Genomic DNA, 55,748 nt, shown 5'->3' with positions numbered 1-55,748 from the left:
CATCGTCGGCCTGGTCGCGCAGTCGATCAGCAGCAAGGAGGTCGGGCAACTGCGCCTGACCTTGATGGACATGCGCGAAGCGCTGGAGGCCAACGACAGCGAGGCCGGGGTGAACGCCTACATCGCGTTCCACGAAGAACTGTTCACGCTGACCTCGAACCCGATTTTCCAGAGCGTGGTGCAGCAGACCAGCAATGCCCTCAAGCAAAGCGCCGAGGTGCTGCGCAACTCCCCCGAGCATCTGGCTGAGCGCCTTGAGGAGAACGAAGCCGTGGTGCGCGCGATTCGCAGCAAAAACAGCGCCCAGGCCAGTGCCGAGATGCGTCGGCACATCCTTCGGGAAGGCCAGCGGATGGGCATTGAACTGAATATTCCAGACGACAACTTCGGCAGTTAAAACTTCTTCGAACCGGAGACAGGCCATGAACAGCTTCGCTTCACCGCAAACACTCACTGCCCTGCCCCTTCCACCGCGGGCGGAAGATCTCTATTCGCGGATCTTCGACGCCATTCTCGAACAGCGCCTCAATGCGTCCAGCCGCTTTACCGAAGAAAGCCTGGCGCGGATGTTCAGCGTTCGACGCAGTGACATTCGTGGCGTGCTGACGCGTCTGTCTCATCAGCAAATCATCGTCCTTCGGGCGAACCATCGGCCCCGCGTTGCCACGCTCGATGCAGAACAGACTCGGCAGACGCTGCATGCCCGACGACTGACCGAGACCACCTTGGTGCGGCTGGCCTGCCGACAACCTCGTGCGCAACCCTTGAGCCGCCTGCATGCCCTGCTTGAACGCGAACGCCACTGCACAGAGCGCGGCCCGGCGATCCGGTTGTCTGGGGAGTTTCATTTGCTGTTGGCGGAAATGGCGGGAAATGCACCATTGGCGCATTTTCTTGGCAGCCTGGTGCCGCTGACTTCATTGGCGATTGCGCAGTTTGATGCGCAGATGGAGGCCCCTTGCGCGTGGCATAAGGACATTATCAATGCCCTGGAGCGTGGTGATGCGTTGACTGCCGAGGCTTTGCTAAACCGCCACCTCGATATTCTTGAACAGATGTTGCTAGATCCGGTACCCATCCCTGGCAAAAATCGTGTTGCCGGTTAGATCGCCTTCACGGGCAAGCCTCGCGCCTACAAGGGCTACGCAGAACCTGTAGGAACGAGGCTTGCCCGCAAAGACGTCATCACCGATGAACACACTCTTTCAATCCGCCGCCACCCGCGCAAACCCCTCACGGATTTTCTCTTCCGGCAAATCATCGGCAATGAACACGATCACGCTTTCGCGCGCCTCGTCCTCTGCCCAATCCGTGTCCCAGTCGAATCCGTAAAGCTTCAACACGCCCTGAAACACCATGCGCCGCGGCTCGCCCACAATGCTCAATACACCTTTGTAGCGCAGCAATTGCTTGCCATGGTCTTCCAGCAGCTCGTTCATGAACTCGCTGAGCTTGTCGATATCCAGCGGCTTGTCGGTGCGCAGCACCAGGCTGGAGATCCGGTCGATGGAGGGCGCCTTGGTCACCGGACGCAGGCTGACGCCGCCGAGGTCGGCATTCAGGTTGAAACCGCGCACGTCGAGCAATTCGGCCAGGTCGATCTTGCCGTGTTCGACCACTCGAATCGGCGCGCGACGGTTGATGCGGGTCAGGCGCTCGCTCAACGCGGTAAACGTCGCTTCGTCCACCAGATCGCGCTTGCTCACCAGCAAGCGGTCGGCAAAACCGATTTGCGCCTGGGCGATGGTTTGCGTCAGGTGAGTGTCGGCGTGCGCCGCGTCTACCAGGGTGATGATGCCGTCGAGGATGTAACGCTCGCGCAGCTCTTCATCGATGAAAAAGGTTTGCGCCACTGGCGCCGGGTCGGCCAGGCCGGTGCATTCGATCACCAGACGGTCAAAGGCGATTTCGCCGCTGTCCAGGCGTTCGAGCAGCAGGTACAAGGCCTTGGTCAGGTCGGTGTGGATGGTGCAGCAGACGCAGCCGTTGGACAGCGTCATCACTTGCACCGGTTCATCGCCCAACAGCTGGGTGTCGATACCGGCGTCACTGAATTCGTTCTCGATCACCGCGATTTTCAGGCCGTGCTCGGCTTTGAGCAGGTGGCGCAGCAGCGTGGTTTTACCGGCGCCGAGGAAGCCGCTGAGGATGGTTACCGGGATGGGAGAGGACAACTGGAATCTCCTGTTTCACAAAATTAAAAAGCAACACAAAACAAATGTGGGAGCTAGCCTGCCAGCGATGGCGGACTGTCAATCAACAGTGATGTTGAATGTTCAGCCGCCATCGCTAGCAGGCTAGCTCCCACAAGGATTGTTGTTAACCCGACAACCGGGTCAACAGCACTTCGGCCCACCCTTGCCACCGTAACGAGCCTCTTGGCGTTCCCGGAAGAACATCTCGTAGCTCATCATCGGTTTGTCCGGGTGTTTGGTTTGCATATGCTCGACGTAGTTGTCGTAGTCGGGCATGCCGACCATCAGGCGCGCGGCCTGACCGAGGTATTTACCGAGGCGACTCAGGTCATTGAACATGGTGCAATCCTCGATTACGCATCCGGCACCGCCTGGAACGGTGCTTCTTTATCCGTGCGTCCTTTGCTGCCCCAGGCGGAGATACCGACCTTGAGCGCATAGAACAGGATGCTGAAGACCACGAACAGGAACAGCGCCGTCAGCGTTGCGTTGGTGTAAGCGTTGAAGATCACGTGCTGCATCTGAGTGATGTCCTTGGCCGGGGCGAGGATCTGACCGTTGGCCAGCGCATCGCTGTATTTTTTCGCCAGCGACAGGAAGCCGATCGCCGGGTTGGCGTCGAACAGCTTGATGAAACCGGCGGTGGTGGTGCAGATCAGCAGCCACACGGCTGGCAGCATGGTCACCCAGACGTAACGCTGGCGTTTCATTTTGATCAGCACAACGGTGCCGAGCATCAGCGCGATACCGGCCAGCATCTGGTTGGAGATACCGAACAACGGCCACAAGGTGTTGATGCCGCCCAGTGGATCGATGACGCCCTGGTACAACAACCAGCCCCACATCGCCACGCAACCAGCGGTCGCGATCAGGTTGGCGGTCCAGGATTCGGTGCGTTTCAGCGCCGGCACGAAGGAACCGAGCAAGTCCTGCAGCATGAAACGCCCGGCACGGGTGCCGGCATCAACGGCCGTCAGGATGAACAGCGCTTCAAACAGAATCGCGAAGTGATACCAGAACGCCATGGTGTTTTCACCCGGCAGGACACTGTGCAGGATCTGCGCGATACCGACCGCCAGGGTCGGCGCACCGCCGGCACGGGCCAGGATCGTGGTTTCACCGATGTCCTTGGCCACCGCTTGCAGCGCTTCCGGGGTGATTGCAAAGCCCCAACTGCTGACGGTTTGGGCCACGGTCACCACATCGCTGCCGACGACTGCCGCCGGGCTGTTCATGGCGAAATACACACCTGGCTCGATCACCGAAGCCGCCACCATCGCCATGATGGCGACGAAGGATTCCATCAGCATGCCGCCGTAACCGATGTAACGGGCGTTGACTTCGTTATCCAGCAATTTCGGCGTGGTGCCGGAGGAGATCAGCGCGTGGAAACCCGAGACCGCGCCGCAGGCGATAGTGATGAACAGGAACGGGAACAACCCGCCTTTCCACACCGGGCCAGTGCCGTCGATGAACTGGGTCAGTGCCGGCATCTTCAGCTCAGGCATGGTGACCAGGATGCCGATCGCCAAGGCCACGATGGTGCCGATTTTCAGGAAGGTCGAGAGGTAGTCGCGCGGCGCCAGAATCAGCCAGACCGGCAGCGAGGCGGCTACAAAACCGTAACCGACCAGCATCCACGTAATCTGTACGCCAGTGAAGGTAAAGGCTTTGGCCCAGACCGGATCGGCGGCAATCTGCCCACCGAGCCAGATCGAGCCCAGCAGCAACAGCACCCCGACCACGGAGATTTCGCCAATGCGGCCCGGGCGGATGTAGCGCATGTAAATGCCCATGAACATCGCGATCGGGATGGTCGCCATCACCGTGAATATGCCCCAAGGACTTTCGGCCAGAGCTTTCACGACAATCAATGCCAGCACCGCGAGGATGATGATCATGATCAGGAAGCAGCCAAACAGCGCAATGGTCCCGGGGATGCGGCCCATTTCTTCACGGACCATGTCGCCCAGGGAACGGCCGTTGCGGCGAGTGGACATGAACAGGACCATGAAGTCCTGAACCGCACCGGCCAGCACCACGCCGGCAATCAGCCACAGCGTACCGGGCAGATAGCCCATCTGTGCAGCCAATACCGGACCGACCAGCGGCCCCGCGCCAGCGATGGCGGCGAAGTGGTGACCAAAAAGAATGTGTTTGTTGGTGGGGACGTAGTCCAGACCATCATTGTTGAGCACGGCGGGGGTGGCCCGTCGCGGGTCGAGTTGCATCACATTGTTGGCGATGAACAGACTGTAGTAACGGTAGGCAACCAGATAAATGGCCACGGCTGCAACCACAATCCACAAGGCGTTGATCGCCTCGCCTCGACGCAATGCCACGACACCAAGGGCGCACGCTCCCACGATTGCCAGCAGCAGCCAGGGTAGATGGCGTAGCAGGCTATTATTATTTTTCATTTTATGATTCCAGCCAGGGTGGACAAGAAAGACAGCCACCCCGAGTTTAGCTCGCCTGACGGCAAAGGCCATACCCCGACATTGGTCTAGAGGACTGTCCTCACTGGCAGGCTTTGACCGTGGCGGTCTATAGTCAGCGAACATCAAGAGGATTGCGCCATGAGTGAGCTCCCCGCCGATCGCCGCCGCTTCAAACGTATTGCGTTCGATGCCAGAACAGAGCTGAGCCAGGGAGAGTTCATCTGGCCGGTAAAGCTGATCGACCTGTCACTCAAAGGGCTGCTGATCGAGAAGCCCGAGCCGTGGCTGGGTAATCCGGACAAGCATTTCCTGGTCGATATTCATCTTAACGAAGACGTCGAGATCAAGATGGATGTGATGTTGACCCACGATGATCATGGTCAACTCGGGTTCGTCTGCAAACACATCAGCCTGGAATCGATTCAACGCCTGCGGCGGTTGATCGAGTTCAACCTGGGGGATCCCAAGGAACTGGAGCGCGAATTGGGCGCGCTCATAGAAGTCTGAAGACTCGACACTGATCCAATGTGAAGCGAGCCTGCTCGCGATAGCGGAATGCCAGTCGACATAAATGTTGAATGTCAGATCGCTATCGCGAGCAGGCTCGCCCCCACAGGATTGTGTGCTGCCTGCGACTACTCGAACAATGCGTCGAGGGCCTGCTCCAGACGGGTCACGGCAATAATCTGCAACCCCGGCGGCGCTTCCTTGGGCGCATTGCCCTTGGGCACGATGGCGCGTTTGAAGCCGTGCTTGGCGGCTTCCTTCAAGCGTTCCTGGCCACTCGGCACCGGGCGCACTTCGCCTGACAGCCCGACTTCACCGAACACCAGCAAATCATGGGGCAGCGGGCGGTTGCGCAAACTGGACATGACCGCCGCCATCAGCGCCAGGTCGGACGCCGTTTCCAGCACCTTCACCCCACCGACCACGTTGAGGAAGACGTCCTGATCGTGGGTCGGAATTCCGCCGTGACGATGCAGTACCGCCAGCAACATCGCCAGACGATTCTGATCCAGCCCCAGCGTGACCCGGCGCGGGTTCGCCAAATGGCTGTCATCCACCAGCGCCTGGACTTCCACCAGCATCGGCCGCGTTCCTTCCCACGTCGCCATGACCACGCTGCCCGGCACTTCTTCCTGCGCACGAGTGAGAAAAATCGCTGACGGGTTGGAGACTTCTTTCAGGCCCTTGTCGGTCATGCCGAAAACGCCCAACTCGTTGACAGCGCCGAAACGGTTTTTCACCGCGCGCAACAGACGCAGCCGTCCATCGGATTCGCCTTCGAAATACAGCACCGTATCGACCATGTGCTCCAGCACGCGCGGCCCGGCCAAGGCGCCTTCTTTTGTCACGTGGCCGACCAGGAAAATCGCCGTGCCGCTCTGCTTGGCATACCGCACCAGCAACGCGGCACTTTCCCTCACCTGCGACACGCCGCCCGGTGCCGATTGCAGTTGTTCGGTGAAGATGGTCTGAATGGAGTCGATCACCATGACCTTGGGCTTTTCGACCCGGGCGGTGGCAATGATGGTTTCGATGCAGGTTTCGGTCATCACCCGCAGCTGATCCTGCGGCAGGCCCAGACGTCGGGCGCGCATGGCCACCTGCTGCTGGGATTCTTCACCGGTGACGTACAGCGCCGGCATGACTTTGGCGAGGTTGCACAAGGTTTGCAGGAGAATGGTCGACTTGCCGATGCCCGGATCACCGCCGATCAGCACCACCGAACCATCCACCAGGCCACCGCCCAACACCCGATCGAGTTCACTGGACGCGGTGGAGAAGCGCGGAATCTCTTCGACGCTGACTTCGGCCAGGGTCTTGATCTGAGCCTGCTGGCCGGTCCAACCGGTGCGACCGCTGGGTGCTGCGGCACCGCCGCTCTCGACCATGGTTTCGGTCAGCGTGTTCCAGGCCCCGCACTCGCCGCACTGGCCGGCCCACTTGGGGAAGGTTGAGCCGCACTCGGTGCAGCCGTACATGCGCTTGGCCTTGGCCATCTGAACTCCCGGCAAAAACCGCGATGATAGCTCAGCTGACGCGGATCAGCGCGGCACCGCTGTGCGGATTTCACCGTTGGCCAGACGCGCGGCGCTGTTGCCCAACGGATCTTCGGCATTCAGGTCGGCGCCCTTGGCCTTGAGCTCATCCAGCAATTCGACTCGCTTGAACAGTCCCGCGTACATCGCGGCCGTCTGGCCAGCGCCGTTACGTTGGTCGGGGCTGCAATGGGCGGCCAACAGGGTTTTGGCGATCTGGATTTCGCCCTTGAAAATGGCGCCCATCAGGGCGGTGTTGCCGCGCTGATCCTGCGCGCAGGCATCGGCCCCTGCCGCGAGCAAACGGTCCACGGCGGCTGCCTGGCCGTGATAAGCCGCAAGAATCAGCGCGGTGTAACCCTTGCTGTCGCGGGTATCGAGGGCGTAACCGGCCTCTATGAAGGTATCGAGCATCGGCACGTCGCCACGGCGGGCGGCGTCGAAGTAGTAATTTTTCAGTTGAACCTTCAGCGCTGCGGGATCTTCGGCCGGCGCGCCGAATACGCTGAAACACACGCACGCCAGAAACAGCGATAGGCAAAAACGCATGGCAATCTCCTTGGTCTGACGGGACCTCGTCAGAGGCCCCGCTTTTTCAGGCAAACGCGATCAGTCCGCCAGCTTGGCCGCCAGTGCCTTGACCCGGCCCAGATCACCCTTGGCCACCTTGGTCACGCCGCTCCCGTATTCCGGGTCGGCCTTATAAAGGAAGGACAGGATGATGTGCTTGCTCTCGTCATCGGTGGTGGCCAGTGAGCCGCCGAAGCTCTCGATCAGGTCCTTGCGTTCTTTCTTGCTGAACGAGCGATACAGATCGCCGGCCTGCTTGAAGTTCTGCTCACGCTGGATCTTCGCCTGCTGCGTGCTGCCCGACAGGGCCGACTGGCTGTAACGTGCGGTTTGCGACTCGTCACGAGGCAGCAAACGGCTCGGCTGATAATTCACGCCGCTGCTGCTATGGCCGATGTTCATCGCGCCATCCTGATTACCGTTGTTCACGGCGACCTTGGGTGCATTGATTGGCAATTGCAGTGCATTGGCGCCCAGGCGATACAGTTGAGTATCGGCATAAGAGAACACCCGACCTTGTAATAAGCGATCTTCGGAAGGTTCGATGCCTGGAACAAGATTGGCCGGTGCCATGGCAACTTGTTCTGTTTCCTGGAAGACATTTGCCGGATTTCGGTTCAACACCATTTGTCCAACTTTTCGTTCAGGAACTCCGGGCCAGATTTTGGTTGCGTCCAATGGATCGAAATCAAACTTGTACAAGTCTTTAGGATTTAACACCTGGACGTACAAGTCCCATTTTGGAAAGTTACCCTTGTTAATATGAGACACCAAATCATTAGTCATATGACTGTAGTCTCGACCTTGAACGTTGGTTACTGCTTTTGGATCGAGGTTATTAATCCCCTGCAGACTTTTCCAGTGAAACTTCACGTAGTGAACTTCACCCTTGGCATTAACTAACTTGTAAGCATGAACACCGTTACCGTCCATTTCCCGATAACTGGCGGGTGTACCGGAATTGGAATACAACTCCGTCAGCGTGCGAGTGGCCTCTGGAACATGGGAAAAGAAATCGAAGCGGCGGGCATCATCGTCCAGGTTGGTACGTGGGTCCGGCTTGAAGGCGTGGACCATGTCCGGGAATTTGATGGCATCACGAATGAAAAAGGTCGGAAAATTGTTGCCGACCAGGTCCCAGTTGCCGTCCGCCGTATAGAACTTGGTGGCAAAGCCCCGGGGGTCACGCAGGGTTTCTGGCGAATGGTTGCCGTGGACGACCGCCGAGAAACGCACAAACACCGGCGTGCTTTGACCGCCTGCGAATACCTTGGCCTTGGTCAAGTCACTCAGGTCGTCCGTCACGGTAAAGGTGCCGTGGGCACCGGTGCCGCGGGCATGCACGACGCGCTCGGGAATGCGCTCACGATCAAAGCGTTGGAGCTTCTGGATCAGTTGCACGTCCTGTAGCAGCACCGGGCCATTGGCACCGGCGGTTTGCGAGTTCTGGTTGTCGCCGACGGCAGCACCGTTATCGCGGGTCAGGGGGGCAGCGTGGACGGAGAAGGTCAGCAGGCTGGCGGTTAATACGCCAAGGGTACGCCGATGGGGGAAAGCCCCAAGGCCAAGGGTCGAAGTCATATCAGGTTCCTCTGTTTTCAAGGCGCACTCCAAGTGCGCTGCCCAGAGGCTAGTGGCCCGGAGCGCAGAACATAAATAGAAAGAACGTAATGCGATGATTCAGAGAATTGTGTGGCTAATCAGCCTGTTAGCGCGTAGTTCGCGCGCGATTGCTGGCACTTTGCAAACTAAATGCCTGCAAATGTGTCGATAAACACGGGCATTGTAAGAAGGCGTTTCGAGCAGGACAGGATTTGCTGATTTACACTGCGTTCACCAACCTCATCTGTAACAAGGAAATAACCTATGGGCGTGATAAGTGAGTTCAAGGCCTTCGCGGTCAAAGGTAATGTGGTCGACATGGCCGTCGGTATCATCATCGGCGCCGCGTTCGGCAAGATCGTTTCATCGTTTGTCGGTGACGTGGTGATGCCGCCAATCGGCCTGCTGATCGGTGGGGTGGACTTCAGTGACCTGGCGGTTACCCTCAAGGCAGCCAACGGCGATATCCCGGCGGTGGTGCTGGCCTACGGCAAGTTCATCCAGAGCCTGATCGACTTCATCATCGTCGCCTTCGCGATCTTCATGGGCGTCAAAGCCATCAACCGTCTGAAACGCGAGGAGGCCGTTGCGCCCACCCTGCCGCCGGTTCCAACCAAGGAAGAAGAGCTGTTGAGCGAGATCCGTGACCTGCTCAAGGCCCAGAACAATCAGCCCTGAAGGCTGGTTGCGTGCAAAAGAACGGCGCCTTCGGGGCGCCGTTTTTTTTACCAGAAGTTCTCCACCGCCACTTGGCCGGGTCGTCGACTGAGGCTCAAGTGCATGTCCCGCTGCTTGAGCAGCTTGCGTGTGTCATCGATCATCTGGGGGTTGCCGCAGAGCATGACCCGCGAGTGCTCGGGCGTCAGCGCCACCCCCGCCACCCGCTCCAGTTCTCCGTTGTCTATCAGCGTCGTGATTCGCCCGTTAAGGGCGCCGGGGTGCTCCTCGCGCGTGACGGTCGCGATGAACTGCAACTTGTGCGCGTATTCGGCCAGATAGTCGCGCTGCGCCAGCCCCGCGATCAGCGCCTGATAAGCCAGCTCGCGGGCTTCCCTTACGCTGTAGACCAGGATGATCCGCTCGAATTTCTCCCACACCTCAAAGTCCTGCAGTATCGACAAAAATGGCGCCACGCCGGTGCCAGTGGATAGCAACCAGAGATCACGACCGTCGACGAAACGATCCAGCGTCAGGTAGCCGAAGGCCTGACGGTCCACCAACAGCGTATCGCCGACCTCCAGCCGACTCAGTTCGCTGGTGAACTCCCCGCCTGGCACCACGATGGAAAAGAACTCGAGAAATTCGTCATGGGGCGAGGAGACCATTGAATAGGCGCGCCATACCGTGCTGCCATCGGTCCGGGTAACGCCCAACCGGGCAAATTGCCCCGCCCGAAAACGAAAACCGGGGTCTCTGGTGGCCCGCAACGTGAACAGGTTGGGGGTCAACGGCTGAACGTCGGTCAGGGTCTGGCGAGTGAATTTTTCTGCGCTGGCGGTCATGGGGTGCTCCATTCAACAGATGCCCCAGTGTCCCGCAAAGCGAGTAATGTAAACACCGGTGATTTGTAGTGGCTTTAGACGAGCCACCCATGTCCTGGGGTTACTGATGCGATTGTAAGTGCCCCTCCTGTCACACTAACCAAAGGGTACAACACAAAATTCAATAGAAGCATTGGGTACAACATATAACGTTGTTAATCCTGACTAAGAACCAGTTATTTACTTTTCAACCTTTTCAAGAGCAAAAAAATTGCAGCCTCTTCGTAGGAATACTCCTACACTCGTGACGTGCCGGATTTCGGATCCAATGTGCACCCCCCAGATACCCCGTATGGAGTTACGCCAATGGAAATGTGGAAGGAATCACGCTTAAGACAGATATCTGAAGCGAGAGACGTTGGAGATGCCTATGAGATATCACTGGATTTCGTCAAAAGCCTTGGCTTTAATTTTTGTGCATTTTCAATCACTTCTCACTTACGAGGCCCACACTTCGATAGAGTGAATTTCAACAACTACCCAAGTGGCTGGAACGCGGAATATGAACAAAATCACTTCAGAGAAATAGACCCAGTAGTAGCTCATTGCAATCATTCAACAATGCCCATTTTATGGGAAGAGAAGGTTTATTCGAAGACACCAACGCTGTGGCAAGCACAGAAACAACTCGGTTTGCAGTATGGCTGGTCGCAATCGCTCCATGGCGACAACGGGCTGCGCAGCATGCTCAGCCTGGCAAGAAGCGACTGCCCCATCACCCCCTATGAATGGTATGAAAAACTGGGCTACACGATGTTCATCAGCAACCACCTGCATGGGCTCGTCGCTAAAAAATTGCCTGATCGCGTGAAGGATTACTGCAAACCGCATTTATCGGCACGCGAGATCGAGATATTGAAACTGTCAGCCGATGGCAAAACCGCCTACGAGATAGGCATCATCCTGTGCATCACTGAACGCACCACAAATTTTCATATTCACCGAGTAATAATGAAACTGGGCGTCAACAACAAGCTTGCGGCAGTGGTCGCAGCCACCAGGGCGTGCTTGATCTGAGCAGTACACCCCTAATAACCAGGAGGAAAAACCTGCGGGCAATCCAAAAGAAAAAAACGTACCATTTGCGGCTCCTCCAGAGTGTTGACGAATGCACCATTACGTCGCAGTCCACTCGGACGGTCCCGCCCGCTACAACGCTTCAGGCAGCGGGACACCACACCCGTTGACTACCCAGAGCCCCGCCTCATGCCCCTGCTCGAAACGCCCTTCGCCCAACTCGATCTGATCCGTCAGCCAGAACAACAGAACGAACCACTGCAAGCTTTCGATGCCGCAGACGAGTACATGCTCAATTATCTGGCCGAGCAGCAACCGGCCGCGGACACCCGAGTGTTGGTGCTCAACGATAGCTTCGGCGCGTTGGCCGCGAGCCTGGCGGGGCACGTTGTGGTGACCAGCAGCGGCGACTCGTTTCTGGCCTTCCAGGGCCTGGAAAAGAATCTGATCCGCAACGGCCAGGCCTTCGATGCCGTGCCGAGCGTACCGGCCAACGAAGCCTTTGCGGGGCCGTTTGACCGCGTGTTGATCCGGGTGCCGAAAACCCTGGCCTTGCTGGAAGAGCAACTGATTCGCCTGCAAAGCCAACTGGCCCCGGGTGCTCAGGTGATTGCAGCAGCGATGGTCAAGCATCTGCCCCGTGCCGCCGGTGATCTGCTGGAGCGTTACATCGGCCCGGTGCAAGCCTCGTTGGCGGTGAAAAAAGCCCGGCTGCTGATCGCAACGCCTGAAGCCAAAAGCCCAGCCGTGTCGCCCTACCCTTCACGCTATCAACTCGACACACCGGTGATCGAACTGCTGAACCACGCCAACGTGTTCTGCCGCGAAGGGCTGGACATCGGCACTCGAGCATTTCTTCCACACTTGCCACAGAACCTCGGGACAGCCCGCGTTGCCGATCTCGGTTGTGGTAACGGCGTACTGGCAATCGCCAGCGCTCTGCAAAACCCTGAGGCCCATTACACGCTGGTGGACGAGTCATTCATGGCGGTGCAATCGGCCGCCGAAAACTGGCGCGCAGCACTGGGTGATCGTGACGTGATCGTCCGCGCCGACGATGGCCTGGCCGGACAAGAACCGCAATCGCTGGACGTGGTGCTGTGCAATCCACCGTTTCACCAGCAACAAGTCGTAGGCGACTTTCTCGCCTGGCGGATGTTCCAGCAAGCGCGCGAAGCTCTGGTAACCGGCGGTGCGCTGTACATCGTCGGCAACCGTCACCTGGGTTACCACAGCAAGCTCGCGCGGCTGTTCCGTGGCGTCGAGCAAGTGGCGGCCACGCCGAAATTCGTCATTCTCAAAGCCCGCAAATAATCGCAGGTAAAAAAAACCCTCCGTGACAGGAGGGTTTGAATCCGTGCCGCAAGGCAACGGGGATGGGAATGTCGGGTGTTTCAGTGCGTGGACAGACCTGCGGCGTTCATGAACATGCGCATCAGGCTGGCCACGATAAACAGGGCCCCCACGCTACCGACCCAAATCAAGGCCAACCAACCGAGCCGCTGCCAAAGCGGTTTTTTCTCTGCCGCCTTGATTTCCTCCAGGGAATGTTTGCCAGCCATCATCTTGACCTCCTCTGAAACGGCGCAGGTTCAAGCCCTGCGCCATTGTCGTGTGCGCTAGTGATAACCGTCTTCGTGGGTCACCTTGCCGCGGAACACGTAGTAGCTCCAGAAGGTGTAACCCAGGATGAACGGGATGATGAACAGCGTACCGACCAGCATGAAGCCCTGGCTTTGCGGCGGTGCAGCAGCGTCCCAGATCGAGATCGAAGGCGGTACGATGTTGGGCCACAGGCTGATGCCCAGACCGCTGTAGCCGAGGAAGATCAGCACTAACGTCAGCAGGAATGGCGTGTAGTTCGCATTGCGGGCCACGGCGCGGATCAGACCGTACATGGTCACCAGCACCAGGATCGGTACCGGCAGGAACCAGAACAGGTTCGGCAGGGTAAACCAGCGAGCCGCGATCTCGGCATGGGCCAACGGGGTCCAGATACTGACGATACCGATCACCGCCAACACCACGAACGCCAACGGCCGCGCCAGATCATGCATCTGCTGCTGCAACTTGCCTTCGGTCTTCATGATCAGCCAGGTGCAACCCAGCAGCGCATAAGCCACCACCAACGCGAGGCCGCAGAACAGGGTGAACGGTGTCAGCCAGTCCAGTGAACCACCGGCAAACTGGCGATTGACCACCGGCAACCCATCGATGAATGCCCCCAGGGCCACCCCCTGGAAGAAGGTTGCGGCAATCGAACCGCCGATAAACGCCTTGTCCCAAAGGTGGCGCTTGTCGTCCTTGGCTTTAAAGCGGAACTCAAACGCAACGCCCCGGAAAATCAGCCCGATCAGCATGAAAATCAGCGGCAGGTACAGCGCCGAGAGCACCACCGAATAGGCCAGCGGGAACGCGCCGAACAACGCCGCGCCACCCAGTACCAGCCAGGTTTCGTTGCCGTCCCAGACCGGGGCGACGGTGTTCATCATCACGTCACGGTCGGTCTTGCCCGGGATGAAAGGGAAGAGAATCCCGATCCCCAGGTCGAAGCCGTCCATGACCACGTACATCATGATGCCGAAGATGATGATCACGGCCCAGATCAGCGGAAGATCAATACCCATGACTCAAATCTCCTTGGTCAGGCTGGGATCGTGGTCGTCGTCGGCGGAATCGTCGGCGGCGGACAGCGGACGAGCCGGCGTGCGCTTCTTGCCTGGACCACCTTCGGGCGTTTCCTTGCCTTCGTCGATCTTCGGCCCTTTGCGCACCAGGCGCATCATGTAGCCCAGACCGGCACCGAACAGCGCGAAATACACCACCACGAACAGGACCAGCGTGATGCTCATCTGCAGGAAGCTGTGATTGGAGGACGCGTCCGCCGTGCGCATGAGCCCATAAACCACCCACGGCTGACGGCCGATTTCAGTGGTGAACCAGCCCGCGAGGATCGCGATCAGGCCGGACGGCCCCATCCACAACGCCAGATATAGGAACGGACGCGAGGTGTACAACTTGTCACTCTTGCGCAGCCACAGGCTCCACAATCCGGTGAAGATCATCAGCATGCCCAGACCCACCATGATTCGGAACGACCAGAACACAATGGTGGAATTCGGCCGGTCTTCAGGCGGGAAGTCCTTGAGCGCCGGCACTTGCTTGTCCAGGGAATGGGTCAGGATCAGGCTGCCCAGGTAGGGAATCTCTACCGCGTATTTGGTCCGTTCTTCTTTCATGTCAGGCCAGCCGAACAGGATCAGCGGGGTCGGCTCATCGCCGTGATTTTCCCAGTGACCTTCGATCGCAGCGATTTTCGCCGGCTGGTGCTTGAGCGTGTTGAGCCCGTGAAAGTCACCGATGACCGCCTGAATCGGCGCCACGATCAATGCCATCCACATGGCCATCGAGAGCATGGTGCGGATCGCCGGGTTGTCCTTGCCGCGCAGCAAATGCCAGGCCGCGGAAGAGCCGACGAAGAAGGCAGTCGCGACGAACGCGGCCGTCGCCATGTGCATCAGGCGGTAGGGGAATGAGGGGTTGAAGATCACGGCGAACCAGTCGGTTGGAATGACCTGGCCATTAATGATTTCGAATCCTTGGGGGGTCTGCATCCAACTGTTGGAGGCGAGAATCCAGAAGGTCGATATCAGCGTGCCGATGGCAACCATGACCGTGGCGAAGAAGTGCAGATTGCGCCCGACCTTGTTCCAGCCGAACAGCATGACGCCGAGGAAACCGGCCTCAAGGAAGAACGCTGTGAGGACTTCGTACGTCAGCAACGGCCCGGTCACGGAACCGGCGAAATCCGAGAAGCGGCTCCAGTTGGTGCCGAACTGATACGCCATGACCAACCCGGACACCACACCCATGCCGAAGTTGACGGCAAAGATCTTCGACCAGAAATGGTACAGATCGCGGTAAGTGTCGTTGTTCGTCTTCAGCCACAAACCTTCGAGTACCGCCAGGTAACTCGCCAGGCCAATGGTGATAGCCGGGAACAGGATGTGGAACGAGATGGTGAACGCAAACTGAATTCGGGCGAGATCAAGCGCCTCCAAACCGAACATAAGTCTTCCTCTGTCAGGTAATACCGGCTGAAGGCTTGCGGCCTGCACCCACTGCCCCCACGGATATGGAGTGTGGCGAATTAGAATTCGTTCTTTTTTTACAAACGTCACAACGTAGGGAGTCTGGCCATCTGGCCACCGGATCATTTCCACAAGGGTCTTGATCTGGATCAAGCAATGGTTAAAAGAGTAGTCCCATTTTTGACGATGGACGGTGTGGTCTTTTGCCGCGTGACAGGTTGCCTCATAGCTCTACTCATGAACTGAAACACATTACCGGTGAGAGCGAGCCGGCTCGCGAAGCAGTGTGTCAGGCAGCAGAGGTGTCGACTGATACTCCATCATCACGAGCAGGCTCGCTCCCAAAGGGGAATGTCGGTGTTTTTGGAGATCGGTGTCTAGCTAACTAAATTTTCCCAGCCTGCAACTTCTGGTTACAGCTTGGTGATAATCTCGACCCTCACCTCGCTCAAGACCTGCCCTCAGATGCCCAGCCAAGCGCCCTTGCTGTTACGCCATCACCGCCCTTTTATCGCGTTCTGGCTGGCTCGGGTGTTTACCGCCAGCGGTTTTCAGATGCTCACCGTGGCCATCGGCTGGAATCTGTATCAACTGACCGGCAATGTGCTCGACCTGGGCTTGGTAGGGCTGGTGGAATTTGCTCCACGGGTTTTGTTCATGCTGCACACCGGGCACGTTGCGGACCGCTATGACCGGCGCAAGGTCGCGGCGATCTGCCAATCTCTGCAAGCGTTGATTGCCCTGTCCCTGGCCATCGGCAGCGCAACCGACCATGTCACCCGCGAGATGATCTTCATCCTCGCCTTCCTGCTCGGCGCCGCACGCTCCTTCGAGATGCCGACCACCCAGGCCCTGCTGCCGAGCATCGTGCCCAGCGCGCTGTTCCCCCGCGCCGTCGCCGCCGCGCAGTCGGCTCAACAATCAGCCACCATCGTCGCCCCGGCCCTTGGCGGTTTGCTCTATGCCTTCGGCAGCGTCTGGGTGTATGGCCCGACCGTGATCCTCTACCTCATTGCCTGCTTGTTGATGCTCAACCTGCCCGCCCGGCAAACACCGCTGAACAAGGGCAAGGCGACGCTGGACTCATTGCTCGCAGGCATCCGCTTCATTCGCAGTCGGCCGGACATTCTCGGGGCGATTTCCCTGGACCTGTTTGCGGTATTGCTCGGCGGGGCAACGGCACTGCTGCCGGTGTTCGCCAAAGACATCCTGTTGACAGGCCCCTGGGGCCTGGGTCTGTTGCGCTCAGCCCCGGCCGTCGGTGCGCTGCTGATGTCGCTGTACCTGGCGCGATTTGCCGTGGAGCGCCAAGTCGGGCGGGTAATGTTCACGGCCGTCGGTGTGTTCGGCGTCGCGACCATCGCGTTCGGCCTCTCGACTTCGTTCTGGTTTTCCCTGGCCGTGCTGGTGGTGTTGGGCGCAGCGGACATGATCAGCATGGTGATCCGCGCCTCCTTCGTGCAACTGGAAACCCCGGACGAAATGCGCGGCCGGGTCAGCGCCGTGAACGGTTTGTTCATCGGTGCTTCGAACCAGTTGGGCGAGTTCGAATCCGGCCTCACCGCCCATTGGTTCGGCACCGTGCCGGCGGTGGTCATGGGCGGTATCGGCACGCTGGTGGTGACCGGGGCGTGGATCAAATTGTTCCCGACCCTGGCCAACCGCGACCGTATGCATGTGCCAATCGAAGAAGCCAAGGCCTAGAGCAGTTTGTCCAGGGTGATGGGGAAATCCCTCACCCGTTTGCCAGTCGCGTGATAGATCGCATTGGCCACCGCTGCCGCCACGCCGACGATGCCGATCTCGCCCACGCCCTTGGAACCCAGGGCATTGACGATCTCGTCGTGTTCTTCGACAAACAGCACGTCAATGTCGCCGATATCAGCGTTTACCGGGATGTGGTATTCGGCCAGGCTGTGATTCATGTGACGACCCAGCGCATGGTCGGTCTGCGTCTCCTCGTGCAAGGCCATGCCGATGCCCCACACCACGCCACCGAGAATCTGGCTGCGGGCCATTTTCGGATTGACCACTCGACCCGCCGCAATCGCGCTGACCACCCGGTTCACCTTCACCGTGGCCAAGTCCTCATCCACCAGCACTTCGACGAACACCGCTGAATGGGTGGCGGTGGCGTAGGCTTCGCGCTTCTTGTCAGGCTCGGCATCAACCTGAACCTCAAGGGTGTCTTCGCCGCAGTCCCGGGCCAGGTCGGCCAGTTTTACCCGCGCATCGCCAAATGACAGATATCCGTCTTCAAAAGCCGCTTGTTCCGAGGTCACACCACTGAACGCGGGTGAGGTTTGCCGCGCAACGGCGAGCAGTTTTTCCTTTAAGGCTTCGCAAGCCTGCTGAACGGCCGTGCCGACCGACGACACCGTGAACGATCCGCCCTGCAATGGCGCGGTTGGCAATGAAGAGTCGCCAAGGACAAAAGTGACATCCTCTACCGAAACGCCTGACGCCTGCGCGGCAATTTGCGTCATGACCGTGTAGGTGCCCGTGCCGATATCGGTGGTGGCGCTACTGACGGTCAGCTTGCCGTTGTGATCAAGCGAAGCCTTGGCGCTGGCCTTCTGCTGCATCGCTTCCCAGACACCGCCGGCCATGCCCCAGCCCACTAACTGTCGACCCTGACGCATGCTGCGCGGTTCGGGATCGCGCTGATCCCAGCCAAAGCGTTTGGCACCTTGGGCGTAACATTCGCGCAAGGCTTTGCTGGAGTACGGTTTGTCTTCGTTCTGATTGCGCTCGGAATAATTGACCAACCGCAGCTGCACCGGATCGATGGCCAACGCACAGGCCAGTTCGTCCATCGCACATTCAAGGCCAATCAACCCCAGCGCCGCGCCTGGCGCTCGCATGTCGAGGGGCGTGAACACGTCCAGTGGCACAAGTTTGTAGGTCAACTGCACGTTGTCGCAGTGATAGAGCATGCCGCTCCACTCCACCACGTGCTCGGTGAAATCCTCGAAACGCGAGGTCTGGCCGATGGCGGTATGAGCCACCGCCAACAAGCGTCCATTGGCCGCAGCGCCCAATTGCAAACGTTGCAAAGTGCGCGGACGGTAGCCGAAGGTGAACATCTGCTGCCGAGTCAATGTCACTCGCACCGAACGCTTGAGGTGCAGCGCGGCCATCACGGCCAGCGCCAGTTGGTACTGCGGACGCAGGCCCGAGCCAAACGCACCGCCGACATACGCGGCGAAAATTCTGACCTGCTCTTTCTCAAGCCCGAACACCTTTTGCACGTATGACTGACAGTTCTGCGGCCCCTGAGTCTTGTCATGGATATGCAGACTGCCATCCGCCTGATAAAGCACTGTGCTGGCGTGCGGTTCCATCGGGTTGTGGTGTTCGATCGGCGTGCTGTAGTTCAGATCCAGACTCAGGGCGGCACCGGTAAATTCGGCCTGGAAGTTCCCACGAGGTTCAGGCAGTTCGGCGGGTGCCGGTTTGGCTTCGCCTTGCAGGCTCAACAGATCGGTCTGATGAGACTCGGTGTCGTATTCAATCCTTACCAGCGAACCGGCATAACGCGCCAACTCAAGGTTATCCGCAACGACGAGCGCCAGCGGCTGGCCGCTGTACAGGACCTTATCGTTGTACAACGGACGAAACGGCGATCCCTCAGCCGAGTCGGCGTCTTCGTAATCCTTGTCATAACTGGCGATTGTCGGACGCTGGAGGTGATCGATCACCGCGACAACACCGGGCAATGCCAGCGCCTCTGAGGCGTCAATGCTGAGCACGCGACCGCAGGCGATAGAACTTGAGACAACGCTGCCGTGGAGCAGGCCTTCCTCAGGAAACTCACCGGCGTAGCGGGCCTGGCCGGTAACTTTGAGAGGACCGTCGACCCGGTCCAGTGGCTGGCCCATGGGTAAGGTAAATGTGTTCATCGGGCTTGCCCTCCTCGCGCGGCATCGCTCAAGGCGCGAACAATTGCCTCTCGCGCCAGTTTGACCTTAAAGGCGTTATGTTCGAGCGGTTCGGCCTTCTGCAGGAGCATGTCGGCAGCGGCGCCGAAGGTTTCATGGTTGGCCACCTTACCCACCAGCCATTGCTCGACGGCATTGTCACGCCACGGTTTATGCGCCACGCCACCGAGGACCAAACGCGCTTCGCGAATGGCCGGCCCGGACAAGTCTAGCGCTGCGGCGACCGACACTAGGGCGAAGGCGTAAGAGGCGCGATCGCGAATCTTCAAATAATGGCTGTACTCGGCAAAACCGGCGGCGAGCAACTCGACCGCGGTAATGAGTTCATCGTCGGCCAGTTGGTTATCGCGCTCAGGGGCATCGCCCGGCAATCGGTGGAAGTCGGCAAACGTAATGGTTCTGGCACCGTCGCGCCCCTGGACGTGGACGATTGCCTCCAACGCCGCCAACGCCACACACATGTCGGAAGGATGGGTGGCGACGCAATGCGTACTGGCGCCGAGGATCGCGTGAATCCGGTTGAGACCGTCCCGTGCAGGGCAACCACTGCCGGGCTCCCGCTTATTGCACGGCACGCTGGCGTCGTAGAAGTAATAGCAGCGAGTGCGTTGCAGAAGATTGCCGCCGGTGCTGGCCATGTTGCGCAATTGCGGCGAAGCACCTGCCAGGATCGCCTGGGATAACAGCGGGTAACGCTGCTCAATCAGCGGGTGCCAGGCCAGATCGGCATTGCTGACCAAGGCGCCAATCATCACGCCGCCGCTGGCCGTTTCCTTGACCTCGCGTAGTGGCAAACCGGTGATATCGATCAAATGTTCGGGGCGAGTGAGGTTCTCTTTCATCAAATCCAGCAGATTCGTACCGCCGGCGATGAAGCGCGACGCCGGACTGGCGAGGTGCACGGCGTCCTGCACCGAATCGGGTTTGCTGTAGTGGAAAGGATTCATTGACCACCTCCTTGCCCAGGCTGGCGGCAGGAGGGAAGTACCTCTTCGATGGCATCGCGAATATTGTTGTAGGCACCGCAACGGCAGAGGTTTCCGCTCATCAGCTCCTGAATGTCCGCGCGGGAGTGCGCCCGCCCTTCATTCGCCAGACCGACCGCCGAACAGATCTGCCCCGGCGTGCAATAGCCACACTGAAAGGCATCGTGCTTGATGAAGGCTTGCTGCATGGGGTGCAACTCATCGCCGGTTGCCAGCCCTTCAATGGTGACCAGCTCTGCGCCGTCGCACATCACCGCCAGCGTCAGGCAGGCGTTCACCCGCTTGCCGTTGAGCAACACCGTGCAGGCGCCACACTGGCCATGATCGCAACCTTTTTTGGTGCCGATCAGGTCCAATTGCTCGCGCAGCAGGTCCAAAAGCGTGGTCCAGGGCAAGACCTCCAGTTGACGCTCCTGACCGTTGAGGGTCAGGCGTAACGGGTGACGAACGAAGGACGGCTGCGCCGCTTCGGGGGTGGTCGCACTCATAAACACCTCACGGTTAGTCGTAATAAGCGGCGTTTTGGCAAACCGCCGTCATAAGGGGTACGACTTCGGGGTGGCGAGAGTGTTCAAGGAAACTGATGGGCGCGGAAAGACCAGTATTGGAGCGGGCGAAGTGTTCGTTTGGCTGTTACTAAAAGGTTCGCGCAACTTGAAACCACGAGCAGTCAGACCACCAACTCAACCGCCACCGCAGCCCGAGCAGCTTTACCGCACAGTTGCTCCACCAGCGCCAGCGCAAACGGCAGCGCCGCCCCCGATCCCTGGGCAGTGATGCAGTTGCCGTCGACCACCACGGGCTGGTCGACAAAATTGCAGCCCGACAATCGATGGCTGGCCGATGGCAGGCAGGTCATGCGCCGCTGACGCAAGACGCCAAAGGCTTGCAACGCCAGCGCCGGGGACTCACCAATGCCGGCGAACAGGCGCCCGGCGGCGGCCTGGTCCTTGATCAACTGTTGCAGGGGTTGATGCGCGGCGAGGTGCTGGGAGCCCACCTCGCCTCCAGGCAATACGAGAAGGTCGAACGGCTGGGCCAGCAAGTCCACCAGCATTGCATCGGCGGTCAGGCGGGTACCGCGGGCACAAGTGATCATGCGTCGTCCTTCGATGCTTGCCACCACCACCTCAACGTTGGCGCGGCGCAATACATCGATCAGGGTAACGGTTTGCAGGTCGTCGATGCCCTCGGCGAGGGTGATCAAAGCTCTAAAGGTCATGGGCGCGGTCCACAGAATGATCTTTAAAGCGTAGTCAGCTTTCCTGACCCTTGTTCGAACGCAGCCGTTACTTGATGTAAAGCTGTGTCGACATCGTGTTGCGGGGCGCGTTGATGGACGTGTTGCTGAAGGTGAAGATGCCGTCCTGCTTGTCCTTCAGATCGAAGATGTACAGATAGCCGACGGTTGTTTCTCCGGATGCGCACTCCTTCAGGTTGCCGGTTTGATAGGCACACACCGCCGTCCGGGTGCCGTCTACGTTAAAACCATCCAGCGCGACGTGCGGACTAAGGCTGCCATATCCAATTTCCAGAACGTAGACCTTGATGTCCGGACCACTGTGGTCGCAGCTCGTCTGCTCCTGTTTCTCGACAATGTTTTCAAGACCACAGCCCGGCGACTGGACCTTGATCACTTTCACCTGGCTCAACGGAGCCGCCATCGCCGCCGAAGCAGTTTGCGCCCCCAGCCACAACGCCATCGCGACGCCCACCACCGCAATCCCACGCTTTTTAATGCACTTCATAACGCCCCCCCAAAACCAGCGCGCAGTATGGCTCACTTCGCTTTACGGCAAAACATCGACGACGATCGCAGCCATAAGCAGCCATAGCCCCACGCTGCTGGTATGATGCGCGGCTTTTTCCGGCCCACAGAAAATTACCAGGCGCTATCAGCGGTCTGTGCTTTGCTGTTGAGGTCGATACATTCACGGCGCCCGGCGCGCCACGGGGAGCAGACATGCTGGAAAGGCTGTTTCAACTCAAGGCACACAACACCAACGTGCGGACCGAGATTCTGGCGGGCGTCACGACCTTCTTGGCCATGGCCTACATTCTGTTCGTCAACCCGAGCATCCTCGGCGAGACCGGCATGGACAAGGGCGCGGTGTTTGTCGCGACCTGTCTGGCAGCAGCCATCGGCTCCACGGTGATGGGCCTGATCGCCAACTACCCGATCGCACTCGCGCCGGGCATGGGCCTGAACGCCTTCTTTACCTACACCGTGGTCCTGCACATGGGCCACACCTGGCAAGTGGCGCTGGGGGCGGTGTTCATCTCGGCGGTGCTGTTCTTCCTGTTGTCGATCTTCCGCATCCGCGAATGGATCATCAACAGCATCCCGCTGCCGCTGCGCTCAGCGATTGCCGCCGGTATCGGCCTGTTCCTGGCGCTGATCGCCCTGCATAACGCCGGCATCGTCGTCAGCAACCCGGCGACCATGGTCGGCCTCGGTGATTTGAAGCAACCCGCTCCGATCCTCGCGACCCTCGGTTTTGCCCTGATCGTTGCCCTCGAAGCGCTCGCCGTGCGCGGTGCGGTGCTGATCGGCATTCTGGTCGTGACCATCGCGTCCATCGCATTGGGCTTCACGCCGTTCGGCGGCGTGATGTCGATGCCACCGTCCCTGGCGCCGACCTTCCTGCAACTGGACATCAAAGGTGCGCTCGACATCGGTCTGGTCAGCGTGATTTTCGCTTTCCTGTTCGTCGACCTGTTCGATAACTCTGGCACCCTGATCGGCGTCGCCAAGCGCGCCGGCCTGATGGGCAAGGACGGCCATATGCCGAAAATGGGCCGCGCCCTGATCGCCGACAGCACCGCGGCCATGGCCGGTTCGCTGCTGGGCACCTCGACCACCACCAGCTACATCGAATCCGCCGCTGGCGTGAGTGCCGGTGGCCGTACCGGCCTCACGGCCGTCGTGGTGGCGATCCTGTTCCTGCTTGCGCTGTTCTTCTCGCCGTTGGCCGCCAGCGTTCCGGCGTTCGCCACCGCACCGGCGCTGCTGTTCGTCGCGGTGTTGATGACATCCGGCCTGGCCGAAATAGACTGGGATGACATCACCGTCGCCGCACCGGTCGTGGTCACTACGCTGGCCATGCCGTTCACGTATTCCATCGCCAACGGCATCGCCTTCGGTTTCATCTCTTGGACCGCGATCAAGTTGCTGTCCGGCCGCGGCCGTGAGCTGAACCCGGCGCTGGTGATTCTTTCGATTCTGTTTGTGATCAAGTTGGGTTGGTTCAACGCATGACTTTTGATTCCCAGGCCTACGCCGTTCAGCTCGAAGAAAAGGTCACGCGCCTGCGCGATCTGCTGGCCCCGTTCGATGCACCGGAACCTGCGGTGTTTGACTCGCCGTTGAAAAATTTCCGCCTGCGCGCCGAATTCCGCCTGTGGCGCGAAGGCGGCGATCGGCATTACGCGATGTTTTCCCAGGAAGACAAACGCACGCCGATCCTGATCGAAGCGTTCCCGATCGCCAGCCTGCGCATCAATGAACTGATGCCGCAGCTCAAGGCGGCCTGGAAGGCAAGTGCGGCGCTGAGCCACAAGCTGTTTCAGGTGGAGTTTCTGACCACCCTGGCCGGCGATGCGATGATCACCTTGTGCTATCACCGTCCACTGGATGAACACTGGCACGCGGCGGCATCGAAACTGGCCACCGACCTGAACGTCAGCGTTATCGGTCGTTCGAAAGGCAAACGCGAAGTGATTGGCCATGATTACGTGGTCGAGAAACTCGACGTCGGTGGCCGCACGTTCAGCTACCGCCAGCCCGAAGGTGCATTCACCCAGCCCAACGGCACCGTGAACCAGAAGATGCTCAACTGGGCTTACGACGCCCTCGGCGATCGCCCGGACGATTTGCTGGAGCTGTATTGCGGCAACGGCAACTTCACCCTGCCGCTGGCGACCCGTGTGCGCAAAGTGCTGGCCACGGAAATCAGCAAGACTTCGGTCAACGCCGCACTGAGCAACCTCAGCGAAAACGCTGTGGATAACGTCACCCTGGTGCGGTTGTCCGCAGAAGAGCTGACCGAAGCCCTGAATGAAGTTCGCCCGTTCCGTCGCCTGCAGGGGATCGATCTGAAGAGCTACGAATTCGGTAGCGTCTTCGTCGACCCGCCTCGCGCCGGCATGGACCCGGACACCTGCGAACTGACCCGGCGCTTCGACAACATCCTCTATATCTCCTGCAACCCGGAAACCCTGGCCGCCAACATCGCCCAGTTGCACGACACCCATCGCATCACCCAGTGCGCGATGTTCGACCAGTTTCCGTGGACACATCACATGGAATCCGGGGTGTTGCTGACCCGTCGTTGAAAGTCAGTCGCTTAGACAAATCAGCCGTCATCACGACGGCTTTTTTGTGGGTGCTCAATCGGTGACATCTGTCTTGCGCGGACGCCCGCCTTTTCGGCCATTGGCCCGCGCGGCCTCGGCTTTGGCGGCGCTGCTTTGGCGACCATTGCGCGAGGCGATGACCGAGGCAGCCATGTCCATCAACGGCTTGCTCGCCGAAATCATCCCAGCGATGGACACGTGCAGATCCTTGCCTTCATGGCACAGGGCGGTTCCGGAAAAGCCGACTTTGAGGTCTGCGAAATCCTCGACGTCAAAATCATCAAATTCCGGATAGTGCTGCACGGGCAGCAGCACGCCACTGCCATCAATGAAACTGACCGCCAGACAAGGCTCCACAAACCTCACCGAAGTCGCCTGCAATCCGCTCTTCTGGCGCACTTGCCCGCGCTGGATGGCTTCATCCAGCACGACCTCGGTGACAGGCCGATCGACCAGCATGCCTGCCTGTATCGTTTTCATAGTTGGATCTCCACACCCTCAGGAGCGCCGATCAGCGCCAACAGGGTCTTGTTCGTCTCGGGTTCATAGCAAGCCGAGCCAATCATCCAGGCCGTACTCGCAATCCTTTTTATCACCACGACTTCGCTGGCCTGCCAGTCCCAAATCTGATGATCAAGACAGACCGTGTGCAACTCGCCCCACCAGATGGCACGGGCGCGGCGCAAGTGGGCGGGTTGGCCGAGTGCGTGACGCAATCCTTCCAGCACGGCCACTGGCGGCCGATTTGAATGAGGAACCACATCCCACAGCTCGACGCTGTTGTGCCAAAAGCAGAATTTGAAGCGTGCGCTCCAGCTTCCGGCGTCCACATGTGCGTGAGGTGGACAGTGCTCATCACGCAACATGATCACCATTGAAAACCCTTTGTAGCTGAATAACCGCATACCAACCCATCCGTTAGGTTAAGGAATCCGAAGACCCGACATTCCCTGGAAAACCGACAATTGGCGCGACGCCAAATCGCCTTTACGCCTCTGAGACTAGCGCCAAGCCTCGCCTTGGACCGGTGGATAACGGCGCAAAATAGTAAGCAATCCTTTCGCCGCGCCCACAAAAAAGCCGTCACGAGGACGGCTCTGCGGGCGTGTAACACCCTCATCCCGGCAGGTTTTTTCGATACTCGGTGGTGGTCATGCCGGCATAACCCCAGTTATCGGTGTCGACTTCTTCGATCACGATGTGGGTCAATTTCGGATCCTTGCCGAGGACTCGCTCCAAGGTGTCGGTAATCTCGGCGATGACTTGGGCTTTCTGCTCCCGGGTGACGCCGTCACGGGTAATACGCACGCTGACGAAAGGCATGATGCTGCTCCTGGCCGGTTATCAAAGAAGACGCCGGTCAAGTAAAGCACCGCCGGGCCGATTTCATCTACAGTGGCGAAATCCAGTCCCTCATTGACCCCCGGTGTCATCCATCATGCAGCGAGTATTCGACGATCTTCAGCTGGGCAGCATCGAACTGTTTTGCCTCGCCGCCGAGGCCGGCAGCTTTACGGCGGCCGCGTTGGTGGCGGGTGTCACACCGGCCGCCGTGAGTCGATCGGTGTCGCGCATGGAAGAACGTCTGGGCGTGCGGCTGTTTGCGCGCACCACCCGCAGCGTCAAGCTGACCGACAGTGGTCGGCGCTATTACGAAGAATGTCGTCAGGCCCTGGCGCAGTTGGTGGAGGCTCAGCGCGAGGTCATGGGCCAGCAACAGCAACCGTCCGGGACACTGCGCATCAGTATTCCCACGACGTATGCGCACCATCGGATCTTGCCGTTGTTGCCGGCATTTCGGGCGCGTTTTCCAGACGTGAAAGTCGAATCGCACATCAGCAATCGCAACATCGATTTCGTTGGCGAAGGCTATGACATGGCGATCCGCGTGCGGGCGATTCCGGATTCCGGGCTCATCGCCCGGCACCTTGAGGACGCCGCCCTGGTGATGATTGCCAGCCCCGATTACCTGAAGCGCGCGGGCACCCCGCAAAGCCTGGACGACCTTGCGCAGCACGAATGCATTCAATACGAATTGCCCAGCAGCGGTCGGCGCATTGCCTGGCTGTTCAACGACGACGGCGTCCCGCGGGAGATTCTTGCCGAGGGCAGCCTCAGTTGTTCTGACGACGTACTCGGCGGCGTGACCCTGGCCAAACACGGGGCGGGGCTTTTTCAAACCTACCGCTTCATCGTTGAAAACGAACTGGCCGATGGCTCATTGGTGGAAGTGCTCAAGCCGTATGGCGGACGCTCGCGCCCCTTCACCCTGCTCTATCCACAGACCCGTCATATGCCGCTTAGACTGCGGGCATTTATCGATTTCCTGGTCGAGCATCTGCCGCGATAAGTCGTGCGACTGTCCGATCACCGCACACAAAACCTCACTGAAACCGCTCTTCAATTGACCGAACTAACCAGCTAGTACAATTTATCTCCACAGGCTGATCACCTCAGCCCATTCCAAAAATAATATGTGGAGAGACTTCGATGTCCCCTATCGTTCTGGTGCTCAACGGCCCGAATCTGAACCTGCTTGGCACCCGCGAACCGGCGACTTATGGTCACGAAACCCTGGCCGATATCTCTGCCCTGTGCGGACGCGCCGCCGAAGAATTCGGCTTGGCAGTGGAGTTTCGCCAAACCAACCATGAAGGCGAATTGCTCGACTGGATTCACGCGGCCCGTGGCCGTTGCGCCGGGATTGTCATCAACCCGGCGGCCTGGACGCACACGTCAGTCGCGATCCGCGATGCCTTGGTCGCCAGCGAATTGCCGGTGGTCGAAGTTCACCTGTCCAACGTTCACGCCCGCGAACCCTTCCGGCATCACTCCTTCGTTTCCGCCATTGCCACAGCGGTGATGGCCGGTTTCGGCAGCCATGGTTATCGCCTGGCGCTGGATTACTTCAGTCAACGTTTGAAGGGGTAAGCACCGTGACTCAGAACAACGCGGTACTGGCCGGGCTGATCGGCGCCGGCATCCAGGCTTCCCGTACTCCGGCACTGCACGAGCATGAAGGTGATGCCCAGGGTTTGCGTTATCTGTATCGCTTGATCGACCTCGATCAGTTGAAACTCGACAGCAGCGCCCTGCCCGATCTGTTGATGGCCGCCGAACGCATGAACTTCACCGGCCTGAATATCACCTTCCCGTGCAAGCAGGCGATCATCCCGTTGCTCGACGAATTGTCGCCGGAAGCTCGCGGCATCGGGGCGGTGAACACGGTCGTGCTGAAGGACGGCAAGCGCATCGGCCACAACACCGATTGCCTCGGTTTTGCCGAGGGTTTTCGCCGGGGCTTGAAGGACGTTGCCCGCGAGCGTGTGGTCCAGATGGGCGCTGGCGGGGCCGGGGCGGCAGTGGCCCACGCGCTGTTGAGCGAAGGCGTACAGCTACTGAGTATTTTCGATGTGGAGATCAGCCGTGCGCAGTCCTTGGCGAACAATCTCAATCAACACTTCGGCGCTGGCCGGGCCGTGGCGGGGCATGATTTGCCGAGCACGCTGGGCCAGGCGGATGGGTTAGTGAACACCACGCCCATGGGCATGAAGAAACTACCGGGCATGCCGGTTCCGGTGGAGTTGCTTCGGGCTGAGTTGTGGGTGGCGGAGATTGTTTATTTTCCGCTGGAAACCGAGTTGCTACGCAATGCCCGCGCCTTGGGTTGCCGAACGCTGGATGGCGGCAACATGGCGGTGTTTCAGGCGGTGAAGGCGTTTGAGTTGTTCAGTGGCGTGGTGCCGGATGCGCAGCGGATGTTGGCGCATTTTCAGAGCATGAATGGCTAAGGTTGAAAGTATGAGGGCTGCATCGCAGCCCAACGGGGCGATGCGGCGTTCCGACGCCCCCTCGCCACAGGTCAGGCCTGCAGGTATCGCAAAACCGACTCGCAAATCATTTCCCGATGACGCTGCTTGATGCTTTCGTCCGGCAAGTCGATCTGAAAAATCTCACCGAAGGTATGGCGGTTGGACACGCGATAAAAGCAAAACGAGCTGATCAGCAGATGCACATCCAGCGGCTCAAGCCCTGAACGGAACACGCCCTCTTCAGCCCCGCGACGCAAAATCACGCCCAGGGAATCGAGGATGGTGTTGTTCATCGCCTTGATCGCATCGGAACGCTTCACGTATTCCGCGTTGTGAATGTTCTCGATGCTGACGATGCGCACGAAATCGACGTTGCGATCATGGTGGTCGAAGGTGAATTCCACCAGTCGCCGAATCGCCTCCACCGGCGCCAGTTCGGCCAGGTGCAGATGGTTTTCCGTGTTGCGGATGTCGCCGTAGAGTTTCTCCAGCACCTCGACGTACAGCTGTTCCTTACTGCCGAAGTAGTAATAAATCATGCGTTTGGAGGTGTGGATGCGCTCGGCGATGGCATCGACGCGAGCACCGGAAAGCCCTTGCTGGACGAATTCGACAATCGCCTCTTGAAGGATGTTCTCGCGGGTCTTTTCCGGGTTGTTCTTGCGACTCTTGCGCGGCCCGGCAATCGGTTCGGCGGGCACTGCGGAGAGTTCTGAAGTTATCGTCATTGCGGGCTCACGGCCATCACTGCACAGGCTGGCGATTATGGGCCGCACCGCCCAGTGAAGGAAGCCGCGCGGCAGCGGTTTGTCGCCGTGTTTACGATTTTCCTACAACTTTGCCAGACGTACAGCACCACTTCGGGATTTGGCCATGGCCGCCAGGCGCACCGCCACATTGGCCGCACCATAACCGGCGTAGCCATTTTTGCGCTGGATGATTTCAAAGAAGAACCGCCCTTCGAACGGCTCCGTGTACACATGGAACAGCTCGCCGCCCTGGGCATCGCGGTCATAAAGAACGTTGAAATACGCCAGTTCACTGAGGAATTCGTCGTCGAAATCGAACCGTGCAGCGAGGTCATCGTAATAGTTGAGCGGAATATCCAGCAGCGGCACGCCCGCCTCTTTGGCACGACTGACTTCGGCAAAGATGTCATCGCAATCAAACGCGATGTGATGCACGCCGGAGCCGCGATAACTCGACAGCGCGTGTGAGATCGCGGTGTTGCGGTTTTCGGAAATGTTCAGCGGCAGGCGAATCGAACTGTCACGACTGCGCAACGCTCGACTTTTCACCAAACCGTAAGGATCGGGCAGCACCACTTCGTCATCGGCTTCGAAATCCAGCAGGCTCTTATAGAACAGCACCCAACTGTCGAGACTGTCGGCCGGCAATGCCATCGCCATGTGGTCGATGCGTTTGAGGCCACCACCGGCCACGGCAGCCGGTTGCAGATGGAAATCAGTGCCGTAGACATCGGCGTCCTGATCCACCAGATAAATCAGGCTGCCATCCGGTGCGCGCACGGCAGCGAGCTCAAGTTCATTGGGACCGACCAGTCCGCGATACGGTTGCCCCTTGTAAGCCACGGCCCGAGCGAGCGCACTGGCGCTGTCCTTGACCCGCACGGCGGTGGCGCACAACGACGGACCGTGCGCTTCGAAAAAACTGTGGGCAAACGAGTAAGGCTCGGAATTGAGGATCAGGTTGATGTCACCTTGACGCAGCAGGCTCACGCTCTTGGAGCGATGCTGCCCGGCCTTGACGAAACCCAGTCGCTCCAGCCAATGGGAAAGCTTGGCGCCAAGGCTTTCGTCCACAGCGAATTCGAGAAACTCGATGCCGTTGTATTCGCTGGCCTTGGGCGTCTCGAACAGAATGTCGAGGCTGACCGCCGGTGTCGTTTCCTGTGCCAGACGCTGACGGGTTTTCTCCTCCAGATACAGCAACGAACGCAAACCGTCGGCGGCATTGGCCCGAGGCGGTGCGGCGCGAAAACCGTCGTTGAAGATTTCCAGCGACAGCGGCCCGGTGTACCCACTCTTGATGATCGGAGCCAGGAAGCCCGGCAAATCGAATTCGCCCTGACCCGGGAAGCAGCGAAAATGCCGGCTCCACTCGAGCACGTCCATCGCCAGAATCGGTGCGTCGGCCATTTGTACGAAGAAAATTTTATCGCCAGGGATCTCGGCGATCGAACTCGGATCACCCTTGAGCGACAGCGTGTGAAAGCTGTCCAGCAGCACACCGAGGCTTGGGTGATCGGCCTGACGGACGATGTTCCACACCTGTTGCCAGGTGTTCACATGCCGGCCCCAGGCCAGCGCTTCGTAGCCGATCCGCAACCCGCGTGCGCCGGCGCGTTCGGCCAGCAGGCGCAAGTCGTCGATGAGGATATTTTCATCACCGATGGAATCGGCGGACGCGTTGCTGCACACCAGCACCAGGTCGGTGCCCAGTTCCTGCATCAGGTCGAACTTGCGCTCGGCCCGTTCCAGATTGCGATGCAAACGGTCGCGGCGGCAGCCTTCAAAGTCCCGAAAGGGTTGAAACAGTGTGATCGCGATCCCGAGATCGGCGCACATCTGCTTGATTTCCCGCGGGCTGCCGTCGTAATAGAGAAGGTCGTTTTCGAAGATCTCCACACCGTCGAACCCGGCGGCGGCAATGGCTTCGAGTTTTTCCGGCAGGGTACCGCTCAAGGAAACGGTGGCAATGGAACGCTGCATATTTCGGCTCCCGGTGGTGGAGACAATCTTATTAAAGGCGTCGCACCCTTTTTGCAGGAGCGAAGCTTGCTCGCGAAGGCGATCTTGAGGACGCCATCGCCGGCAAGCCTGGCTCCTACAGGGATCGCGTTTCTCTTGGGGGAATTATTGGCTTGGCGGTCGAACACAGCAATTTAAAGTGTACTACCCAGTTAGTTTTGCGTGCGATTATCGAACACAATGGCCCTTGGCGAATTGACGATTTTTCGTCCACTGCCCAACATCGACGACACATTGAGCCCGGTCACACACATCGGTCTCGATGACCAAAGACTCAGAACACCACATAAAAATAATCGGTGGCCTACATGACTCCTTCTCAAAGCTCTCCCGTGGAGCGTTCCTCCATGACTCCTGCCAGCGGCGGTATCGGCGACAAGATTCGCGGCGCCATGGCGGTCGGCAAGACCCGTTGGGGCATGCTGGCACTGGTGTTTTTTGCCACCACGCTAAACTACATCGACCGCGCTGCACTGGGCGTCATGCAGCCTATCCTCGCCAAGGAAATGAGCTGGACGGCGATGGACTACGCCAACATCAACTTCTGGTTCCAGGTCGGCTACGCCATCGGTTTCGTGCTGCAAGGCCGGTTGATCGATCGGGTCGGCGTGAAGCGCGTGTTCTTCTGCGCAGTGTTGCTCTGGAGCCTGGCGACCGGCGCCCACGGCCTGGCCACGTCGGCGGTCGGCTTCATGGTCTGCCGGTTCATCCTCGGATTGACCGAAGCCGCCAACTACCCGGCTTGCGTGAAAACCACGCGCTTGTGGTTCCCGGCCGGCGAGCGCGCCGTGGCCACCGGCATCTTCAACGCCGGCACCAACGTCGGCGCAATGTTCACGCCGATGCTGCTGCCGCTGATCCTGCACGTGTGGGGCTGGCAAGCCGCGTTCCTGTGCATGGCGTCACTGGGCGGGATCTGGTTGCTGTTCTGGGGTTTGAAGTACTTCAACCCGGAAGACCATCCGAGCGTCAAACAATCGGAACTGGACTACATCCAGAAGGAAGTCGAGCCGGAGCAGACCCGTGTACCGTTCTCGAAAATCCTGCGCATGCGTGGCACCTGGGCCTTCGCCCTCGCCTACTCCATCACCGCACCGGTGTTCTGGTTCTACCTGTACTGGCTGCCGCCGTTTCTCAATCAGCAATACAACCTGGGGATCAACGTGACCCAGATGGGTATCCCGCTGATCATCATCTACCTGACTGCAGACTTCGGCAGCGTCGGCGGCGGGATCCTGTCCTCGCTCCTGATCGGCCGCGGCATGAATCCGATCAAGGCGCGCCTGTTGTCCATGTTCCTGTTCGCCTGCTGCATCGTCGGCGTAATCATGGCGGCGGGTTCGAGCAGTCTGTGGGTCGCGGTGTTCGCCATCTCTCTGGCCATCGGTGCGCACCAGGCCTGGACCGCCAACATCTGGAGCCTGGTGATGGACTACACGCCTAAACACATGATGAGTACGGTATTTGGCTTCGGCGGCATGTGCGCAGCCATCGGCGGTATGTTCATGACTCAGTTGGTCGGCCACATCCTGACGGTCACCAACAACAACTACACCGTGCTGTTCACCCTGATTCCGGCGATGTACTTCATTGCCCTGACCTGGATGTACTTCATGGCACCGCGCAAGATTCCTACTGTCACCGAGTAAAGTCCCCTCCCTTGGCAGGCCTGGTTCCAGGCCTGCCTGTTTGATTTTCCTACCGACGACTCTGTTGCCACGCCGCCGCCAACCCGCTGCAGCAAATCACCGCGATCCCGATCACTGTGGTCAGGGTCGGTGTGTGGGAGAACAGCAGCCAGCCCAGCAAACCGGCAAAGACGATCTGGCAGTAACCGAACGGCGCCAACAACGCGGGCGCGGCGTGGCGGAAGGCCTGAGTCAGAAACAAATGCGCGGTCATCCCGCAGGTCCCCAGCGCCACCATCATGAAACCATGCCCCAGTGTCGGCACTTGCCAGAAGAACGGCACCAGCGCGCTCATCACCAGGGTGTTGCACAAGCCGGCGAAGAAGTTGCTGGTGGTCGGGCTGTCGATGTTGCTGAGCTTGCGAGTGAGCAACTGATAAAAGCAGAAAAACAGCGCCGAACAGAGCGGCAGCAACACCGCCGGCGTGAACAGATCGCCACCGGGGTGGACGATGATCAATACGCCGACAAACCCGCAAATCACCGCGATCCATTGGCCACGTGTCACGCGCTCCCCCAACAGCGGCACCGAGAGCGCAGTCACCAGAACCGGCGCAAGAAAGTTGACCGCCGTCGCTTCAGCCAACGGGATGTACTGCAGGCCGGTGGTAAAAAACAAACTGGTGCCCAACAGGCACAACGCCCTCACCAACTGCAGCATCGGTCGTTTGGTCCGTAGGACGCGCAACCCGGACTGTGGCAGAAAAATCCCGGCCATCAACAAGGTGTGCACCACATAACGAGCCCAGACCACCATCACGATCGGATAGAAGCCCGAGAGGTATTTCGAAAAAGCGTCATGGCTGGAAAACAGGAAAGTGGCGACGACAATCAGCAAAATCCCTTTGAAGGGCTGGTTAACGCCGGAGAGCGGAGTGCTGGCGGTCATGGGTTTCCCTTGAGAAGTGAAACGTGTCTCGGGCGGCGAGTTCCAATAATTTAGAACCTGGTTCCAGATTCCAACACAAGCTTCAGCCGAAAGTGTTCGAATACCGCACAGTTTCACGATCAATAAAAATCAACCGTGGGAGTGAGCCTGCTCGCGATGGCGGACTGACATTCAACATTTGAGCTATTTGAAAGTTCACTTTCGCGAGCAAGCTCGCTCCCCATAAATTAGCTGAACAACTCCGACGCCAGACTCGCCGCCGCCAATTCCTCGGTATACCTCAACAACAGCGGCGCCAATTCATGCAACCGCGCACCCGGCATCCGCGCACTCGGTCCGGCGATGCTCAGCACACCGATCACACGACCCTCGCTCGGATGCCGCACCACCGCCGCGATCGCCGAGGTGCCCACCGCCGAGCTTTCCTCGACCCAGGCATAGCCCTGTTCCCGCGCCAGACGCAGACGTTCGAGCAGTTCAATGTTGGAACGCGGAGCATTCGGCCCGAGGTCTTTTGGCTGCTCGCCGCCCTGGCGCTCAACCAGCGACAACGCTTCGGCATCGCTCATGCACGCCAGCCACGCATGGCCCGACGCGGTATAAAACAACGGCGCATCGCGGCCCATTTCCGGGTCGTAGCGCAGGCCGGAACGGGCCCCCTGGGACTTGGCAATCCAGATCTGCCGCTCACCTTCAATCACCCCCAGACGCACCAACTCCCCGGTGTCCTGGGCCAGGCGATCCAGCACTGGCTGAACGATATCGGCGCCGCTGCCCGACAAATAACGAAACCCCATCGCCACCAGTTTGGTGGACAAGTGATACCGCAGGTTCTCCGGATTCTGCCGCACATAACCCAACCTGATCAGTTCCGCGAGCAGGCGGTGAGTTGCGCTTTTCGGGATGTCCAGTTGCTCCGCGAGCATCTGCATCGGCAGACCGCGAGGGTCACTGGTGAGGCTTTCGAGCACATTGAAGACACGTTCGATCTGACTGCCGGCCATGGGAGGTTCCACCTACAATTTGCCTGATTCTAGAAGATGAACCCTGTAATGCGAAATCTGGAACCCGATGCTCGACAGACCCGCGGGTCGCCCGTTCGATAAAAATCCGCGCCCTGACGGAATTCAATGGGTGATCCATGTTCCTACAGTCAGCGATTCTTCCGGCCAGTGAACGAAATGCCGGACAGCCGGACTGGCGCCGCCCCCCCACACCAGCAACACTCATCACCACGGACAATCAGAGGATTCCCACATGCTATGGAAAAAAGGCCGACGCAGCGACAACGTGGTCGACGCCCGTGGTGATGATGCCGGCAGCGGTGGCGGTGGGATGCGTTTTGGTGGCGGCAAAGGCCTGAGCCTGACCGCGATCATCCTGATTGTGGGGATCGGCTGGCTCACCGGCCAGGACCCGATGCAAATCCTCGGGCAACTGACCGGACAAATGACCGAGCAATCGGCACCGGCCACCAACCAGAGCCGCAAGGCGCCGCCGGCCAATGATGAAGGCGCCGAATTCGTGCGCTCGATCCTCGGCGATACCGAAGACACCTGGGGCCAGATTTTCCAGCAGGCCGGTCGGCAGTATAAAAACCCGACGCTGGTGCTGTTCAGCAACCGGGTTAATTCGGCCTGTGGTCTGGCGACATCGGCGACCGGACCGTTCTATTGCCCGGCCGACCAGAAGGTCTACCTGGACATGGCTTTTTTCCAGGAAATGTCGCAACGCTTTTCCGCGGCCGGTGACTTCGCCCAGGCCTACGTGATCGCTCATGAAGTCGGACACCACGTTCAGACATTGCTCGGCGTTTCCGCGAAAATTCAGACAGCTCGCCAGCAAGGCCGGCAGATGGAAGGTGATGGCGGCTTGTTGGTGCGTCAGGAGTTGCAGGCCGATTGCCTGGCCGGTGTCTGGGCCAACAATGCGCAGCAGCGTCTGAACTGGCTGGAACCGGGTGACATCGAAGAAGCCTTGAACGCGGCCAACGCCATCGGCGATGACCGTTTGCAACAACAGGGGCAGGGTCGGGTGGTACCGGACTCGTTTACCCATGGCACATCAGCGCAAAGGGTGCGCTGGTTCAAAACCGGATTTGCGCAAGGCCAGGTGGGCCAGTGCGATACCTTTGCGGCGAAAAACCTTTAAATGAATAAGTGGTTGTTGATGTTGTTGTTCACCTGCGCGAGCACCCAGGCTGCGGAGCATGGCGTCAAAGAGCTCAGCCCCGGGCGGTTGTTGTTGAAAGAAGGTGAGATGGCGGTGAGCCTCGGCCCGGCGCCCGCGAAAATCGAACGCGTGCTGATCATCATCCATGGTCGTCTGCGCAACGCTGAAACCTATCGCCAAAGCGCCGAGCGCGCAGCGGAACTGGCCGGGCAAAGTGCAAGCACCCTGGTGATCGCGCCGCAATTCCTCAACGAAACCGACATCGCACTTCATCCTGTGGCAGACACGGTGTTGCGCTGGCAGGGCAATGACTGGATGGCAGGAGGTTTATCCACCGCTCCTTTTGCGCTGAGTTCCTTTGCAGCCCTCGATCAAATCATCGAGCGAGTCGGCGACCATCGACAGTTTCCGGACGTGAAGCAAATCATCCTCGCCGGCCACTCCGGTGGCGCTCAGGTGGTGCAGCGGTATGCGTTGCTAGCCCGCGAGCAACCGGCCTTGACGGCCGCCGGCGTGAAGCTTCGCTACGTGGTCGCCAACCCTTCGTCCTATGCGTATTTCAATGAGCAGCGGCCAGTGGCGTTCAACCATGCGGCGTGCCCCGGTTTCAATCGCTGGAAATACGGGCTGACGGATTTACCGGTATATGCCAGTGGGCAAACGGCACCACAGATTGAAGGAAATTACGTCAAACGGGACGTGACTTATCTGCTCGGGCAGCAAGACACCGACCCGCAGCATCCGGCGCTGGACAAAGGTTGCGAGGCCGAAGCCCAAGGTGCTTATCGTCTGGTTCGCGGGAAGAATTTTTTCAATTACCTGCTGCGTCGTAATCCGAAAGGGGTGAATCAGCGGCTGGTTGAAGTGCCAGGGGTCGGGCATAACGGGGATGGGATGCTTACGTCACCGGAGGGGCAGAAGGTATTGTTTGGTCAGTGAGTTTGTATGGCCTGATCAGACGTCTTCGCGGGCAAGCCTCGCTCCTCCAAGGGCAGCGCGCCCCACTGTAGGAGCGAGGCTTGCCAGCGAAGGAGCCCTCAAGCCGAAAGCATCTCCCGCAACACCGCACAATCCGCCGCATGCCAATCCGTCAGCTCCGGCCAAGGGTTATCCGGCAGATTCACCAACACCGTCCGCGCCCCCGCCGCTCGGCCGCAATCCAGATCAAAGCGGTAATCACCGACCATCACCATCTCGCTCGCCGGCACGTGCCAGGCCTCGGCCAGTTTCAATAAACCACCGGGATGCGGTTTAGGTGGTGCTTCATCACGCCCCAGCACATCCTCCACGGCAAAACAGTCAGCCAGGCCGATCGCTTCCAGGGTTACGTGCGCCAGCTCCCGGGCATTGCGCGTGAGAATGCCAAGACGATAACCGCGCCCGGCCAACTCCCGCACCAGCTCCACCGCACCCGGCGCCGGTTTCGAACCCAGCGCCAAGTCCCGTTCGTGCTCCAGCAGCCAAGCATGCTTGGCGGCCGCTTCATCGGCCGGCAGCGCCGCGAGGTGGGTCAGGATGTCGTCTTCGGCGGGAATCGCCAACGCCACGCGGATCGCCGCGAAGTCATGCACGGCCACCGTCAGGGTGCCGTCCATGTCGAACACCCAGTGCCGCACCTCGGCCAGGCTCATGCCCAATCCTTGCGATGACGGATCAAGCCTTCCTGAGTCACCGAAGCCACCAGTTGCCCGGCACGATTGAACACGCTGCCGCGGGTGAAACCACGGGAATTGCCGGCCCAGGGGCTGTCCATCGCGTACAGCAACCAGTCATCGGCGCGCAGGTCCGCATGGAACCACAGCGCGTGATCGAGGCTGGCCACTTGCATGTCTTTCTGCCAGACCGATTTGCCATGGGGCTGCATCGAGGTGGTCAGCAGACCGAAGTCCGAGGCATAGGCCAGCAGGTATTTGTGCAACGCCGGAGAGTCGGCCAAAGCACCGTCGGCGCGAAACCAGACGTACTTGACCGGATCTGACGGTTGCGGGTTGTAGGGATCTTTCTCGGTGATCGGTCGGAATTCGATCGGCTTGGGGCACAGAAATTTCTCGCGCATGTGCTCAGGGATCAGGTGCGCACGCTGCTGGGTGAGTTCCAGTTCCGAGGGCAGGTTTTCCGGGCCGACCACGGTCGGCATCTCGGCCTGATGCTCGAAGCCTTTTTCGTCGTACTGGAACGAGGCGCTGCAGGTAAAGATCGGGTTGCCTTTCTGGATCGCCGTCACCCGACGCGTGCTGAAACTGCCGCCATCACGCACCCGGTCAACCTGATACACCACAGGCAACGCGGAATCGCCCGGGCGCAGGAAATAACCGTGCATCGAATGCACATGGCGCGCTTCTTCGACTGTCTGACTGGCCGCCGACAACGACTGACCGATCACCTGACCGCCGAACAACTGACGAAAACCCAGGTCCTGACTGCGGCCACGAAACAGGTTTTCTTCGATCGGTTCCAGGGTCAGCAAATCGACCAGATCATCCAACACTTGGCTCATTCAGACTCTCCTCACACAAAGCTTGCCGCGCAGTCTTGGCTGCGGCGGTCGATTCAGTTTATGGCCAGGGCCCATGGCAGCCATTGTAAACGTCCGTGACTGCTTATCCATGCAAGGTTTGCAGCCATTGTTCACGGGAGATGCGATACAGCACATGGTGACGCAGGGGATGATCAGCCGCGAGCTTGGGATGGTCAAAGTCATCGGCTGAATCATGGTGCATGCCGATCGCCTGCATGACTTTTTCCGAAGGCAGGTTGTCTTTGGCGGTAAACGACACGACTTCTTGCAGCGCCAACCGATCAAAGCCGCAGCGCAGAGCGGTCCACGCCGCCTCACTGGCATAACCCAAGCCCCAATGCTCGCGCGCCAGGCGCCAGCCGATTTCGGTCGCCGGGGTGAACGGCGCATCGAAACCAACCACACCGAGGCCGGTGAAACCGATGAATGCCCCGGTGTCCTTGCGCTCCAGCGCCCAGAGACCAAAGCCATGTTCGGCAAAATGCCCGCGAATCCGTCCGATCAGCGACGCACTTTCCAGACGACTTAAAGGCGCCGGAAAATATCGCATCACCTGTGGATCGGCGCACATCGCCGCAAACTCCGGCAAATCCTCATCGCGCCACTGCCGCAACAGCAGTCGTGCGCTCTCGAGTTCCAGTATCGGCTCCATCTTTCCTCCCCTTTCCATGCCGCAAGTCTACAACGCTGGTAGGATCCTTCACTCATTCCTACCTGAATTCGTTATGCCGCTGCCGCTGATCTACCACGAAGACTACAGCCCCGAATTCCCGGCGGATCACCGCTTCCCCATGGACAAATTTCGCCTGCTGCGCGATCACTTGGTGGACAGCGGCCTGACCCGGGACGCCGACCTGCTGCGCCCGGAGCTCTGCCCCCCGGAGATTCTCGCCCTCGCCCATGACGCTGCCTATATCGAACGCTACATGAGCGGCGAGTTGTCCCGCGAAGACCAGCGGCGCCTCGGCCTGCCCTGGAGCGAAGCGCTGGCCCGACGCACCGTGCGGGCGGTCGGCGGATCGTTGCTTGCGGCAGAACAGGCGCTGGAACATGGGCTGGCCTGTCATTTGGCCGGAGGCACCCATCACGCGCATTACGACTATCCGGCGGGTTTCTGCATCTTCAATGACCTGGCGGTGATCAGCCATTTCCTGCTGGAAAGCGGCCGTGTGAATCGGGTGCTGATCTTCGATTGCGACGTGCACCAGGGCGACGGGACTGCACGGATTCTGCACAACACCCCGGAGGCGGTGACTGTTTCCCTGCACTGCGAAAAGAATTTTCCTGCACGCAAGGCTGAAAGCGACTGGGACATCCCGCTGCCAAAAGGCATGGGCGATGCCGATTACCTGAAGGTGGTGGATGACGCGCTGAATTATTTGCTACCGCTCTACCAACCGGATCTGGTGTTGTATGACGCCGGCGTCGACGTGCACAAGGACGACGCCCTCGGTTACCTGAAGCTGACCGACGAAGGCGTGGCCGCTCGCGATGAAAGCGTGATGCGCCACTGCCTGGGTCGGGATATTCCGGTGGTAGGAGTGATTGGCGGCGGCTACAGCAAGGACCGCCAGGCCCTGGCGCGCCGCCACGGCATCCTGCATCACAGCGCGCAACGGGTCTGGCAGTCATCAGGGTGTCATTGAGGTGTGAGTCTTTACCCACAATGCCTGTGGAACTGCCTGTGGATAACCTGAGTGAAAGGGTCTGCAGGCCATGCTTCATATAGCATGCAGAGCGCTGGTTGTTTTTTGATCACTATTTTATGAACACCCCGGAACCAATGTGGGAGCGAGCCTGCTCGCGATGAGGCCATCACATCCAACATCGATTTTGACTGACCCACCGCCATCGCGAGCAGGCTCACTCCCACAGGGATCTGTGCTGATAGAATGCCCGGCTTATTCCGCCGAACCGCAGCGCACTCCATGACCCAGCCCTCGACCTCCTCCCCTTCTCACGTCGCCATCATCGGCGGCGGCCCCGCCGGTCTGATGGCCGCCGAAGTGCTGAGCCAGGCCGGGATCAAGGTCGACCTGTACGACGGCATGCCGTCGGTGGGGCGAAAATTCCTGCTGGCCGGTGTCGGCGGCATGAACATCACCCATTCCGAAGCCTACCCGGCGTTTCTCTCGCGCTATGCCGAACGCGCGCCGCAGATTGCCCCGCTGCTTCGCTCATTCGGCGCTGATGCGTTGTGCCAGTGGATTCATGACCTGGGCATCGAAACCTTCGTCGGCAGCTCCGGCCGGGTGTTTCCGACCGACATGAAAGCGGCCCCCCTGTTGCGCGCCTGGCTCAAGCGTCTGCGCGAGGCCGGCGTCGTTATCCACACCCGCCACCGCTGGCTCGGCTGGGATGATCACGGTGGGTTACGCATCGACAGCCCCGATGGCGAAACCATCATCAAGCCCGACGCCACCTTGCTGGCCCTCGGCGGAGGCAGCTGGTCACGCCTTGGTTCGGACGGCGCGTGGATGCTGCCATTGGAGCAGCGAGGCGTAGGACTGATGCCGTTGCAACCGAGCAATTGCGGCTTCGAGGTGCAGGCCTGGAGCGAGTTGATGGTCAGCAAATTTGCTGGCGCTCCGCTGAAGAACATCGCCATCGGTCTCAATGACGACGTGCCGCGCTTGGGCGAATGCGTGATCACCTCGACCGGGATCGAAGGCAGCTTGATCTACGCCCTCTCGGCACCGATTCGCGAGGCCATCAATCAGCACGGCTCCGCCACCGTTCATCTTGACCTGTTGCCGGGCCGGCCTGTGGATAAAGTTCAGGCGGCGCTGAGCAAACCCCGTGGCTCCCGCTCCATGTCCAAACACCTGCACAGCCAGCTCGGGATCGATGGGGTGAAAGCGGCGTTGCTACGCGAACTCACACCGGCCGAAAGCTTTGCTGATCCGGCGTTGCTGGCCAGGGCGATCAAGGCGTTGCCCCTGATGCTGGTTAAAACCCGTCCACTGGACGAGGCCATCAGCAGCGCCGGAGGCGTGATGTTCGAGTCGATGGATGAACGGCTGATGCTCAAGCAATTGCCTGGGGTGTTCTGCGCGGGGGAAATGCTCGATTGGGAAGCACCGACCGGTGGCTATCTGCTGACCGCGTGTTTCGCCAGTGGGCGTGCGGCGGGGTTGGGGATGGTGGAGTGGTTGAAGCGCAAGGCTTGAAGACCGAGTCGTGCCCATCGCGAGCAGGCTCACTTCCACACTGGATCTGTGTCGTTCACAAATCCCCTGTGGGAGCGAGCCTGCTCGCGAAGGCGTCCTGACAGACGCCGAAGCTTTTTAAGGCTTCTTCTTACGCGGCCCAGTGTTAAACACCGGCACTTTGCGCACAGGCTTGATCGAAGGCTCCGGCGCCGAAGCATCCCCACTCTCGACCCACTTACCCAGATTGCGTTTACCGCCACCGGAGGTCTTCGGCTTCTTCGGTTTTTTCGGCTTCTTGACGACCTGACCGCTGGCGTCGGTATCCGGCACCCGGTGCTCAGGTTCGAAGTCATGTTCCATCTGCCGCGGCAATGTCTGACGGGTCAACGTCTCGATGGCCGACAGCAGATTCACTTCATCGGCACACACCAGCGAAATGGCCTGCCCGCTTGCACCCGCGCGACCGGTACGACCGATCCGGTGGATGTAGTCCTCCGCCACGATCGGCAGGTCGAAGTTGACCACCAATGGCAAATCTTCGATATCCAGACCACGGGCCGCAACGTCGGTGGCCACAAGAATCTGCACTTCACTGGCCTTGAACCGGTCCAGCGCACGCTGACGGGTTGCCTGCGGTTTGTCGCCGTGGATGCCGTCGGCATTGATGCCCAGGCCCTGGAGTTTTTCCACCAGCGCGTCCACACCATTGCGGGTCTTGGCGAACACCAGCACCTGCTTCCACTTGCCCTTGCGCATCAAGTGAACGAACAGTTCAGGCTTGCGCTTCTTGTCCACCACCACGACCCACTGCTTGACGGTGCTGGCAGCGACGTTGCGCGGGCTGACTTCGATGCTCAGCGGATCGTTGAGCATTTGTCCAGCCAGCAAGCGGATCGCGTCGGAGAACGTTGCGGAGAACAGCAGCGTCTGACGTTGCTTGGGCAGCACGCGGTAGATATTCCCCAGCTCCTCGGAGAAACCCAGATCAAGCATGCGATCGGCTTCATCCAGAATCAGGGTTTGCAGCTGATTGAACTTGAGGGCCTTCTGGCGATACAGATCGAGCAAACGACCCGGCGTCGCCACCAGCACGTCAACACCCTTGCGCAGCTTCATCATTTGCGGGTTGATGCTGACGCCGCCGTACACGGCATAAGTGCTCAACGGCAGGTTCTCGGCGTACTGACGCACGGCTTCGTGAACCTGTTCGGCCAGTTCGCGGGTCGGCACCAGGATCAGTGCGCGCACCGAGTTAGACGCCACTTTCGGCCCTTCCATGGCCAACAATTGCAGGAGCGGCAGCGCGAAGCCGGCGGTCTTGCCAGTGCCGGTCTGGGCGGCGGCCATCAGGTCGCGACCGGCCAGCACCGCCGGAATGGCTTGCGCCTGAACCGGCGTCGGGGTCTGGTAGCCGAGCGTCTCGAGAGAGCGCAGCAAGGGTTCGATCAGGCCAAGGGTGGCGAAAGTCATGGGATTACCGTAGGAAAATTCAGCGCGGGTTTTTCAAAACAAGTGTGCGAAAAAGATGCAATGCCGCGCAGTTTACCCTAATTCACACTCGATTCTGTCTGCACCACAGCAGCAGGTCGTTCCGGTGCCCGACGCCACTGCGGCAATCCGATCAACACCACGGCACTGATAATCACCAACATGGCCAGCGCTTCTTCGATGCCAATGGTCTCGCCGGCAAATACGATCCCCAGCAACACCGCGACCGCAGGGTTGACGTAGGCATAACTGGTCGCCGCCGCCGGACGCACGTTTTTCAACAGGTACATGTAAGCGTTGAAGGCGATGATCGAACCGAAGAAGGTCAGGTAGGCCAGGGCTGCCCAGCCTTCGATCGGCGGCATCGCCTGCAGATGCTCGCCACTCAGCGCGCTGCCGATCAGCAATGCCACGCCGCCCACCAGCATTTCCACGGCACTGGCCATGGCGCCCTGAGGCAATGGCAATTGTTTGCTCCAGACCGAGCCGAACGCCCAGGACGCGGCCGCGAACACCAGCAACGCCGCACCCAGCGGGCTCGATTGCAGGTTTGAACCGAGGTTAAGCATGGCGATGCCGATCAGCCCGAGCACAATGCCGGCCCATTCGAGACGGGTATTGCGCGCGCCCCAGAAATAGCCGCAGAGCAAGGTAAACAGCGGCACCGTCGCCACCGCCAGTGCCGCAACACCGGAAGCGACACCTGTGTGTTCGGCCACACTGACCGCGCCGTTACCGCACGTCAGCAGCAAAATCCCGATGATCCCGGCGGCTTTCCACTGCGCCCAGGTCGGGGCCGGTGCCCCGCGCCAGCGCAGGAAGGCGTACATCAAACTCCCGGCGATCACGAAACGGATGCCGGCGAGCAGCAACGGCGGCCAGTACGCCACGCCGATGCGGATCACCAGGTAAGTCGAGCCCCAAATCACGTACAACGCGAAAAAGGCGGCGATCAACGGTAAGGGGAAACGACGTAAGCCAGGCATGGGCAGCTCGATGACAGGACAATGTGAACGGCTATTCTAGAAAGGCCAGCGGCTTAAAATAAGTTACAAAACCTGTTTATAGCGTCGGTACACTTTTCAAAACACGGAGATTGACGCTATAAGCCGTGTTTTCGAAAGTCAGTCATTTTTCAGGTACACGACGATGGATAAATACGACCGCATGCTGCTCAGCGCCCTGCTGGAAAACGGCCGTGCGTCCTACGCCGACCTGGCGCGCAAGGTCAACCTGTCCGCCCCGGCCGTGGCCGAGCGCGTGGCCAAACTCGAAGCCAGCGGGGTAATTACCGGTTACCAGGCGAAAGTCGACATGGCCAAGCTTGGGCTGCCGATCCAGTGCGTGATCGAGTTGCGCCTGAACCAGCATGGCAACCAGAAGGCCTACGACGACCTGATCAAAATCCCACAACTGACGGAATGCCACCGGGTCACGGGTGATCCGTGCGTGATCATGCAGGCTGCGGTGGGTTCGATGCCGGAGCTGGAAGAGCTGATCAACCGGATCGCCAAGTTCGGGTTCAGCAAGACCTCGATTGTGCTGTCGAGCGCGATAGAGAAGCGCGTGCCGCTGGGGCAACTGGAAGGGAACAGCAAAGTCTGAAAACGGCGCAGTCCCTGTAGGAGCGAGCCTGCTCGCGATAGCGGAGTATCAGTCGACATCAACGTTGAATGATAAATCGCTATCGCGAGCAGGCTCACTCCCACAGGGGATTTGCAGCGTACTTAGAACCCGCGATGACGCTTAAGGCCAAGTGCGACGTCAGGTTGGCCGCCATTTCAGCATCGGCCATGGCCCGGTGAGCCTGTCCACCCCCCCCCCCCCCCACGGATGTCACCTGATTCCTGTGGGAGCGGCGGTGCGACGATTCGACTTGCCAGCGAAGCGATCTGTCAGACGCCGCAGTAACTTGCAGGCAACAAGCCCGGCATATCCCGCAGGCGCACCCAAGGTTCTTTGCGCCAATGCAGCAGTCGCAGCGTTCCGCCCGCCCATTCCATCGCCCGCATATGCGGCGCTTGATTCGAAATGGACCCGACTTCCTCCCGCAACATCGGCACCACGTCGTGGGTCAGCCAACGTCGTAAATGGCGGTTTTCCGGGCAGTAGTGGTACACCAACATCGCGTATACGCCCGATTCACTCAGCATCAAGGTCTCTTCGAGGTCATCATCTCCGGACAGACACATCAGTTGCTTCTGATCCGCATCAAGCTTGAGCACTTGCCTTCCATTTATGTCCACACCCATCAATCGACCGATATCGCGGGCGCAAAACCAGGGCTCTGCGTGCATCAACAGTGCGCGCAGCTGGATGTGGTGACGGATGAATGTTTTGTGGGTGAAGTGAGCTGCGCATGCAGCTGTTTGCAGTATTAAGGACTGATCTAAATCTTCAGGGGGATTGGGGGTAACTTTGATCATGGCGAATATCCTAACGAACGTTGGGGATGCCAGCATCACTTGCAGATGATGGGTGGCAGCTGTGTGCGGGTCTGCAAGACCGAGTCGTTAGGCAACCTCGGCAGACCCGAAGGTCTCCCGCACACAGCCACCATAAATCGATGGTCGCTAGGTAAAGCGACGCGATTATAGGTGCGCCGGTAGGCGCCTAACAAATTATCGGCGGGCTTGCAGACCCGGTCGCTGAATTGGCAGCGACGTCCCAGAGGTTATCGATGCGACAGGTACGGGGCAAGACGGACAAATTCCTAATATTTGGTAGGAGCAATCGTCGATTTTGAGGCGTGGTTAAACACAAGGATTGAGATCGAACACCGACCTGTGGGAGCGAGCCTGATCGCGATAGCGGTTCATCTTCAACAGTTATGTCGACTGACACTCCGTTATCGCGAGCAGGCTCACTCCCACAGGGGATTTGCGGTGTCTTCAGAACCCGCGATGGCGCTTGAGGTGTTCGTTGATCTTCGCCGCCGGCACTTTCTGCAAGCTGACCAGCAAATCATGGGACAACTCGCGCAACCCGTGCTTGTGCCGCAGCTCTTGCGCCAGGTGCGCCGTGAGGTTGGCCGCCATTTCGGCATCGGCCATGGCCCGGTGGGCCTTGCCGGTGTTGGGCAGGCTGGCGAAGGTGGTGAGGGTGCCGAGTTTGTGGTTGGGTGCGGCGGGCATCAGGCGGCGGGCCAGTAGCAGCGAGCAGGCGAAGTTCTGCAAGCGGGTGCGCTTGATGCGGCTGAGTTCGAAGTCCCAGAACTTCTGGTCGAACGCGGCGTTGTGGGCCAGCAGCGGCGTGATCCCGACGAATTCGTTGACCTCGTTCATCACCTGCTCTGCCGAGGGCGCGGTGCGCAGCATGGCGTTGCTGATGCCGGTCAGTTGTTCGATGAAGGCCGGGACGCGCACGCCGGCGTTCATCAGGCTCTGGTAACGCTCGACGATGCGCCCCTGTTCAAGGATCACCACGGCAATTTCCGTGGCCCGGCAGCTGCTGCTCGGGGAGATCCCGGTGGTTTCAAAGTCGATGACTGCTATGCGTTCCAAACCTGTATCAACTCCGTAAAAATCAATTCTTGAGCAGCAACGCGCCTTCGATCGGCACGTAGCGGCTGGCGGCGCGGATCAGCGAGTTGGCGGTCAGGCCCGGCACGCCGTAAGCCACGGCTTGCACCCCGTGCTTGGTGATGATGCGCTCCAGCAGCATGTCGAAATCACCGTCGCCGGAAGCCAGCACCACTTCGTCGACATGATCGGCGGCGTCCATGATGTCGAGGGTGATGCCCACGTCCCAGTCGCCTTTGGCCGAGCCGTCGCTGCGCTGGATGTAGGGCTTGAGCTTCACGATGAAGCCGAGGTTGCGCAGGATCTGCTGGAATTGCTGCTGCTTGCTGTCGCCGCGATCGATCGCGTAGGCATAGGCCTCGACGATCTCGCCCTGTTTGCTGATATCAGCCCACAGCGCGGCGTAGTTGAAGTGGCAACCATAGGCCTGACGCACGGTGTAATAGAGGTTTTGAACGTCGGCGAACACTGCGATTTTTTTCACCGTGCATCCTCTTTGGCGCAGTCGCGCGCAGGCTGGGTCAGGCACCAGGCCCGAAAAGTGGCCCAGTATGCCAGCCTGAAGGATTGTTCCGCGAATAATCGGCCCGAAGCCTCTTGGAGCCTCGGACGAATGGCAACCTGTGGCGAGGGCGCTTGCTCCCGCTGGGTCGCGCAGCGGCCCCAAAGAAGGACTGCTGCGCAGCCCAGCGGGAGCAAGCTCCCTCACCACGGGTTCAGTGTTACACCTGTAACGTTGAATCAGACGAAGGAATCGTCGTCTCCGCCAAAGAACGAAGAGCTGTCATCGCTGTAGTCGGCGTCGGTGAAGCCTCCCTGATCGTTGGCGTTGTTGTCAGCCACGCGCTCGTCGTTGCCCCAGCCGTTGCCGCTGTCGCTCTGATCATTGACCTGAGCCGGTTCTTCCTTGATGACTTCGACGACTTCCTGCGGTTGCTGATTGCTGTGGAACAGGCTGCTGATGCCTTGCGCCAGCATCACGCCACCGGCCACACCGGCGGCGGTTTTCAGTGCGCCGCCAAGGAAACCACTGCCAATCCCGGGGGCTTGCTGCTGCGGCGCGTAATTCTGCTGTAGCGGTGCAGCACCGAAGTTCTGTTGCTGTGGCGGCTGCGAATTGAACGACGGCCGCCCCTGCTCACGCCATCCACCATTGGAGGACGGCGCGCTTTGCGTCGGTGCAGGCTGCGGATCACGGGAACCGCCACCGAAAATGCTCGACAGGAATCCACCGCTGGCAGGCGCCGACGGCTGCGCCTTGGCCGATTGCAGCTCGGCCTGCAATTGCTGAACTTGCTGAGCGAGTTGCTTGTTCTGCGCGTCGAGGCTTTTGATGGCCGCTTCCTGAACCAGAATCGCCTGGGTCATGAAATAACCTGCCGCCGGTTGGCGAGTCAGGTGCTCCTTGATCCGCGCTTCAGCCTGGGCGTCACGCGGGGCTGAGTCCGTTTCGGCTTGTTGCAACCGGGAAAACAGTCCATCGATCAGGGTTTGTTCTTCGCTGTTCATGGCGACCTCGTAGATTGCCGGAGAAATCGTTGACCTTTACCAAAGAGGATAAGGTGCTCGACCTTAATGGAGGCTGAAACAAGTTGTTTCAATGACCTTTACCGAACGTTTACGTTTGCGCCCCAAAGGGCTTCATCGGTTAAAGTGGGCCACTGCTTTCAACCTGCGATACCGACTGATGAATTCGTTCGATGTACTGCGTGACTCTCTGTATTTCTTCAAGCGCAATCTGGGCCAGATCGTGCGCCTGTGCCTGCCGCTGGTGATTTTCGAGGCGCTGCTGCAACAAGTGGTGGATCGCTCCACCGAGCCGGACAGTTTCCCCGGCATCAGCGTGATGGTCGGCTTGCTGGTCTATCCGCTGTACACCGCCGCACTGATCCTGTTTCTCGATGCCCGCAGCCGTGGCGAATCACCGAGCACCCGCGAGTTGCTGTCGAGGTCGGCCTATCTGTGGCCGCGCTTCGCCCTGCTCACCGCCCTCAACACCTTGCTGATCCTGATCGGCCTGTCGCTGTATTTCCTGCCGGGCATCTGGCTGATGGTGACCCTGGCGTTCGGCGAGTATCTGTTGGTGCTGCGCGGCCTGGCCCCGTTGGCGGCGATGAAGGAAAGCCTGCGTCTGACCCGCGGCCATTTCCTGCGCATCCTGGTGTGCATTCTGTGTGTGATGGGCCCGTTGTGGGTGCTCAAGGGCGCGACCCTTGCGATTTACCCGGATCCGCAGAACCCGGTGATTTCGCTGCTGATCGACAGCGCGCACAGCTTCCTGCAATTGTTCACCAGCGTGGTGCTGTTCCGCCTGTTCATGCTGATTGCCGATGCCCCCGAGAAAATTGACGGGCCGCTATGACCCATGGGCTTAAGCCCTACGCTCGGTTATGCTCGGGCTCATCTTTTGTAACGCTATAAGCCGAGCCATGACCCGTCTACTGCGCTACACCCTGCTGGGCCTGCTGATCACGGCGGGCCTGATTGCCTTGCTGATTTACAACCTGACCTGGCGTCCCGGTGCCAAAGAAGCAGCACCGGTCGGCTGCAACGCTCAGGCGCCCACGCTGGTCCCCGGCCAGGCCCTGAAAGTCATGACCTGGAACGTCCAGTACCTGGCGGGCAAGCGCTACGTGTTCTGGAATGACCTGGCCAAAGGCGACGACGAGAGCCCCACCGCCGAAGACATGGCCTTCAGCCTCGATGAGGTGGCACGGGTCATTCGTGACGAGCAACCGGACATTGTGCTGTTGCAGGAGCTGGATGACGGCGCCAAGGCCAGCGATTATCAAAACCAGTTCAAGTTGCTTCAGGAGCGGGTCGCCGACCTTTATCCGTGCAGCGCTCATGCCTTCGACTGGAAAGCTGACTTTGTGCCGCTGCCGCACATCTTCGGCAGTGTCGGCCGACAACTGGCAACCCTCAGCCGATACCAGATCGAACACGCCGAACGCCTGCAATTGCCGGTCGCGTCGGCCAACTTCATCAGCCGTCAGTTCACACCGAAAAACGCCTTGCTGGCGACTTACCTGCCATTGGGCGGCGGTGGGCAGATTGCGGTGCTCAATACCCATCTGGACCGCGTCATCCAGCCTGATGAAACCCTGCTGACCCAAGTGACCGCCGTGGCCAAGGTGCTCGACAAATATGAAAGCCATGGCACCCCGTGGTTGATCGGTGGCGACTTCAACCTGTTGCCGCTGGGCCAGTATCGACGCCTGCCCGACGAACAACGCACGCCCTACTCCGTCGACAGTGCCTTGCATGTGCTGTGGGACAAATACCCGATGATCCCGACCAACAACGAAGCCAGCGGGATCGACCGGGCGCGGTGGCTGACCCACTACCCGAATGATCCAGGCTTGAATGGCCCGGACCGGACGGTTGATTACCTGTTCTACAGCCCGCGGATCAAACGGGTCGAGGCGATGGTGAGGCAGGACGATACCTTGCGGATCTCCGATCATTTGCCGGTGATTGCGCGGTTCCTCCTGCCTGCGGCCCCATAGAGCCGGATCAACGCTCCCAGAGGGGATTTGGGCATGACGGTAAATCGGCTCAATGAACCTCTTCCAGATCGTCATGCAACAGCCCGAAGATCTTGCGTTTCATGTCGATGAACGAGCGCTCCATGACCATGTCCAGGTTACGCGGGCGTTCGATCGGCACGTCCAGGATCTGCTTGATCCGCCCTGGCCTGGCGCCCATCACGTACACCCGATCCCCCAACAGAATCGCCTCGTCGATGTCATGGGTCACGAACAGCACGGTCTTCTTGCTGTTGCCCCAGACCCGCAATAACAGCTGCTGCATTTGCAGGCGCGTCTGGCTGTCGAGCGCGCCGAAGGGTTCGTCCATCAAGAGGATTTGCGGGTCATTGGCCAAGGCCCGGGCAATCGCCACACGCTGCATCATGCCGCCGGACAACTGCTTGGCGTAGTTATCGGCGAACCCGGTCAGCCCCACTTCATTGACGTAGTAATCGACGATCTCCTTGCGCTGAGCGGCCGCCATGCCGCGCCGCTTGAGGCCGAACTCGACGTTCTGCCGCACGGTCAGCCACGGGAACAGCGTGTAGCTCTGGAACACCATACCCCGATCCGCACCCGGCCCCTGCACTTGCTGGCCGCCGACATAAATCTCGCCTTCCGTGGGCTCGTTCAGGCCGGCCGTGAGGTACAGCAGACTCGACTTGCCACAGCCCGACGGTCCGACCAGCACGGCGAATTGTTGATCCGGCACTTCGAACGACACCTGCTCCAGCGCGGTGAACATGCCGCCGCCAGGTTTCTGATAACGCAGACTGACCTTGTCCACCTGCAGCCGTGGCGCGGCTTGCACCGGGGCGGCCGTGGGTGTGATGAAACGCGGGTTGACGGCGCTTACTGAGCCCATGCGGCAATCCTCAGACGGAGAAAACGGAACAGTTGATCGGTGACCAGGCCCAGCAGGCCGATGATTGCGATGGCGAGGAAAATCACGTCCACTTGAAAACCGCGCATGGCTTTCAGGCTCAAGTAACCCAGGCCACTGGACGCGGCGACCAACTCGGCGACCACCAGATAGGTCCAGGCCCAGCCCATGGTCACACGCAACGTGTCGAGCACACCCGGCAACGACGCCGGGGCAATCACATGCAGCACCGCATCGCGGCGGGTCGAACCTAAGGTGTACGACGCGTTGATCAGGTCCTTGGAGATGCCCTTGGACACGTCGGCGATCATCACCAGTTGCTGGAAAAACACGCCGAAGATGATCACCGACACCCGCTGTTCCAGACCGATGCCGATCCACAGAATGAACAGCGGCACGAACGAGGTCACCGGCAGGTAGCGGATGAAATTGACCATCGGTTCAAGGAACGCCTGGACGATGCGGAAGCTGCCCATCAGCAACCCCAACGGCACCGCCACCAGCGACGAGACAATGAAGCCGACCATCACCACTTCGAGGCTGGCCCACACATGCAGGCCAAGGGTGCCGTCGCGGCTCAGGCGCACGGCGGCTTCGGCCACCGCCCCCGGTGTCGGCAGGAACATGCCTGGCACCACGCCGCCGTAGGACAACCCGGCCCACAGGCCGATCAACAACACCCAGGCCAGGCCGCTCGCGCTCCAGATCACCTGCACCGGCAGGCCGGTCTTGGGCGTGATGCAGCGGCTCAGCCATGAATTGCGCTTGAACATGCGGACCTCCTACAGCGGGCTGACGAAGCGGTTGTCGATCAGGTCGTCATTGCTGACGTTGTAGGGCTTGCCCTGCAATTCGCTGGCGGTTTCGTTGGCCAGTTTGATCAGTGGCTCGCTGTCGCCCGGCTTGCCCGGAGACCCCAAAAGTTTTTCGCTCATGGCCTGATCGTAGAAGCGCACGCCTTGCGCGGCGGCTTCCAGTTCCTTCGGATCGGCGAGGTAACCGCCGACGCCTTTGGCCATGATTTTGTAAGCTTCCTTCGGATGGTCCTTGGTGTACTGCACCGCTTTGTAGAGGCCGGCGACCAAGGCCTTGACGTCTTCCGGTTGCTTCTCGATGACCGTGCAGTTGAGCGCGACCACGTCGACAATCACTCCCGGCGTGCTGCTGCTGTCGATCAGCACTTTGCCTTGTTGCTTGTTGCGGACCATCGACAGGTGCGGCTCCCAGGTCACGGCGGCCGGCACACGGCCGGCGATGAACGCGGTGGCAGCGTCATCGGCCGTCATGTTCTGCACGGTGATGTCGCTCATGCTCATGCCGTGTTTTTTCAGCAGGTACGACAGCCAGAACTGCGAGGTCGACCCTTCGTTCACCGCCACTGCCTTGCCTTTGAGCTCCTGCAAACTCTTGACGTCCTTGCCCACCAGAACACCGTCGCCACCATGGCTGTCATCGAGTGCGGCGACGGCCTTGAAGCAGAATTGCGGGCGGTACTTGAGCACTTCGTCGATGGTCGACGCCGAGCCCGACAACTCGCCCGAAGCCTGGGCGGCCATGTACATCGAAGCTTCTTCAACGACGGGCAATTCGACGGTCAGACCGCCTTCCTTGAAGTAACCCAGATCCTGGGCCAGGTAGAGCGTGCCGTAGCCGACCCACGTGGTGTGGCCGATGGACAGGGTGCCGGCCTGGGCGCTGGTGGCGACCGTGGCGGCGATGGCGGTGATCGCCAGTGGATGAGCGACGCGGTTAAGCAAGGACTTGATCATGGAGCACTCCCAAAGCTGTTGATTTAGTTTTGTCATGGGCAGTACGGCCAGTGGCCTTGGATCAGTTGCCACCGGTGGTCTCTGATGGACCTTTCGATGGTCAGCATTCGGCTGACTGGCGAAGTCGATGTTGGACCAGGGGCGGGATAAGGAAAATCAGGAAATATGTCGTTGGGAGTGATGAAAAAACTGGGTAGCGCGCGCCGTAAAAGGGCGGGGTTGGCGGGGATGCACGGGGGAGGTGCAAAACATGAAATGAGTGTTGAATCGACCACAGCATTCGCGGGCAAGCCTCGCTCCTGCAGGGTTTATGTCGGCCGCGGAATTGGGCACGACACATAACCTGCAGGAGCGAGGCTTGCCCGCGAAGAGGATCACAAGAGCGCTACAAGATCAAAGCCGGCCGTATTCCTGAGCCGTCCGATCAATCGCTTTCAAGGTCTTGCCCACCAGCTCATCAATCTCCTCCCGGCTGGCAATCAACGCCGGCGCCATGATCATCCGCCCCAGCGTCGAACGAATAATCACCCCTTCCTCAAAGCCAATCGTGCGGCAACGCCAGGCAATGTCGTTCTCATTGGCAAAACGCTTGCGACTGCTTTTGTCCTCGGCCAATTGCAACGCCGCGACCATGCCGACACCCTGAATATCGCCCACCAACGGGTGATTGCCGAACACCTCGCGCAGGCACTGTTGCAGGTACGGTCCGATGTCATCCTTGACCCGCGTCACCACGCCCTCATCGCGCAACGCCGTGAGGTTGGCAATCGCCACCGCCGCCGCCACCGGGTGCCCGGAGTAAGTCAAACCGTGGGCAAATACCCCGCCCTGCTCCACCAACACCCGGGCCATTTTCTTCGACAGAATCAACCCGCCCATGGGGATGTAACCGGAGGTCAAACCCTTGGCGATCGACAGCGTGTCCGGCTCGAAACCGAAGTGCTCGTGAGCGAACCATTCGCCGGTACGACCGAAGCCGCCGATCACTTCGTCGGCGCACAACAGCACGTCATACTTGCGGCAGATCCGCTGAATTTCCGGCCAGTAACTCTCAGGCGGGAAGATCATCCCGCCGGCGCCCTGGAACGGTTCGGCGATAAACCCGGCGACCTTATCGGCGCCCAGTTCGAGAATCTTCGCTTCCAGTTGCTGCGCCGCCCGCACGCCGAATTCGGCCGGGGTCAGATTGCCCTCGTGGGCGAAAAAGTACGGCTCGTCGATGTGTTCGATATCGGGGATCATGCCGCCCATTTCATGCATGAACTTCATGCCGCCGAGCGCCGTCGCCGCCAGGGTCGAGCCGTGGTAACCGTTCCAGCGACCGATCATGATTTTCTTCTCGGGCTTGCCGAGGATCGTCCAGTAACGCCGCACAGTGCGGATCAGCACCTCGTTGGCTTCGGAACCGGAGTTGGTGTAGATCGCGTGGCTGTAGTGCCCCGGCAACAGGCTGAACAGCAGCTCCGAGAGTTCGATCACCTGCGGGTGAGTGGTGTGGAAAAACATGTTGTAGTACGGCAACTGCTCGAGCTGCCGGGTCGCCGCAGCCGCCAGATCCTTGCGGCCGTAACCGAGGTTGGTGCACCACAACCCGGACATGCCGTCGAGGTAACGCCGACCATCGTTGTCCCACAAGTGCAGGCGCTCGCCGCGGACCATCACCCGCGGCCCTTCGTCATTGAGCGCTTTTTGATCGACGAATGCGTGGATGTGGTGCGCAGCGTCGGCGGCCTGGTAGTCGCGGGTTTCACGTGGTGTGGTCATCGCCAGTTCTCCGTTTTGTTATGAGCGGCTGTTATGCGCGCAGCTGAAACCAGGTGGTCTTCAACTGGGTGTATTTATCGAATGAGTGCAGCGACAGGTCGCGACCGAATCCGGACTGTTTGCCGCCGCCAAAAGGCACGGTCACGTCCAGTGCATCGACGCTGTTGACCGACACCGTGCCCGCTCGCAATTGCCGCGCCACACGGTGGGCGCGGTTGAGGTCGTCGGTCCACAGCGAAGCCGCCAGGCCGTAGACGCTGTCGTTGGCCAGTTGCAAGGCGTGGGCCTCGTCGTCGAACGCCGTGACCGCCAGCACCGGGCCGAACACTTCCTCGCGAAACAGCGGCATGTCCGGGCTCACGCCGGTAAAAATCGTCGGCTGAATGAAGTTGTCGGAGCCGTTGAAGATCGACTGCCTGCCCCCGCACACCCTGGTCGCGCCCAGGCGTTCGGCCTGTTGGATGAACTTCATGATGCGCGCGGTCTGACGGCTGTCGACGATTGCCCCGGCGCTGCTCGACGGGTCCAGCGGATCACCCGGCTGCCAGCGCTCGGCCTGCACTTTCAGGCGCTCGACGAACTCATCATGAATCGAACGCTGCACCAGCAACCGTGAGTTGGCCGAGCAGACTTCACCCTGATTGAAGAAGATGCCGAACGCTGCTTTCTCGGCGGCCAGGTCCAGGTCCTGGCAATCGGCGAACACCAGATTGGCGCTCTTGCCGCCGCACTCCAGCCACACCTGTTTCAGGTTCGATTGCGCCGAATACTGCATGAAATACTTGCCGACTTCAGTGGAGCCGGTGAACACCAGGCAGTCGACATCCGGGTGCAGACCGAGGGCTTTGCCGGTCTGCTCGCCGAGGCCCGGCAGCACGTTGAGCACGCCCGGTGGTAGACCGGCTTCCAATGCAAGCTCAGCCAGACGCAGGGCGGAGAACGGTGATTGCTCGGCGGGCTTGAGGATCACCGAATTGCCTGCGGCCAAGGCTGGCGCGAGTTTCCACGC

At 59.7% G+C, this 55,748-nt stretch carries 56 protein-coding genes (2 of these 56 running past the window's edge); 20 read left to right on the top strand and 36 right to left on the bottom strand.

What is annotated here, in order from left to right; all coding sequences use genetic code 11:
• Nucleotides 1–397 carry the 3' portion of a FadR/GntR family transcriptional regulator gene (locus tag AC1ROI_RS16805; RefSeq protein WP_010467500.1) on the top strand. The gene continues 308 nt to the left of window position 1, outside the view, so the window shows 397 of its 705 coding nt (coding positions 309–705); its start codon lies off the left edge, out of view; the stop codon is at nt 395–397.
• 25 nt (nt 398–422) lie between these two features.
• Nucleotides 423–1,106 carry a GntR family transcriptional regulator gene (locus AC1ROI_RS16800; RefSeq protein WP_102593913.1) on the top strand — a complete coding sequence of 228 codons (684 nt, stop codon included), beginning with the start codon at nt 423–425 and terminating at the stop codon, nt 1,104–1,106.
• A 99-nt stretch (nt 1,107–1,205) separates the two neighbouring features.
• Here the strand turns inward: AC1ROI_RS16800 and yjiA are convergent, their stop codons facing one another.
• The 3 genes from yjiA to AC1ROI_RS16785 form a co-directional block, all read right to left on the bottom strand.
• Entirely contained in the window at nt 1,206–2,174 is a 969-nt protein-coding gene (gene yjiA, locus AC1ROI_RS16795) for a GTPase (protein ID WP_083375716.1), read from the bottom strand.
• A gap of 162 nt (nt 2,175–2,336) precedes the next feature.
• On the bottom strand, nt 2,337–2,534 hold the full coding sequence (locus AC1ROI_RS16790; protein ID WP_010467494.1) for a YbdD/YjiX family protein: 198 nt from the start codon (nt 2,532–2,534) through the stop codon (nt 2,337–2,339).
• Nucleotides 2,535–2,548: 14 nt separating this feature from the next.
• Nucleotides 2,549–4,615 carry a carbon starvation CstA family protein gene (locus tag AC1ROI_RS16785; protein WP_102593914.1) on the bottom strand — a complete coding sequence of 689 codons (2,067 nt, stop codon included), beginning with the start codon at nt 4,613–4,615 and terminating at the stop codon, nt 2,549–2,551.
• 159 nt (nt 4,616–4,774) lie between these two features.
• Between AC1ROI_RS16785 and AC1ROI_RS16780 the strand changes: the two genes are divergently transcribed.
• Nucleotides 4,775–5,143: a PilZ domain-containing protein gene (locus AC1ROI_RS16780; protein ID WP_102593915.1), complete on the top strand. Its 369-nt coding sequence runs from the start codon at nt 4,775–4,777 to the stop codon at nt 5,141–5,143.
• A 128-nt stretch (nt 5,144–5,271) separates the two neighbouring features.
• Here AC1ROI_RS16780 and radA read toward each other — a convergent pair whose 3' ends face one another.
• Genes radA through katB form a run of 3 tightly spaced genes read right to left on the bottom strand, consistent with a single transcriptional unit; the run spans nt 5,272 to nt 8,829 of the window.
• Complete coding sequence (gene radA / locus AC1ROI_RS16775; RefSeq protein ID WP_010467488.1) at nt 5,272–6,639, bottom strand: DNA repair protein RadA; 1,368 nt, start codon at nt 6,637–6,639, stop codon at nt 5,272–5,274.
• 45 nt (nt 6,640–6,684) lie between these two features.
• Nucleotides 6,685–7,227 (bottom strand): ankyrin repeat domain-containing protein, encoded by a 543-nt coding sequence (locus AC1ROI_RS16770; protein ID WP_102593916.1) that lies wholly within the window; start codon nt 7,225–7,227, stop codon nt 6,685–6,687.
• A 60-nt stretch (nt 7,228–7,287) separates the two neighbouring features.
• Nucleotides 7,288–8,829 (bottom strand): catalase KatB, encoded by a 1,542-nt coding sequence (gene katB, locus AC1ROI_RS16765; RefSeq protein WP_077749408.1) that lies wholly within the window; start codon nt 8,827–8,829, stop codon nt 7,288–7,290.
• Nucleotides 8,830–9,114: 285 nt separating this feature from the next.
• On the opposite strand from katB, the gene mscL reads away from it, so the two are divergent.
• Nucleotides 9,115–9,528, top strand: coding sequence for a large-conductance mechanosensitive channel protein MscL (gene mscL, locus AC1ROI_RS16760; RefSeq protein WP_010467482.1), 414 nt, complete (start codon nt 9,115–9,117; stop codon nt 9,526–9,528).
• 47 nt (nt 9,529–9,575) lie between these two features.
• On the opposite strand, the gene AC1ROI_RS16755 is transcribed toward mscL, so the two are convergent.
• Nucleotides 9,576–10,352 carry a ferredoxin--NADP reductase gene (locus AC1ROI_RS16755; protein ID WP_010467481.1) on the bottom strand — a complete coding sequence of 259 codons (777 nt, stop codon included), beginning with the start codon at nt 10,350–10,352 and terminating at the stop codon, nt 9,576–9,578.
• A gap of 345 nt (nt 10,353–10,697) precedes the next feature.
• Here AC1ROI_RS16755 and AC1ROI_RS16750 point away from each other — a divergent pair, with 345 nt between their 5' ends.
• Both AC1ROI_RS16750 and AC1ROI_RS16745 read left to right on the top strand, forming a co-directional pair.
• Nucleotides 10,698–11,408, top strand: coding sequence for an autoinducer binding domain-containing protein (locus tag AC1ROI_RS16750; protein ID WP_077749409.1), 711 nt, complete (start codon nt 10,698–10,700; stop codon nt 11,406–11,408).
• Nucleotides 11,409–11,597: 189 nt separating this feature from the next.
• Complete coding sequence (locus tag AC1ROI_RS16745) at nt 11,598–12,722, top strand: methyltransferase (RefSeq protein ID WP_102593917.1); 1,125 nt, start codon at nt 11,598–11,600, stop codon at nt 12,720–12,722.
• A gap of 80 nt (nt 12,723–12,802) precedes the next feature.
• Here AC1ROI_RS16745 and AC1ROI_RS16740 read toward each other — a convergent pair whose 3' ends face one another.
• The 3 genes from AC1ROI_RS16740 to AC1ROI_RS16730 are packed head-to-tail and all read right to left on the bottom strand — an operon-like array spanning nt 12,803 to nt 15,478.
• Nucleotides 12,803–12,970: a DUF2474 domain-containing protein gene (locus tag AC1ROI_RS16740; RefSeq protein WP_010467474.1), complete on the bottom strand. Its 168-nt coding sequence runs from the start codon at nt 12,968–12,970 to the stop codon at nt 12,803–12,805.
• A gap of 57 nt (nt 12,971–13,027) precedes the next feature.
• The gene (gene cydB, locus AC1ROI_RS16735) at nt 13,028–14,035 is read right to left on the bottom strand and encodes a cytochrome d ubiquinol oxidase subunit II (RefSeq protein ID WP_083375711.1); all 1,008 of its coding nucleotides are present in this window, start codon (nt 14,033–14,035) and stop codon (nt 13,028–13,030) included.
• 3 nt (nt 14,036–14,038) lie between these two features.
• Entirely contained in the window at nt 14,039–15,478 is a 1,440-nt protein-coding gene (locus tag AC1ROI_RS16730; protein ID WP_102599721.1) for a cytochrome ubiquinol oxidase subunit I, read from the bottom strand.
• A 486-nt stretch (nt 15,479–15,964) separates the two neighbouring features.
• On the opposite strand from AC1ROI_RS16730, the gene AC1ROI_RS16725 reads away from it, so the two are divergent.
• A complete protein-coding gene (locus AC1ROI_RS16725) occupies nt 15,965–17,203 on the top strand; it encodes an MFS transporter (RefSeq protein ID WP_083375710.1) in 1,239 nt (412 codons plus the stop codon).
• Here AC1ROI_RS16725 and AC1ROI_RS16720 read toward each other — a convergent pair.
• The 5 genes from AC1ROI_RS16720 to AC1ROI_RS16700 form a co-directional block, all read right to left on the bottom strand.
• Entirely contained in the window at nt 17,200–19,401 is a 2,202-nt protein-coding gene (locus AC1ROI_RS16720) for a xanthine dehydrogenase family protein molybdopterin-binding subunit (RefSeq protein WP_102593918.1), read from the bottom strand. The two genes, AC1ROI_RS16725 and AC1ROI_RS16720, sit on opposite strands and share 4 nt — an antisense overlap.
• Nucleotides 19,398–20,387: an FAD binding domain-containing protein gene (locus tag AC1ROI_RS16715; RefSeq protein ID WP_102593919.1), complete on the bottom strand. Its 990-nt coding sequence runs from the start codon at nt 20,385–20,387 to the stop codon at nt 19,398–19,400. The genes AC1ROI_RS16720 and AC1ROI_RS16715 overlap by 4 nt, the downstream gene beginning before the upstream one ends.
• On the bottom strand, nt 20,384–20,914 hold the full coding sequence (locus AC1ROI_RS16710) for a (2Fe-2S)-binding protein (RefSeq protein ID WP_077749414.1): 531 nt from the start codon (nt 20,912–20,914) through the stop codon (nt 20,384–20,386). Before AC1ROI_RS16710 ends, AC1ROI_RS16715 begins: the two co-directional genes overlap by 4 nt.
• Before the next feature lie 182 nt (nt 20,915–21,096).
• Complete coding sequence (locus AC1ROI_RS16705) at nt 21,097–21,648, bottom strand: DJ-1 family glyoxalase III (protein ID WP_102593920.1); 552 nt, start codon at nt 21,646–21,648, stop codon at nt 21,097–21,099.
• Nucleotides 21,649–21,715: 67 nt separating this feature from the next.
• Nucleotides 21,716–22,174, bottom strand: coding sequence for a DUF4879 domain-containing protein (locus AC1ROI_RS16700; RefSeq protein ID WP_102593921.1), 459 nt, complete (start codon nt 22,172–22,174; stop codon nt 21,716–21,718).
• A gap of 215 nt (nt 22,175–22,389) precedes the next feature.
• Between AC1ROI_RS16700 and AC1ROI_RS16695 the strand changes: the two genes are divergently transcribed.
• Nucleotides 22,390–23,685 (top strand): NCS2 family permease, encoded by a 1,296-nt coding sequence (locus AC1ROI_RS16695; protein ID WP_010467459.1) that lies wholly within the window; start codon nt 22,390–22,392, stop codon nt 23,683–23,685.
• A complete protein-coding gene (gene trmA / locus AC1ROI_RS16690; RefSeq protein ID WP_010467457.1) occupies nt 23,682–24,761 on the top strand; it encodes a tRNA (uridine(54)-C5)-methyltransferase TrmA in 1,080 nt (359 codons plus the stop codon). The genes AC1ROI_RS16695 and trmA overlap by 4 nt, the downstream gene beginning before the upstream one ends.
• A gap of 54 nt (nt 24,762–24,815) precedes the next feature.
• On the opposite strand, the gene AC1ROI_RS16685 is transcribed toward trmA, so the two are convergent.
• The 3 genes from AC1ROI_RS16685 to AC1ROI_RS16675 form a co-directional block, all read right to left on the bottom strand.
• Nucleotides 24,816–25,262: a DUF2442 domain-containing protein gene (locus AC1ROI_RS16685; RefSeq protein WP_010467455.1), complete on the bottom strand. Its 447-nt coding sequence runs from the start codon at nt 25,260–25,262 to the stop codon at nt 24,816–24,818.
• Nucleotides 25,259–25,687, bottom strand: a complete 429-nt coding sequence (locus tag AC1ROI_RS16680; RefSeq protein ID WP_102593922.1) for a DUF4160 domain-containing protein — start codon at nt 25,685–25,687, stop codon at nt 25,259–25,261. The genes AC1ROI_RS16685 and AC1ROI_RS16680 overlap by 4 nt, the downstream gene beginning before the upstream one ends.
• A 211-nt stretch (nt 25,688–25,898) precedes the next feature.
• Nucleotides 25,899–26,105, bottom strand: a complete 207-nt coding sequence (locus AC1ROI_RS16675; protein ID WP_010467451.1) for a tautomerase family protein — start codon at nt 26,103–26,105, stop codon at nt 25,899–25,901.
• A gap of 115 nt (nt 26,106–26,220) precedes the next feature.
• On the opposite strand from AC1ROI_RS16675, the gene AC1ROI_RS16670 reads away from it, so the two are divergent.
• The 3 genes from AC1ROI_RS16670 to AC1ROI_RS16660 all read left to right on the top strand — a co-directional run bounded on the left by AC1ROI_RS16670 (nt 26,221) and on the right by AC1ROI_RS16660 (nt 28,573).
• Entirely contained in the window at nt 26,221–27,132 is a 912-nt protein-coding gene (locus tag AC1ROI_RS16670) for a LysR family transcriptional regulator (RefSeq protein ID WP_010467449.1), read from the top strand.
• A 140-nt stretch (nt 27,133–27,272) separates the two neighbouring features.
• Nucleotides 27,273–27,713: a type II 3-dehydroquinate dehydratase gene (aroQ, locus tag AC1ROI_RS16665; RefSeq protein ID WP_077749419.1), complete on the top strand. Its 441-nt coding sequence runs from the start codon at nt 27,273–27,275 to the stop codon at nt 27,711–27,713.
• A 5-nt stretch (nt 27,714–27,718) separates the two neighbouring features.
• Nucleotides 27,719–28,573: a shikimate dehydrogenase gene (locus AC1ROI_RS16660; RefSeq protein WP_102593923.1), complete on the top strand. Its 855-nt coding sequence runs from the start codon at nt 27,719–27,721 to the stop codon at nt 28,571–28,573.
• 71 nt (nt 28,574–28,644) lie between these two features.
• On the opposite strand, the gene AC1ROI_RS16655 is transcribed toward AC1ROI_RS16660, so the two are convergent.
• Both AC1ROI_RS16655 and quiC read right to left on the bottom strand, forming a co-directional pair.
• The gene (locus AC1ROI_RS16655) at nt 28,645–29,322 is read right to left on the bottom strand and encodes a TetR/AcrR family transcriptional regulator (RefSeq protein WP_042932539.1); all 678 of its coding nucleotides are present in this window, start codon (nt 29,320–29,322) and stop codon (nt 28,645–28,647) included.
• Nucleotides 29,323–29,424: 102 nt separating this feature from the next.
• Nucleotides 29,425–31,326: a 3-dehydroshikimate dehydratase QuiC gene (gene quiC / locus AC1ROI_RS16650; RefSeq protein WP_102593924.1), complete on the bottom strand. Its 1,902-nt coding sequence runs from the start codon at nt 31,324–31,326 to the stop codon at nt 29,425–29,427.
• Nucleotides 31,327–31,712: 386 nt separating this feature from the next.
• On the opposite strand from quiC, the gene AC1ROI_RS16645 reads away from it, so the two are divergent.
• A complete protein-coding gene (locus tag AC1ROI_RS16645) occupies nt 31,713–33,014 on the top strand; it encodes an MFS transporter (RefSeq protein ID WP_010467439.1) in 1,302 nt (433 codons plus the stop codon).
• Nucleotides 33,015–33,063: 49 nt separating this feature from the next.
• Here the strand turns inward: AC1ROI_RS16645 and AC1ROI_RS16640 are convergent, their stop codons facing one another.
• Entirely contained in the window at nt 33,064–33,942 is an 879-nt protein-coding gene (locus AC1ROI_RS16640) for a DMT family transporter (RefSeq protein ID WP_010467437.1), read from the bottom strand.
• 227 nt (nt 33,943–34,169) lie between these two features.
• A complete protein-coding gene (locus AC1ROI_RS16635; RefSeq protein WP_010467435.1) occupies nt 34,170–34,946 on the bottom strand; it encodes an IclR family transcriptional regulator in 777 nt (258 codons plus the stop codon).
• 253 nt (nt 34,947–35,199) lie between these two features.
• Here AC1ROI_RS16635 and ypfJ point away from each other — a divergent pair, with 253 nt between their 5' ends.
• Together ypfJ and AC1ROI_RS16625 are read left to right on the top strand one after the other, a co-directional pair.
• Nucleotides 35,200–36,093, top strand: coding sequence for a KPN_02809 family neutral zinc metallopeptidase (ypfJ, locus tag AC1ROI_RS16630; protein ID WP_077749423.1), 894 nt, complete (start codon nt 35,200–35,202; stop codon nt 36,091–36,093).
• Complete coding sequence (locus tag AC1ROI_RS16625) at nt 36,094–37,053, top strand: alpha/beta fold hydrolase (protein WP_102593926.1); 960 nt, start codon at nt 36,094–36,096, stop codon at nt 37,051–37,053.
• Between the two features lie 98 nt (nt 37,054–37,151).
• Here AC1ROI_RS16625 and AC1ROI_RS16620 read toward each other — a convergent pair whose 3' ends face one another.
• From AC1ROI_RS16620 to AC1ROI_RS16610, 3 genes are all read right to left on the bottom strand, one after another.
• Nucleotides 37,152–37,745 (bottom strand): HAD family hydrolase, encoded by a 594-nt coding sequence (locus AC1ROI_RS16620; protein WP_010467429.1) that lies wholly within the window; start codon nt 37,743–37,745, stop codon nt 37,152–37,154.
• A complete protein-coding gene (tesB, locus tag AC1ROI_RS16615; protein WP_010467428.1) occupies nt 37,742–38,611 on the bottom strand; it encodes an acyl-CoA thioesterase II in 870 nt (289 codons plus the stop codon). Before tesB ends, AC1ROI_RS16620 begins: the two co-directional genes overlap by 4 nt.
• A gap of 103 nt (nt 38,612–38,714) precedes the next feature.
• Nucleotides 38,715–39,284 carry a GNAT family N-acetyltransferase gene (locus tag AC1ROI_RS16610; RefSeq protein ID WP_010467427.1) on the bottom strand — a complete coding sequence of 190 codons (570 nt, stop codon included), beginning with the start codon at nt 39,282–39,284 and terminating at the stop codon, nt 38,715–38,717.
• Between the two features lie 73 nt (nt 39,285–39,357).
• Here AC1ROI_RS16610 and AC1ROI_RS16605 point away from each other — a divergent pair, with 73 nt between their 5' ends.
• Both AC1ROI_RS16605 and AC1ROI_RS16600 read left to right on the top strand, forming a co-directional pair.
• Nucleotides 39,358–40,278, top strand: coding sequence for a histone deacetylase family protein (locus AC1ROI_RS16605; RefSeq protein ID WP_010467425.1), 921 nt, complete (start codon nt 39,358–39,360; stop codon nt 40,276–40,278).
• 282 nt (nt 40,279–40,560) lie between these two features.
• Nucleotides 40,561–41,802, top strand: coding sequence for a TIGR03862 family flavoprotein (locus AC1ROI_RS16600; RefSeq protein WP_177426696.1), 1,242 nt, complete (start codon nt 40,561–40,563; stop codon nt 41,800–41,802).
• Between the two features lie 117 nt (nt 41,803–41,919).
• Here the strand turns inward: AC1ROI_RS16600 and rhlE1 are convergent, their stop codons facing one another.
• Together rhlE1 and yedA are read right to left on the bottom strand one after the other, a co-directional pair.
• Complete coding sequence (rhlE1, locus tag AC1ROI_RS16595; protein WP_077749917.1) at nt 41,920–43,254, bottom strand: RNA helicase RhlE1; 1,335 nt, start codon at nt 43,252–43,254, stop codon at nt 41,920–41,922.
• 77 nt (nt 43,255–43,331) lie between these two features.
• Nucleotides 43,332–44,258, bottom strand: coding sequence for a drug/metabolite exporter YedA (yedA, locus tag AC1ROI_RS16590; protein ID WP_010467417.1), 927 nt, complete (start codon nt 44,256–44,258; stop codon nt 43,332–43,334).
• 163 nt (nt 44,259–44,421) lie between these two features.
• Here yedA and AC1ROI_RS16585 point away from each other — a divergent pair, with 163 nt between their 5' ends.
• Complete coding sequence (locus AC1ROI_RS16585) at nt 44,422–44,877, top strand: Lrp/AsnC family transcriptional regulator (RefSeq protein WP_010467415.1); 456 nt, start codon at nt 44,422–44,424, stop codon at nt 44,875–44,877.
• A 290-nt stretch (nt 44,878–45,167) separates the two neighbouring features.
• On the opposite strand, the gene AC1ROI_RS16580 is transcribed toward AC1ROI_RS16585, so the two are convergent.
• The 4 genes from AC1ROI_RS16580 to AC1ROI_RS16565 form a co-directional block, all read right to left on the bottom strand.
• Nucleotides 45,168–45,698, bottom strand: coding sequence for a BRO-N domain-containing protein (locus tag AC1ROI_RS16580; RefSeq protein ID WP_010467413.1), 531 nt, complete (start codon nt 45,696–45,698; stop codon nt 45,168–45,170).
• A gap of 465 nt (nt 45,699–46,163) precedes the next feature.
• Nucleotides 46,164–46,775 (bottom strand): 3'-5' exonuclease, encoded by a 612-nt coding sequence (locus AC1ROI_RS16575; RefSeq protein WP_077749914.1) that lies wholly within the window; start codon nt 46,773–46,775, stop codon nt 46,164–46,166.
• A gap of 22 nt (nt 46,776–46,797) precedes the next feature.
• Nucleotides 46,798–47,277: a LabA-like NYN domain-containing protein gene (locus AC1ROI_RS16570; RefSeq protein ID WP_010467410.1), complete on the bottom strand. Its 480-nt coding sequence runs from the start codon at nt 47,275–47,277 to the stop codon at nt 46,798–46,800.
• Between the two features lie 257 nt (nt 47,278–47,534).
• On the bottom strand, nt 47,535–48,302 hold the full coding sequence (locus AC1ROI_RS16565) for a DUF2076 domain-containing protein (RefSeq protein WP_102594325.1): 768 nt from the start codon (nt 48,300–48,302) through the stop codon (nt 47,535–47,537).
• A gap of 178 nt (nt 48,303–48,480) precedes the next feature.
• Between AC1ROI_RS16565 and AC1ROI_RS16560 the strand changes: the two genes are divergently transcribed.
• Together AC1ROI_RS16560 and AC1ROI_RS16555 are read left to right on the top strand one after the other, a co-directional pair.
• A complete protein-coding gene (locus AC1ROI_RS16560; protein WP_077749934.1) occupies nt 48,481–49,155 on the top strand; it encodes a YciC family protein in 675 nt (224 codons plus the stop codon).
• Nucleotides 49,156–49,222: 67 nt separating this feature from the next.
• Nucleotides 49,223–50,302, top strand: a complete 1,080-nt coding sequence (locus tag AC1ROI_RS16555; protein WP_102594326.1) for an endonuclease/exonuclease/phosphatase family protein — start codon at nt 49,223–49,225, stop codon at nt 50,300–50,302.
• 49 nt (nt 50,303–50,351) lie between these two features.
• On the opposite strand, the gene AC1ROI_RS16550 is transcribed toward AC1ROI_RS16555, so the two are convergent.
• The 5 genes from AC1ROI_RS16550 to AC1ROI_RS16530 all read right to left on the bottom strand — a co-directional run.
• Nucleotides 50,352–51,188, bottom strand: a complete 837-nt coding sequence (locus tag AC1ROI_RS16550; RefSeq protein WP_077749911.1) for an ABC transporter ATP-binding protein — start codon at nt 51,186–51,188, stop codon at nt 50,352–50,354.
• A complete protein-coding gene (locus AC1ROI_RS16545) occupies nt 51,176–51,979 on the bottom strand; it encodes an ABC transporter permease (protein ID WP_010467403.1) in 804 nt (267 codons plus the stop codon). Before AC1ROI_RS16545 ends, AC1ROI_RS16550 begins: the two co-directional genes overlap by 13 nt.
• 9 nt (nt 51,980–51,988) lie before the next feature.
• Nucleotides 51,989–52,975 (bottom strand): ABC transporter substrate-binding protein, encoded by a 987-nt coding sequence (locus tag AC1ROI_RS16540; RefSeq protein ID WP_010467401.1) that lies wholly within the window; start codon nt 52,973–52,975, stop codon nt 51,989–51,991.
• A 393-nt stretch (nt 52,976–53,368) separates the two neighbouring features.
• Nucleotides 53,369–54,739, bottom strand: a complete 1,371-nt coding sequence (locus AC1ROI_RS16535) for an aspartate aminotransferase family protein (RefSeq protein WP_102594327.1) — start codon at nt 54,737–54,739, stop codon at nt 53,369–53,371.
• Between the two features lie 31 nt (nt 54,740–54,770).
• Nucleotides 54,771–55,748 carry the 3' portion of an aldehyde dehydrogenase gene (locus tag AC1ROI_RS16530; RefSeq protein ID WP_102594343.1) on the bottom strand. 516 nt of this gene lie beyond the right edge of the window, so the window shows 978 of its 1,494 coding nt (coding positions 517–1,494); the start codon falls outside the window, past its right edge; its stop codon occupies nt 54,771–54,773.

This window comes from Pseudomonas sp. GW823-FHT02C02, from assembly GCF_058797635.1.
The sequence above is the reverse complement of the archived record's forward strand: the minus strand, read 5'-3'. Positions and strand labels throughout refer to the sequence as shown.

Coding starts and splice junctions, on each gene's coding strand:
- AC1ROI_RS16555 (WP_102594326.1), top strand. CDS start 49,223: ATGACCCGTCTACTGCGCTACACCCTGCTGGGCCTGCTGATCACGGCG.
- AC1ROI_RS16730 (WP_102599721.1), bottom strand. CDS start 15,478: ATGTTCGGTTTGGAGGCGCTTGATCTCGCCCGAATTCAGTTTGCGTTC.
- AC1ROI_RS16565 (WP_102594325.1), bottom strand. CDS start 48,302: ATGAACAGCGAAGAACAAACCCTGATCGATGGACTGTTTTCCCGGTTG.
- AC1ROI_RS16655 (WP_042932539.1), bottom strand. CDS start 29,322: ATGACGATAACTTCAGAACTCTCCGCAGTGCCCGCCGAACCGATTGCC.
- mscL (WP_010467482.1), top strand. CDS start 9,115: ATGGGCGTGATAAGTGAGTTCAAGGCCTTCGCGGTCAAAGGTAATGTG.
- AC1ROI_RS16710 (WP_077749414.1), bottom strand. CDS start 20,914: ATGAGTGCGACCACCCCCGAAGCGGCGCAGCCGTCCTTCGTTCGTCAC.
- AC1ROI_RS16585 (WP_010467415.1), top strand. CDS start 44,422: ATGGATAAATACGACCGCATGCTGCTCAGCGCCCTGCTGGAAAACGGC.
- AC1ROI_RS16620 (WP_010467429.1), bottom strand. CDS start 37,745: ATGAGCCTGGCCGAGGTGCGGCACTGGGTGTTCGACATGGACGGCACC.
- AC1ROI_RS16785 (WP_102593914.1), bottom strand. CDS start 4,615: ATGAAAAATAATAATAGCCTGCTACGCCATCTACCCTGGCTGCTGCTG.
- AC1ROI_RS16635 (WP_010467435.1), bottom strand. CDS start 34,946: ATGGCCGGCAGTCAGATCGAACGTGTCTTCAATGTGCTCGAAAGCCTC.
- AC1ROI_RS16780 (WP_102593915.1), top strand. CDS start 4,775: ATGAGTGAGCTCCCCGCCGATCGCCGCCGCTTCAAACGTATTGCGTTC.
- AC1ROI_RS16605 (WP_010467425.1), top strand. CDS start 39,358: ATGCCGCTGCCGCTGATCTACCACGAAGACTACAGCCCCGAATTCCCG.
- AC1ROI_RS16560 (WP_077749934.1), top strand. CDS start 48,481: ATGAATTCGTTCGATGTACTGCGTGACTCTCTGTATTTCTTCAAGCGC.
- AC1ROI_RS16540 (WP_010467401.1), bottom strand. CDS start 52,975: ATGATCAAGTCCTTGCTTAACCGCGTCGCTCATCCACTGGCGATCACC.
- AC1ROI_RS16720 (WP_102593918.1), bottom strand. CDS start 19,401: ATGAACACATTTACCTTACCCATGGGCCAGCCACTGGACCGGGTCGAC.
- AC1ROI_RS16770 (WP_102593916.1), bottom strand. CDS start 7,227: ATGCGTTTTTGCCTATCGCTGTTTCTGGCGTGCGTGTGTTTCAGCGTA.
- AC1ROI_RS16680 (WP_102593922.1), bottom strand. CDS start 25,687: ATGCGGTTATTCAGCTACAAAGGGTTTTCAATGGTGATCATGTTGCGT.
- AC1ROI_RS16670 (WP_010467449.1), top strand. CDS start 26,221: ATGCAGCGAGTATTCGACGATCTTCAGCTGGGCAGCATCGAACTGTTT.
- AC1ROI_RS16545 (WP_010467403.1), bottom strand. CDS start 51,979: ATGTTCAAGCGCAATTCATGGCTGAGCCGCTGCATCACGCCCAAGACC.
- yedA (WP_010467417.1), bottom strand. CDS start 44,258: ATGCCTGGCTTACGTCGTTTCCCCTTACCGTTGATCGCCGCCTTTTTC.
- AC1ROI_RS16580 (WP_010467413.1), bottom strand. CDS start 45,698: ATGATCAAAGTTACCCCCAATCCCCCTGAAGATTTAGATCAGTCCTTA.
- aroQ (WP_077749419.1), top strand. CDS start 27,273: ATGTCCCCTATCGTTCTGGTGCTCAACGGCCCGAATCTGAACCTGCTT.
- AC1ROI_RS16800 (WP_102593913.1), top strand. CDS start 423: ATGAACAGCTTCGCTTCACCGCAAACACTCACTGCCCTGCCCCTTCCA.
- AC1ROI_RS16640 (WP_010467437.1), bottom strand. CDS start 33,942: ATGACCGCCAGCACTCCGCTCTCCGGCGTTAACCAGCCCTTCAAAGGG.
- rhlE1 (WP_077749917.1), bottom strand. CDS start 43,254: ATGACTTTCGCCACCCTTGGCCTGATCGAACCCTTGCTGCGCTCTCTC.
- tesB (WP_010467428.1), bottom strand. CDS start 38,611: ATGAGCCAAGTGTTGGATGATCTGGTCGATTTGCTGACCCTGGAACCG.
- AC1ROI_RS16695 (WP_010467459.1), top strand. CDS start 22,390: ATGCTGGAAAGGCTGTTTCAACTCAAGGCACACAACACCAACGTGCGG.
- AC1ROI_RS16685 (WP_010467455.1), bottom strand. CDS start 25,262: ATGAAAACGATACAGGCAGGCATGCTGGTCGATCGGCCTGTCACCGAG.
- AC1ROI_RS16675 (WP_010467451.1), bottom strand. CDS start 26,105: ATGCCTTTCGTCAGCGTGCGTATTACCCGTGACGGCGTCACCCGGGAG.
- AC1ROI_RS16700 (WP_102593921.1), bottom strand. CDS start 22,174: ATGAAGTGCATTAAAAAGCGTGGGATTGCGGTGGTGGGCGTCGCGATG.
- AC1ROI_RS16750 (WP_077749409.1), top strand. CDS start 10,698: ATGGAAATGTGGAAGGAATCACGCTTAAGACAGATATCTGAAGCGAGA.
- AC1ROI_RS16610 (WP_010467427.1), bottom strand. CDS start 39,284: ATGGAGCCGATACTGGAACTCGAGAGCGCACGACTGCTGTTGCGGCAG.
- radA (WP_010467488.1), bottom strand. CDS start 6,639: ATGGCCAAGGCCAAGCGCATGTACGGCTGCACCGAGTGCGGCTCAACC.
- AC1ROI_RS16535 (WP_102594327.1), bottom strand. CDS start 54,739: ATGACCACACCACGTGAAACCCGCGACTACCAGGCCGCCGACGCTGCG.
- AC1ROI_RS16550 (WP_077749911.1), bottom strand. CDS start 51,188: ATGGGCTCAGTAAGCGCCGTCAACCCGCGTTTCATCACACCCACGGCC.
- AC1ROI_RS16705 (WP_102593920.1), bottom strand. CDS start 21,648: ATGACCTTTAGAGCTTTGATCACCCTCGCCGAGGGCATCGACGACCTG.
- AC1ROI_RS16600 (WP_177426696.1), top strand. CDS start 40,561: ATGACCCAGCCCTCGACCTCCTCCCCTTCTCACGTCGCCATCATCGGC.
- cydB (WP_083375711.1), bottom strand. CDS start 14,035: ATGGGTATTGATCTTCCGCTGATCTGGGCCGTGATCATCATCTTCGGC.
- katB (WP_077749408.1), bottom strand. CDS start 8,829: ATGACTTCGACCCTTGGCCTTGGGGCTTTCCCCCATCGGCGTACCCTT.
- AC1ROI_RS16745 (WP_102593917.1), top strand. CDS start 11,598: ATGCCCCTGCTCGAAACGCCCTTCGCCCAACTCGATCTGATCCGTCAG.
- AC1ROI_RS16645 (WP_010467439.1), top strand. CDS start 31,713: ATGACTCCTGCCAGCGGCGGTATCGGCGACAAGATTCGCGGCGCCATG.
- AC1ROI_RS16740 (WP_010467474.1), bottom strand. CDS start 12,970: ATGGCTGGCAAACATTCCCTGGAGGAAATCAAGGCGGCAGAGAAAAAA.
- quiC (WP_102593924.1), bottom strand. CDS start 31,326: ATGCAGCGTTCCATTGCCACCGTTTCCTTGAGCGGTACCCTGCCGGAA.
- AC1ROI_RS16790 (WP_010467494.1), bottom strand. CDS start 2,534: ATGTTCAATGACCTGAGTCGCCTCGGTAAATACCTCGGTCAGGCCGCG.
- trmA (WP_010467457.1), top strand. CDS start 23,682: ATGACTTTTGATTCCCAGGCCTACGCCGTTCAGCTCGAAGAAAAGGTC.
- AC1ROI_RS16715 (WP_102593919.1), bottom strand. CDS start 20,387: ATGAATCCTTTCCACTACAGCAAACCCGATTCGGTGCAGGACGCCGTG.
- AC1ROI_RS16755 (WP_010467481.1), bottom strand. CDS start 10,352: ATGACCGCCAGCGCAGAAAAATTCACTCGCCAGACCCTGACCGACGTT.
- AC1ROI_RS16725 (WP_083375710.1), top strand. CDS start 15,965: ATGCCCAGCCAAGCGCCCTTGCTGTTACGCCATCACCGCCCTTTTATC.
- AC1ROI_RS16625 (WP_102593926.1), top strand. CDS start 36,094: ATGAATAAGTGGTTGTTGATGTTGTTGTTCACCTGCGCGAGCACCCAG.
- ypfJ (WP_077749423.1), top strand. CDS start 35,200: ATGCTATGGAAAAAAGGCCGACGCAGCGACAACGTGGTCGACGCCCGT.